This is a genomic window from Povalibacter sp., from assembly GCF_036735925.1.
Lineage (GTDB): Bacteria > Pseudomonadota > Gammaproteobacteria > Steroidobacterales > Steroidobacteraceae > Steroidobacter.
In genome coordinates this window covers 1-57,430 of sequence record NZ_DAINNK010000025.1, presented here as the reverse complement: position 1 = coordinate 57,430, position 57,430 = coordinate 1, and the positions used below count along the sequence as shown (strand labels likewise).

Genomic DNA, 57,430 nt, shown 5'->3' with positions numbered 1-57,430 from the left:
CGCAAACCCGATGCACTTTCGCGTCGTTGCCCGGCCGATGCAATGACCCTTAGTATCAGCCGCTTTCGCGGGACGGGCAGATGAATTCTCGAAATCCCATGTCATTCGAGGACCTCATGCGTCACGCGGAATCGCTCGACCCGAAGGAGCGGTTGGCGTTTCTGCGCGAGACATGCGGCTCCGACGACGCATTGTTCGAACGTGCCTGCGACAGGATGCGTGCGAGTTCTCCGGACTGGTGGGATCTCGAGGACGAAACCGGATCGCACGTCGATGAAGGTGTTTTCGCCGACTATGTCGGCCAGATGATCGGACCGTATCGAGTCACGAAGACGCTGGGCCTCGGCGGAATGGGCGAGGTCGTGCTTGCTGAGCGCGCCGACGAACAGTTCCGGCAGCAGGTGGCGATCAAACTGGTCAGGCGTGGACTGGTATCACGCCAAGTGCGTGGACGGCTGAAGATCGAACGTCAGATTCTCGCCTCGCTGAACCATCCAAACATTGCGAAACTGCTGGACGGTGGCGTCACCAGCGACGGCACACCGTACATCGTGATGGAGTTCGTGGAAGGCGAGCCGATCGATGCCTATTGCGACCGGCATCGCCTTTCGACCCGCGATCGTCTGCGACTCGTGCAGACCGTGTGTTCGGCGGTTCACGCTGCGCACCGCAATCTGGTCGTGCATCGCGATCTGAAGCCATCGAACATCCTGGTGACGCACGAGGGCGTACCAAAGCTGCTCGACTTCGGCATCGCCAAGCTGCTCGACAGCCGGGAGTCCATGCATACGGTGGCGGAAACGCGCGCCGATATCCGCCTCATGACGCCGGATCACGCGAGCCCGGAGCAGATCCTCGGGCTGCCGGTGACGACATCGAGCGATATCTATGTGCTCGGCGTGCTTCTCTACGAGCTGCTGACCGGCTACCGACCGTTCAATGTGGTCAACAAGCCGTTCAGTGCGGTCGAGCGCCTCATCTGCGAGCAACCGCCGGTAACGCCGAGTGCGGCCGTTGCAGCGGCCCACGCTGCTGTCAGCGCGGATGAAGTCGCATCGCTGGCCGAGGCACGCGGGACTTCGGTCACGCGCTGGATCAAGGAACTGCGGGGCGACCTGGACAACATCGTCCTGATGGCGATGCGCAAGGAGCCCGAGCGTCGCTATGCCTCCGTGGAACAGTTCGCGACCGATATCGACCGGTACCTGAAGGGCATGACGGTCATTGCCCGCGCCGACAAGTGGACCTACCGGACTTCGAAGTTCGTGCGCAGACATACCGTGGCCGTGGGATTGTCGTTGGCGCTGGTGGCATTGCTCGCCGGCTTCGCAGTAACGACGGCCATCCAGTCGCGGCGCCTCGAAGAGGAACGCGATGCCGTGGCGGCTCAGCGTGCACGCGCAGAAGCGGAGCGTGACCGCGCCGAGAGCACGACCTCGTTCCTGATGGAGGCGTTCCGGGTTTCCGATCCCAATGAGAGCCGCGGCAACGAAATCCGGGCGCGGGAAATTCTCGATCAGGGCGCGAAACGCATTGACGCCGAACTGCGAGGGCAACCGGCCACGCAGGCGGTGATGCTGGACACGATCGGCCGCGTATATTTCAACATGGGCCTGTGGTCGGACGCCGAACCGCTGTTGGAAAGGGCGCGCGAGCTTCGCGTTGACTTGCTGGGCGAATACGATCCGGACGTCGCCGAAAGTTTCATCAGCCTTGGCAGGCTGCGCAGGGAGCAGGGCAAGTACGACGAGGCGGAATCACTATTCGCGCGGGCGCTGAAGATCAATCAGCTCGCTCCTGGATCGGAGACGTTGCAGGTTGCAGAAGTCCTGCGCGAGCAGGGCCTTCTCTTTCATCTGACCGGCCAGCTCGACGAATCGGAGCGGGCGTTCCGTCATTCGCTGGCGATCTATCGGCGAGTAGGTGCACCAGCCCTGGTAGTGACGCCGGTGATGTCCGATCTTGCGAACTTCCTGCAGACGCGGAACGACCTGCCGGCGGCCGAGCAATTGTTCCGGGAAGCGCTTCTCAGAGATCGACAGGAACTGGGTGAAGATCATCCCCTGTACGCGTCGCACCTGCTGCGCGTCGCTACCGTGACGCAGGCGCAGGGTCGTATCGACGAAGCAGAAGGACTATTCATTCAGTCCATTGCATTACTGCGTCGGGTCTACGGCGACAAGCACCCCGAAACCATCGATGCGCTCATCAGTCTCGGAAATCTGCAACAGGAGAAGAAGGACTACGACGCAGCTGAAAAATCATTCCGCACCGCGCTGCAGTTCGACCGGGAACTGCGCGGCGAGAAGCACAGCTACGTAGGCATCGATCTGATGCAGCTCGGCAGTCTCGCGGGCGCGCGTGGCCGCTACCAAGAGGCCGAACATTTGATTCGGGAATCCCTCGGTGTCTTGCGCGCGAGTCTGCCGGACAACCATCCGTACGTTGCGACGGGCGTCGCCAATCTCGGCCGCACACTGCTCGAGCTGAATCGGTTGAGCGAGGCGGAGACGACGCTGCGACAGGCCATCGAACTCGAAACGCAGGCGTTTGGCGCCGACAACGAGAACGTAGCGATCGCCAGGATTTCGCTGGCGCGAGTGCTCGCTGCACGACAGCGGCCAGCGGAAGCGGAGCCTTTGTTTCGCGAAGGTTATGCCGTGTTGCTGAAATCACGCGGCGCCGAGGCGCCAAGGACGGTGCAGGCCCGCCTCTGGATCACCGAGTTTTACCGGAAGCTGGGCAAGGATGCCGAAGCACAGGAACTATTTGCCGCGTCGATCGGCCGCGATGAGCGTTGATCCTCATCGGCTCGTACTGTCGATCCTGTCCGCCGTGATCGGGGCCTTCTCCTCGGGATTCTCCGTCTCATACAGTTCCAGCCACATCGCATTCAATATCGCGAACGCGCAGGCCAGTCCAAGACCGAGAATCCACGAGAAGTACCACATCTCAGTACGCTCCCTTCTGTATGTGCTCCAGCGAGACCTTGCCTCGCAGCACGCGGAACACCCAGCTCGTATAGGCCAGGATCAGCGGCATGAAGATCAATGTCGCGATCAGCATGATGAACAGCGTCGAGCGGCTGCTGCTCGCATCCCATACGGTCAGGCTGCTGCCGGGATCGAGCGAGGATGGCAGCAGGAACGGAAACGCAGCGAACCCGGCGGTACAGACTGTTGCTGCAGCCGTGAACGAACTGCCGAGCAGCGCCACTTCGGGGCGCTGACGAACGAACACGAAGGCGGCGATCGCGCCGACATAGCCGAGCACCGGCGCCAGCAGCATCCACGGATACCGGCCGTAGTTGTCGAGCCAGGCGCCGGTGCCGACGATCACCGCCTTGCCCACTGGATTCGACGGGCCGGCCGTATTGATCTCCGAGACGATGCGATAGCCGTCGACCGACATGGCGATCATCACGCCGCCGATCGTGAACAGCGCGATGTAGATCACAGCGGATAGACGTGCAGCAGCCGCGGCGCGATCGGCCAGCGGCGCGTGCGTCTTCCACGCCGCATAGGTGCCACCGTGCATCGCCAGCATGGCAACGCTCACGAGTCCGCACAGGACGCCGAACGGATTCAGCAGCGCGAAGAACGAACCCTCGTAGAAGACGCGCAGCGTCTCATCGAAGCGGAAGGGCACGCCGAGCAGGAAATTGCCGATGGCCACGCCGAACACCAGCGAGGGGACGAAGCCGGCGATGAACAGGGCCCAGTCCCAGGTGGCGCGCCAGCGCGGATCGCTGAGCTTGTTGCGGAAGACGAAGCCCACCGGTCGCAGGATCAGCGCCGCGAGCACCAGGAACATCGCGATATAGAAACCCGAGAACGACGTGGCGTAGAGCGGCGGCCACGCAGCGAAGATCGCGCCGCCGCCGAGGATCAGCCAGACCTGGTTGCCTTCCCACACCGGCTCGATGGTTTCGAGAAAGGCGCGGCGTTCCTCGTCGGTCCGGCTGATGAAGCGGAACAGCATGCCGACGCCGAGATCGAAGCCGTCGGTGACCGCGAAGCCGGCGAGCAGCACGCCGAGCAGCACCCACCAGATGATGCGAAGCGTTTCGTAATCCATCAGTGCGCTCCTTCCTCACCGGACCAATGCTCCGGTCCCTGCCGGATCACGCGCAGCATCAGGAAGACGTCGACGATGGCGAGCGTGCTGTAGAACACGACGAAGCCGATCAGGCTGAACCACACGTGGCCCGCCGATACCGACGAGACGCCGAGCGAGGTCGGCAGCATGCCTTCGATCACCCACGGCTGACGGCCGTACTCGGCGACGATCCAGCCGAGTTCGGCCGCGATCCAGGGCAACGGCAGGCTGTAGAGCGCGAGTCGCAGCAGTCCGCGATGGTTTTCGATACGCCGTCGTGCCGTCACGATGAAGGCCGTGCCGAACAGCACGATGAAGAAGATGCCGATGCCCACCATGATGCGGAAGGACCAGAACAGTACCGGCACGTTCGGTACGGTGGACCAGGCGGCGAATTCGATCTGCTCCTCGGAGGCCTGCCGTGGATCGGCAACGTAGTGCTTGAGCAGCAGTGCGTAACCGAGGTCGTGCTGGTAGCGGCTGAAGTTGCGCAGTGCCTCGGTGTCGCGGCCATCGGCGCGCAGTTTCTCGAGCGCATCGTAGGCGCGCAGACCGTCGCGAATGCGATTCCCGGCATCGGCCACCAGGTTGACGATGCCGGGTACTTCCTTGTCGATCGAGCGCGTCGCGATCAGGCCCAGCGCCCACGGAATCTTGATCTCCGCATGCGTCTTGCGTTCCTCCACGTCGGGAATGCCGAAGAGCGTGAATCCCGCGGGTGCCTTTTCGGTGTGCCACATCGCCTCGATCGCGGCGATCTTCATCTTCTGGTGTTCGGTCGCGGTGTAGCCGCTCTCGTCGCCGAGCACGACCACCGACAGTGCCGAGGCGAGACCGAAGCTCGCCGCCACGGCGAACGAGCGCCGCGCGAAGGCGCGGTTGCGCTGGTGCAGGAGATAGAAGGAACTGATGGCGAGCACGAACATCGCGCCCGTGACGTAGCCGGCACTGACGGTGTGTACGAACTTCGCCTGCGCCACCGGATTGAAGATGACTTCCGAGAACGAGGTCACTTCCATGCGCATGGTCTCGAAGTTGAACCGCGAACCGACCGGGTTCTGCATCCAGCCGTTGGCGATCAGGATCCACAGCGCCGAGAAGTTCGACCCGATCGCGACCAGCCAGGTCACCACCATGTGCTGCAGCTTCGACAGTCGTTGCCAGCCGAAGAAGAACAGGCCGACGAAGGTCGATTCCAGGAAGAACGCCATCAACCCTTCGATGGCGAGCGGCGCGCCGAAGATGTCGCCGACGTAGTGCGAGTAGTACGCCCAGTTGGTGCCGAACTGGAATTCCATGGTGATGCCGGTCGCAACGCCCATGGCGAAGTTGATGCCGAACAGCACGCCCCAGAACTTCGTCATCTGGCGCCAGATCCCGCGCCCCGTCATGACGTAGACGCTTTCCATGATGGCCATCAGGATCGACAGGCCCATCGTCAGCGGCACGAACAGGAAGTGATACAGCGCAGTGAGCGCAAACTGCAGTCGCGAGAGAATGACGACGTCAGCGTCGATCATGATCTGTCTCTGAAGCAGGAGAGGGATCGAGCAGATGCTGTTCGACGCGGGTCGGCGTGATCTGCGGCCGCTCGTCGAAGAACAGGAATCGCAGCGCGATCAGCGCCAGCAGCTTGAACGTGAGGATCGCGATGATGTCGCGGCGCAGGCTGAAGCTGCGTCGGGTCCGCGCAGTGATGTTGGCTGCCTCAGACATGCACACCGCCCCGATGAATCGCAGCGATTGTCAGCGTCTGGTGCAGTGCGATCAATTACGGCAATCCGAGAGACGTTGGTATCGGAAGAGAAGAAGAAATTTCCACAGGGGACACGGGGAACACAGGGACAAGAAAGATTCTCTTCTGTTCCGCGCCCCGTGCTCCCCGTGTCCCCCGTGGAAACCTTCTTTCTCTTTGCCCTTACTCCGTGGTCTCCGTGGTCTCCGTGATCTCCGTGTGAAATTCTTCCTCTCGCTGTCCCCGAATCGGCCCCAGCCAGCGCGCCGGCGGCGACAGTGCCGCGAGCAGCGACACGAGCAGCGAGGCCGCGTACGGAATCGACTGGATCATCAGCACGGCGACCCAGATGGACAGGTCCGGTCCGCGCAGTTCGGCCGGCACGCCAACGGTGCGGCCGGCGATGACGAGCTGATGCGTGAGGAAATAGACCGCAGTCAGCAGCACGATCAGGAAGCCCGTTTCCTGTGCGGCGCCGGCGAACGTCCGCGCGAGCGCATGCGGCTGCGATCCCTTCGGCGTGCGGAAGAACGGTTCGTTGCGCGTGAGCATGCCTTTGACGACCGCGAGTCCGATCGTGTGCGACAGCGCAAGCCCCGCGAGCGCGGCGGCAATCGTCTGGCGGATGTTCGCGCCGACGCGCGATACGTAGAGATGAGCGAGCTTCACCAGCTTGAACGTGAACAGCGCCAGCGGCAGCAGCGAGAACATGACCAGCGGCGGATCGATGCGCTGCGGCGCCCAGATCATGGCCATGGACCAGCCGACGGCGGCGACGTTGACGATCAGGTTCAGTCCGTCGGTGAGCCAGGGCAGCCAGCCGGTGAGGAAGTGGTAGCGCTGGCCGCGCGTCAGCTGCGTGCTGTTCGAGAACAGCGCCGTCGCATGCCGGCGCAGGATCTGCATCGCGCCGTAGGCCCAGCGGAAGCGCTGCTTCTTGTAGTCGACGAACGTATCCGGCATCAGGCCGCGCCCGTAGCTGCGCGGCAGGTAGTGCGCCTGGTAGCCGTGTTCGAAGAGTCGCAGGCCGAGTTCGGCATCCTCGGTGATGGACCACTGCGCCCAGCCGCCGACGCGGTCGAGCGCGACGCGTTGCACCAGCGTCATGGTGCCGTGCTGGATGATGGCGTTGCGCTCGTTGCGCGTGATCATGCCGATGTGGAAGAAGCCGCGATACTCGGCGTAGCACATGGCCTTGAAGATGTTCTGGCCATGATCGCGATAGTCCTGCGGCGCCTGCACGATCGCGACCTGCGGATCGGCGAAGGCGGGGACCAGATCCTTCAGCCAGTGCGGATCGACCTGGTAGTCGCTGTCGATCACCGCAATGACTGCCGCTGACGCATCGGTCCGCTGCAGCGCGTAGTCGAGCGCGCCGGCCTTGAAACCGGCGAGCGGTTTCACATGGAAAAAGCGGAAGCGCGGTCCGAGTGTGCGGCAATGCGCTTCGACCGGTTGCCACACAGTCTCGTCCGGCGTGTTGTTGTCGATCACCAGCACTTCGTAGTCGGGATAGTCGAGCCGCGCGAGTGCATTCAGCGTCTCGATCAGCATCGGCGCAGGTTCGTTGTACGCCGGAACGTGGATGGACACTCGCGGCCAGGTGGCGGGCGCAGCCAGCGGTTGCACGAGCGCGCGGCGTCGCTGGCGTACCCAGCGTGCCTCGGCCCACTCGATCGCTTCCGAGATCACGACGGCAATGACGCCGAGCATGCCGAAGATCAGCAGCGTGCCGACGATGAGGCTCGTGAGCGTCAGGTATTGCTGCGAATACCGATAGATCACCAGTACGGCGCAGGTCGCGGCGGCATAGATCACCATCGCCAGGAAGCTGCGGCCGCGCGTGCCCATGCCTCGGGTGTTGGTGTAGACGAGCAGCAGCAGGATCGCTGCTGTGACCACGGAAATGCCGGCGAGCATCTGCCATTGCGGGATGCGCACGATCGGCTTGATGAACTCGAACTTGGGCTGGCGCTGGACGTTGTAGACGCCCCAGTACGCCCCGACCGCGCCTTCGTAACGCGCCTTCCAGGGCTGATCGAAGGCTTCCATGATGTAGTAGACGTAGCCTTCCTCGCGCGCATGCGCGAGAAACCGTCGCAGGAACAGCGCCTCGTTGCTCAGTGAGGCGACCGCGCCCTCGCGCGTGCGTCCTTCCGAGGGCCAGCCCACTTCGCTGATCACGATCGGCTTGCCCGGGAAGGTCTTCGCCAGCAGCTCGATGCGCGAATCCATGTAGGCGATGGCGGACTCGACCGGAATGCCTTCCCAGTACGGCAGCAGGTGCACGCCGATGAAATCGACGTGCTCGACGAGCTGCGGATGGCTGATCCACACATGCCAGGGTTCGGCCGTGCTGACCGGCTGATCCACGGCGGCGCGTACCCGATCGAGATGCGCGCCCAGTTCCTCGGCCGTCAGATCACCGCGCAGCACCGACTCGTTGCCTATGATCACGCGGATGACATTGCCGTGACGGCGCGCCAGCTCGATCGCCGCGGCGACTTCCTTTTCGTTCGTGGCGCGATCCCGGTCCAGCCAGGCGCCGAGCGCGACCTTGATCTGGTGCCTCGCCGCGAGCGCCGGGACTTCGGCGAGGGTATCGAGCGTGGAGTAGGTCCGGACCGCATTGACCGAGGCGCCGGCCAGCAGCGCGAGATCGGCATCGATCTGGGCAGGCGAGGGCAGCGTGCGATCCGCGGGATCCTGGTCGGCATGAAACGGCGAGAAGGCCATGCCCTGCACGCCGTGCGGCCACTGCGGTTCGTCGACCGGCTTGTTGAGCCAGGCCCACAGACCGAAGGTGATCGCCGCGAACACGATCGCGACCAGGTAACTGGAAGACTTCATCGATCCACTGCGGTGATTGCCCTGGCCATCCGGTACTTCCCGTGCCGCGAAATGTGCCGGCCGCATGGTAACGTACCGCGCATTGCGCGCAGCGCTACCGTCGCCCGCGCGCGACGGCGAATCAACGACTCGTTATCCAGGGAGAACCGCGTATGTATCGAAGTCTGGGCAAGGCACTGCCGACGCTGGGGGGCTGTATCGGTCTGCTGCTGGCGACCGCGGCAGTGGCGGCGCCGGAGCCGGAGAAAGGCACGCGCTTCGAGGTCACGCCGTACGTCGGCCAGCTCACCGGCGGCGAATTCGAAGATCCCGCCGATGGCAGCGACCGCGATGTCGACGGCGACGTGGACTTCAAGCTGTTCCTGAACATCAACGCCGGCAGTCCGGAACGCCAGTACGAGATCCTCTACGCCAACCAGGGCACCGAGGTGAAGGGCGCCGTGCCGATCGACATGAGCATCCAGTACCTGCACTTCGGCGGCATCGTGAACTTCACCGACGTGCAGCCGGTCGTGCCGTACTTCGGCATGACCATCGGTGCGACCCAGTTCAGTCCCGATGCGTCCGGTCTCGACGATGAAACCAAGTTCTCGGCCAGCGTCGGTGCGGGACTCAAATACAAGTTCACGAAGAACATCGGCCTGCGCTTCGACGTGCGCGCCTTCGTGACGCTGCTCGATGCCGACGGCGATCTGTTCTGCGTGTCCGGTCCGGAAGGCGCCGGCTGCGCCATCGCCGCCTCGGGCGACACGTTCATCCAGTACGGCGCGGGCCTCGGGTTGATCGCGGCGTTCTGATGGTTTTGCTGCAGGTCAGGCTTTAGCCTGACTTCTTCAGAAGGCCGGCTGAAGCCGGCCCCACAGGAAGAGAGTCTGTCTTTACGACCCGTTCGCCACCGTCCCCGGCCCAAGATTCTCCAGCAGAAACTTCTCGATCTCCGTCAGCAGCGTGACGCGATCCGATTGACGATCGAGCTGGTGGGTGGCGTCCTTGAGGTAGACGGCGCGATGCGGTTTGTTCGCGCGCTTCAGGGCCGCGTCCATCCGGCGCGTGTGATCGACTTCGACCTGGTAGTCCTTGTCGCCGTGCACGAGCAATACCGGCATCGCGATCTTGTCGACCTGGCGCAGCGGTGAGTCCGCGCGCAGCTTTTCCTTGTCGACCCCGATCTGTTCGCGCGCGAAGCGCCAGTTGGAGAAGAAGCGGGTTTCGCTCAGCAGCTGATTGAGATCGGCAACGCCCGCGATGCTGACGGAGCAGCGGTACAGATCGTTGTTGCGCACGGCGCCGACCAGCGCCGCATAACCGCCGAAGCTCCAGCCGACGACGCACATGCGTTTCGGGTCGGCGATGCCCTGCGAGACGGCCCAGCGCGCGCCATCGGTGATGTCGGAGTACGTGAGGCCGCCCCAGTCCTGGTGCGCGGCGTGGTACCAGTTGTCGCCGTAGCCTGAGGAGCCGCGGAAGTTCATCTGCAGCACGGCGTAGCCGCGAGAGACCAGGAAGGCGCGCAGGAAGTCGAAGTCCCAGGTGTCGCGCGCAATCGGGCCGCCGTGCGGCATGACGATCAGCGGCAGGTTTTCGGCGCGCAGTCCGGGCGGCACCGTCAGGTAGCCGGGAATCTCGGTGCCGTCGGCGGCCTTGTATGCGATCGAGCGCATGCGGCCCTGCGACGCCGGATCGAGATCCGGGTATTGCGTGCCGAGGCGCATCAGGCGCCCCTTGGTCGTGTCCAGGACGAAATAGGTGCTGGCGTCGACGTCGCTGTAGGAGCGCACGATGAACTTGCTTTCGTCGCGGCTGCTGTCGGTGATGTGACTGAACTTCGACGGTTCGGCCTTGTTGATGGCCTGGATCAGGCTGCGCACCTTTTCGTCCGTGTAGTGCACGAAGGGCCGGTCGAGTTCGTACCAGATTCCCAGCAGGCGGCCGTCCGGCGTCAGCAGGGGATTGTCCGCATCCACCAGCGGATGCGAGAACACCAGCTGGGGGGCGCGCTGATCGGTGAGATCCATTTCCCAGAGCGCGGCGCGGCCCTCGAAATCACCGGTCGCATAAGCGATGTTCTTGCCGGGCGCGGCCGCGATCGGCCGCAGCGCATCGGTCTGGCTGAATGCCTTGATCTTCGACAGCAGCCGCCATTCGCGTTCGTTCTCCAGGCGGGCGTAGTAGCTCACGTCGGTCGACGTCGTCGAATAACCGGATCCCAGTCGCACGTTGCCCTTGGCGTCGGTCGTGAAAGAGCGGATCGGCGCGCGCTCGCGCGTGTGCGTCTTGCGCATTCCGGTATTGATGTTGAGTTCGAATACGGTGGGAAAGCCGTTGACGTCGTCGTCGAGCTGGATCAGCACGGTGTCCGGTTCATCGGGCGTCCAGTCGAGGATGTGATCGTGGAACTGCGCGCGGCCCGTCTCGGCGTTCTGTATCAGCTGCTTGAGTTTGCTGCCGTCGGCATTCACCGCCACCAGACGCGTGAAGGGATAGACGCGGCCCGACTCCTCCGCCATCCCCCACAGGCCGCACAGCAGTCGCTGGTCGTTGGCCCAGTTGCACCAGCGGATGTCGTACTCGCCCGATTCGGAACGCAGCAGGGGCGTCGATTTGGCCTCCGCGGCGGTCAGATCGAGCGTGACGGCCACGGAAAGGTCGCCCGACGAAGTGATGTAGGCCACGCGCGAGCCATCCGGCGAGATCGTCACGCCGCGGATCTGCGGCATGCGGGCGAAGGCCTCGATGGGCGGCGGCGCGGCCGTGGCGGGAATGGCGGTGACGGCAAAGACGGCTGCCAATAGAGTGGCAGCGGAGCAGACCTGCATGCGAAATCCTCCCTCGATCCCTGTTCGCTTTCCGCCATCTCGATCAGGCGCGGCGGTGCCGGCAAGCCTAAGGCAACTGCAATGCATCGCGCCAGAGGCCGTTACACTGCCACCGGATCTGATGGCGTGTCGGTGACGCAATGCTGATTGTCGAAGGGTTGTCGAAGTCGTTTCCCGGTGCCGTGGCGCGCCGCGTACTGGACGGCCTGTCGCTGCAGGCGTTCTCCGGCGACTACTTTGCGATCATGGGCGAGTCGGGCAGCGGCAAGTCGACCCTGCTCAATCTCATCGCCGGACTCGATACGCCCGACACCGGTCGCGTCGCGATCGATGGCCAGGACATGACGGCGCTCGACGATGCCCGGCGCACGCGGCTGCGGCGCGCCAAGCTGGGCTTCGTCTTCCAGGCCTTTCACCTGCTGCCGCATCTCAGTGTCGAACGCAATGTCGCGCTGCCGCTGGCGCTGAACGGCATCGCCGGGCGCGCAGCGGACGAGCGCGTCGATGAGCTGCTGACTGCAGTCGGACTGAGCGCGCGACGGCATGACCATCCGTCGCGATTGTCGGGCGGCGAAATGCAGCGGGTCGCCGTGGCACGCGCGCTGGTGCATCGACCCAAGGTCGTGCTGGCCGACGAACCGACCGGCAATCTCGACAGCGAGTCTGCCGCCGAAGTCCTGCAGCTGCTGCGGACGCAGCTCAAGCGCGATCATGCGGTCGGGCTGCTCGTGACGCATTCGACGACGGCCGCGGCGACCGCCGATCGGGTGCTGCGTCTCGGCGCGAACGGCCTGACACCGGCTTGACCGATGATCGCGAATGCAACCGTGCTGAATGCCGCGGTCTTCGGACCGATGCGTCACGCCCCCGGACGCACGGTGCTTGCGGTACTCGCGATTGCACTCGGCGTCGCACTCGGCCTGGCGATTCATCTGATCAATCGCGTCGCGGCCGACGAAATTTCGCTCGCGGCCCGCAGCCTGTTCGGCCAGGCGGATCTCGCCGTCGAAGGCGATGCCGACGGCTTCGACGAGGCGATCTACCCGCGCGTCGCGCGTCTGCCCGGCATCGCCGTGGCGAGTCCGGTCGTGCAGGTCGAAGCCAGGGTGATCGGTGCGCGCGGCGCGCTGACGGTGCTCGGCATGGACATCTTTCAATCGCGTCGCCTGCAGCCGGCCTTTGCGACTACACCGGCGGACGAGTCGGAACAGGAGGCGAAGACGTCGTCCGCCGAGCCGATTTTCCTCAGCGCGAGCGCGGCGCGCAGTCTGGGTTTGCAGACCGGCGCGCCGATCCGCTTCCAGGTGGGGATGCAGTCGCTGGAGTTCGTCGTGGGCGGTGTGCTGCCGGACGCCGCGCTCGCAGATCGCGCTGCCGTGCTGGACATCGCGACGACGCAATGGAAGTTCGAACGGCTCGGCCGGCTGTCGCGCCTGAATCTGCGGCTTGCTTCCGGCACGGACATCGAACAGGCGCGGACGCAACTACGCACTCTCCTGCCGCCGGGCGTGCGCGTCGTCGTGCCGGAGGAAGCGGCAGATGAAGCGGCGAGCCTCTCGCGCGCCTATCGCTCGAATCTCACGGCGCTGGCGCTCGTCGCCCTGTTCACGGGCGGATTCTTCGTGTACTCGACCCAGTCGCTGTCCGCATTGCGCCGGCGTCGCGAGTTCGCGTTGCTGCATGCGCTGGGGGTGACACGCAGCGGCCAGTGGTGGCTGGCACTGTTTTCGGGTGCGCTCATCGGCCTCGCGGGTTCCATGCTGGGCGTGCTGCTCGGTGTGGTGCTCGCGCAGTTCGGCCTGCAGGCACTGGCGTCGAATCTCGGCGCGGGCTTGCCTGGCGGCACGATGCCGCAGCCCGGATTGCAGGCCGTCGAAGCGATCGTCTTCTGCCTGCTCGGCGCGGCGGTGGCCGTCGCCGGGACCTTGCGGCCGGCATGGGACGCATCGCGCATCCCGACGGCACTCGCATTGAAGGCAGCCGACGTGACGAGCGGCGAGACGCGCACGCACGGCGTGCTGGTGGCAGCGCTGCTGCTGCTGTCGGTTCTGATCCTGTTCCTGCCGCCGGTCGCCGGTCTGCCGTTGCCGGGCTATGTCTCGATCGCTTTGCTGATCATCGGCACCGTGATCGCGATGCCGCTGGTGCTGCGCGCATTGCTGACGCGCGCGCCGTTGTTCAGGTCGGTGCCGTGGGAGATCGCGGTCACGCATCTGCGCGGCACCGCGCGTTACGCGACGCTCAGCGTATCGGCGATCGTCGTGAGTTTCAGCCTGATGGTCGCGATGGCCATCATGGTCGCGTCCTTCCGTCATTCGCTCGATGCGTGGACGCAGCGCTTGCTGCCGGCGGATCTCTATCTGCGTGCGGGCTATGTCGGTCAGTCGTCGCACTTCGATCCCGTCGCCGTGGCTGCGATCCGCGATCTCGACGCGATCGGGCAGCTCGAAGTCAGTCGATTCGCCGAAGCGGCGTTGGCGACATCGGGACGGATTGTCACGCTCATCGCGCGCGACATCGATCCCGAGAATGCCGAACGCGTGCTCTGGCTCGAACAGACTGCCAGCGGTTCATTGCCGGCCGGCAGCGTGCGTGTCTGGCTGTCGGAAGCCGTCGCCGACGAACTGCGATTGCCGCCCGGCGCGACATTCGATCTGCGCATCGACGGCAGAACCGTGTCCGCCTGGATCCAGGGCGTGTGGCGCGATTACGAACACTCGCGCGGCGCCATCATCATGGAGCGCATCGCCTATCTCGCAACGACCGGCGACACCGCCATCAACACGCTCTGGCTGTGGCTGAAGCCCGGTGCAACCACGGATGCAGTGCAGGCGCAGATCCGCGAACTGCTGCCGGCGAATGTCGATGTCGACATGCGCGTGCCCGCCGAACTGCGGCGTCTGTCGCTGCAGGCTTTCGATCGCACGTTTGCGATCACCTACGTGCTCGAGCTGATCGCGATCCTGATCGGACTGTTCGGCATCAGCGCCGGCACCAGCGCACAGGTGCTGGCGCGACGCCGGGAGTTCGGTGTGCTGCGTCACATCGGCCTGACGCGCGCACAGATCGCCGCGACGCTCGCCATCGAAGGCGCCGGACTCGGCGCGCTCGGCGTGATCGCGGGCCTCGCGACCGGCGGACTGGTGAGCCTGATCCTGATCTACGTGGTCAACCGCCAGTCGTTTCACTGGAGCATGGATCTGTTCGTGCCGTCGGCGTTGATTGCGGGACTGAGTGTGGCGCTGATCGCGGCGGCGGCCGTCATCGCCGTCGTCAGCGGCCGGCAGGCGACGCGCGGCGAAGCGGTGGCCGCAGTGAAGGAGGACTGGTAGCGATGCGCTTTCTTTCCTGCTTCACGGCACTCGCCATCGTCTTCCTGAGCGCGGCGATGGCGCAGGACGTCGTCTATCCCGACGTCGTGCCGGGCTACGAAATCGGGTTTCCGCGCGATGAAGGCAGTCATACGTCGTTCCGCACCGAATGGTGGTACGTGACCGGATGGCTCGAAACGCCGCAGGGCGATCCGCTCGGATTTCAGGTCACGTTCTTTCGCACGCGTCCCGGAACGCAGGAAAGCAACCCGTCGCGCTTTGCCGCGAAGCAGGTGCTGTTCGCGCACGCGGCGCTCAGCGATCCGCGCCGCGGCAAGCTGCTGCGCGGCGAGCGCGCGGCACGGGAAGGCTTCGGCCTCGCGTACGCTCAGCCGCAGCGGCTCGATGTCGCCATCGAAGATTGGTCGCTGCAGCGGGTCGACGAGGGTGCCGCGTCGAACGGTCGCTATCGCGCCGTCGTCGATACCGCAGAGTTCGCTTTCGATCTGCAACTGCAGGCGCAGTCTTCGCCGCTGCTCAATGGCAAGAACGGTTTCAGTCAGAAGGCACCGGACGTGCGCACCGCCAGCTACTACTACAGCCTGCCCGGCCTGCAGGTCGAAGGGTCATTGCGAACCGCAGCGGGGACACAGCGCGTTCGCGGTCACGCCTGGCTCGATCACGAATGGTCCACGACGTTTCTCGACGCGCAGACGCAGGGCTGGGACTGGACGGCGATCAACCTGGACGACGGCGGCGCGCTGATGGTGTCGCGGATGCGCGATCCGACGTCGGCGCAGCGCTGGGCGTTCGCGTCGCATCGCCAGGCCCGCGGCGATGAAGTGCAGACTTTTGCGCCTGAGCAGATCGAATGGCAACCGCTGCGACGCTGGCGTTCGCCGCGCACGGGCATCGAGTATCCGGTGGAGTGGCAGGTGCGCGTCGGCGAGCGTCGCATCCGTCTGCGACCGCTGATGGACGATCAGGAAAGCGATACGCGCGCCAGTACCGGAACGATTTACTGGGAAGGCGCGGTGACGGCGTTCGATGAAGGGGATCGTGCGATCGGACGCGGTTACCTGGAGCTGACCGGGTATGGTCAGCGGCTGACTTTCTGATCTGACTGTAGGTCAGGCTTTAGCCTGACTTCCCAGAGGCCGGCTGAAGCCGGCCCCACAGGAAGGCGAAGAAATCAGCCGGGTTTCGCCCCCGGCTTCAGCACCCACACCTTGCACCAGCCGTCCTTGTTCACGAGCTTGCCGGGGAACAGATTGCAGGGACGCCACTCGTCGCCTTCCTTGCCGGTGAGCTGCACGCAGTTGTGGCAGAAGCTGCCGGCCTTGTACTGCGGCACCTTGTTCGGATCGACTTTCTTCGCATCGTGCACATAGCCCATCGCCATCCCGAGCGAATCCTGTTCGGAGAGATGCGGCAGTTCATCCGCCTCGGCGCGGCGCACGAGACCGGCGCAGGGCAGGGCGACGAGTCCGGCAACGGCTGTCTTGAGCAGCGTGCGACGATCGACACTGGAATCGCTCATGATGAACCTCGGCTGGCGAAATGCTGGCTGGCGCGGATTCTAGCGCCGCATCGAGGCCGGAGTGTTCGTGCCCTCGACCCGAGGACATTACTTTGCACTCCGATTTGCGAGTGATTTTCAGTTCGCGGGAAGCTGGCGGCGCGCGACGACGATGCCGTCCTCATCCGCGTACACCCAGTCGTCGTTGCGGAACGTGACGCCGGCAAAACGCACGGGCAGATCGCGCTGGCCTTCGCCGCGTTTGTCCGTCTTCATCGGATGCGTGCCGAGGGCGCGCACGCCCAGCGGCATGGCCGCGATCGCCGCGGAATCGCGGATGCAGCCGTAGACGATCGCGCCGCTCCAGCCATTGTCGACGGCCTTCTGCGCCAGCAGATCACCCAGTACGGCGCGGCGCATCGAGCCGCCGGCATCGATCACCAGTACGCGACCCGCGCCGCGTTCGGCCACGAGATCGCGCACCCGCGAGTTGTCTTCGAAACACTTGATGGTCGCGACGGCGCCGGCGAAGCGCGGGTTGCCGCCATAGCTGCGGAACAGGGGTTCGCAGACTTCGAGTTCGTCGCTGAATTGATCGCAGAGATCGGCGGTGCGGAAATCCATGCTCGGTGACCTGGTGAAGAGGGCACGCGAGTTTGCCGGAGCGCGGGAGCGGGGAGAAGCGGGAATGATGAAGTGCGCGCGCCACTGCGTGGCGCGCCGTCACTTCGTCAGCTTGTCCACCAGGCGCGACAGCAGGGAATCGTTCTTCGGCAGCTTGCGGATCGCGCTCTCCGACAGCTGCACCTCGCGCGCCTCGTCGAGCAGCTGTTCGCTCAGGCTGCGTTTCACGAGCGCCTTGTGCTTGCCCGTCGCGGAAGTCTTGCTCATCGGCGCCGAGCGCTTGGTGGCATGCGCCGCGGACTTGGCTGCGGGTTTCAGCGTCTTGTGCTTGCCGCTCGCGTCGACCTTGAACGAGCCGGTGGCGCCGGGCTTGAACGAACCGGTCGCATTCGGATTGAACGAGCCCGTGGCGTTGGGATTGAAGGTGCCGCTGGGACTGCGATCCGTCACTTCCATGGTCACGGTCGGGATGGTCGGTTTGCGATCGCGCGCGTGATTGAGTTCGATGATCTTGCCTTCAGTCTGCGCTGCCGCGGTTGCTTTCGGTGCGGGCGCGTCCTTGAAACGGGTCTGCTCGGCGGCGCTGATGCGGATCACGCTCGGCGAGGGGAAGAACGTGCGCAGATAGCCGGAGACCGCTTCTGCCGAGACTTCTTCGCGGAAGAAGCCGAGGCGCAGGGAGTACACGATCTTGCCGCTGCCGGCATTGGCAATCGAATACACGCTGTAGGCCTCGAAGATGTCGAGGTGCGGCATGGCATCGAGATTCACCGGACGTTCCGACACGACCAGCTGGATCGAGAACCACTTTTCCTGCGAGTCGTCGTTGAGTTCGGCGCTGGTGAGCGCGCGGATCGTCTGCGTGCTGTCGAGCTCCGGCACGCGGCGATCACCCGCCGGCGGCTGCGCGCGCGCGGCGACTGGCGCGGCAGCAGGTTTGGTCTCCGGGGGCTTGCGCGCCGGCTCGCTCTTGGCGGCGGCGGGCTTTGACGCTTCCTTGACCGACGGCGCTGCCTTCGCAGCAGCCGGTTTCGCAGGCGGTGCTACCGGCGCGGCAGGAATGGGATGTTTCGCCGTCGATTCGAGACTGAGCGCAGAACCCGGAATCTCGACGCCCTTGCCGACATGGAAAGGCTGTGCCGGAGCATTCGCAGGCGCGGCAGCGGCGGCCGGCTTCGGCGGTGCGGGTTCCTTCTCCAGCGTCAGCTGGATTTCAGCCGGCGCGGCGAGCGCCTTCTTCGCCGCTTCGGCCGGCGGGCTGGAGGCCGGTGCCTTGATGACGGTGTCCGTCTTGTAGACGGGCGCGACGGTCTGCGGTGCCGGCGCGCTGGCAGACGGCTGCGGCGGCGTGAGTTCGGGCAGATCCCACGAGAGTTCGATGTCGGTTTCGGAGGCCGACTGAGCCGCTGCCGGTTTCGCAGGCGCTGCCGCGACGGCCGCGGGCTTCGCGATGACAGGTGCAGGTCTGGCTGCGGCCGCTTCCTGTTTCACCGCTGCCTTCGGCGCTTCTTTCGCAACCGCTGGCGCCGGCGTAGCGGCGACCGGCGCTGCCTTCACCGGTTCTTCGACGGCAGCCGGCTTCGGCACCAGCACCGGACGCTTCCACGCCGCCGTGGTTTCCGTGTTGGGCACATAGCCGCGGGCGAAGCGACGATCGTCGTCGGACAGACAGGCAACGAATGCGGTCGGATAGTTGTCGCGAACGGCGCTCAGCGCCTGTTCCGCATCGGCTTCGCTGGTGAAGAATCCGAGTCGCAGGCGATGACGCGTGCGGCCGTCTTCGGCGCGCGCCACCTGGTAGAGCTTGTGGCTGTCGAAGCCGGGAATGGTCTTGCCGGCGGTCTGGATCGGCGCGATCGAAGAACAGAGATTGATGATGAAGAGCGTGTTGGCGGGTTCGGTGGAGGATGTCGCTGCGAGCAGCGGATCGACGGACGCATTGGCGCCACGTCCCACGAAGACCTTGCTGGTGTTCTCTTCCACGTTCCTTCCCCATCAAATCCGCAATCCGGTCGAACCACGGCCGGACGGATCATTTCGACGGGGGAGAGAATGCGTGCGCGCGCATCTCGATTGATGTCACGTCGACGGCGCTGAGTGGATTTCTGATCGATGAGAAGAAGAAAACTTCTGCTGACCGACCGATGGCGTCCGTCGAATCAACCGCATTCGTCCTGCGGTTCGTGGCAACCCCGCTGTCCTGGGAAATGATTCCGTTAGACCGGTAGCTTTGCGTCCTCGCCTTTCAGCGAGTTTGCCCTTGGCACGAATCGATTCTTCGGCAGCGCGACGGGATAAGTCAAGCGGCCAGGTCGGTTTCAGGAGACATGTAATACGGCGACAGTGGAGGGGCTGTCGCGGCGGTGAGGTTATGTCTCACACGGCCATGCGCGTCCAGGCTTCCTTGCTGACGCTGGCCGGTTCGCCGGCCATGATGCGCGGCGCGAGCTGCGACACGATGTGGACCTGTGCCGCGTCCGACAGACCCAGCGCGCGCAGCGCGCCTTCCAGTCCGTCGATCAGTTGACGCCGGTCCGTCTCGCTCGGGCAGGCATCGCGGGCCAGCGAGGCGAGTTCGTCGCCGACGCTCTGAATGGTCTCGGCGATCGACGGCGCGAACTCGCTCAGGTCGCCGCGCAGTCGGGCTGCGAAGCGGAACGAGTTGTAGGCGCAGACGTACGCCCGGTTCCGCAGCTTCAGATTTCGGAGCAACCCCATGTCTGTCAGGTCCGTTCGAGTGTGGTCGGCGGAAAGTCTGCGGAAGCCGGCTCGCCGCGTGGTGTGAGCTGCATCACAAAAGGCGGGCGCTTCCGGGTGTTGCGCCGTCGCCGCATTGCCAATCAAGTACCTGCGCGAGAAGAAAAAAATTCAGCTCCTGCGAGGTCAAAAACGGATTGACTTGTGTGTTCGGCCGTGACCGTTCAGGCACGGCCGACGTTGCGATCGGTCGGCGAGTGGAAGTACTCGCTCTCGGCGGCGAACTGCTTCATGAGCTTGCGCAGTTCTTCTAAACGACCTTCTGCCGTGCTGATCGGCAGGCACTCCTCGCACTCGGGGTCGGAGCAGGGCTGACGCGAATAGAGCCAGTACTGCACGGCGCCCGCGAGCAGACCGTCGGCGATGTCCCAGATGTCCGCCTTCTGGTCCGTGTCGGCGATCCGGTTGCCGAGGTCGACGGCCTTGCCGAAGGCCTCGGAGAAGGGATTATCGTTTTCCTGCATTGGGGGCGTCGGGAGCGAGCGGAGAGGGCCGGCATTGTAACCAGTCGGACACGCCTTCATAGAGAAAGGCCTGCCTTGAGGCGCAGGCCTGCTTGATGTGAAGAAATGGGGCTGCTTTACTCCCCGCCCGCTGACATAACCGCCGAGGAACCCATGGCTGACGAACGCGATGCCGAAGCGCAGATGGATGCCGATGCGCTGTACCAGGAAGAAATGTTTACCGATCGTCGCGTGGGCGCCCTGCGTCGGCTGACCCCCGTCAAGCGCGACGGATCGAGGGACGAGACACGCCCGGTCCTGTTCGTGGGCCAGGCGGAAATCATGACCAACATGGGTCCGGTGCCGCTGAGCTTCGAGATTCCGGGCGAGACGCTCGACCAGGCCGTGGCCGGGTTCGGTGTCGCGGCCCAGGCCGCCATCGAGCGCACCGTGCAGCAGATCCAGGAGATGCGCCGGCAGCAGGCCTCGCAGCTGGTCGTGCCCCAGGGCGGCTTGCCGCCGACCATGGGGGGCGGCGGGCGCGGCGGCGGCAAGATCCAGCTGCCCTGACCGCCCGCGGATCGCACCACGATGGTTTCTGTGCTGCCCCGTTCTGGGGCGGCTCGCTCCGGCCAGTAGCGGCTTTTACCGCGTAATGCACTGATTCCGGGCTGGCACGGTTTTCGCTCCCTCGGCTCCTGTCGCCACGAGAACCAGGACCGCGGATGCCAGGGGAGACGCCTTACGATGAAATGCACGCGCCGGACGGCAGTGTTCGCGAGCACTACCGGACCTTCGCGTCATGGCTCGCCAGAACACCGAAAGACCGGGTAGCGCAGAAGCGCACCGAAGCCGATTCGCTCTTTCACCGCGTCGGCATCACCTTCGCCGTCTATGGCGAAGAGGCGGGCACCGAACGCCTGATTCCCTTCGACATCGTTCCCCGCATCATCCCGGCGCCCGAATGGCAGCACCTCGCCGCGGGACTGCGCCAGCGCGTGCGGGCGCTCAACGCCTTCATCGCCGACATCTATCACGACCAGGACATCCTCGCGGCCGGCCGCATTCCGGCCGAGCAGGTGCTGTGCAACGGCCAGTACCGGCCCGAGATGCAGGGCGTCGACGTGCCCGGCTCTATTTACGCGCACATCGCCGGGATCGACGTGGTGCGCGCCGGCGCCGGCGAGTTCTACGTGCTCGAAGACAACCTGCGCGTGCCTTCGGGTGTCTCCTACATGCTCGAAGACCGCCGCATGATGATGCGGCTGTTTCCGGAGCTGTTCGCGCAGCATTCGATCGCCCCGGTCGAGCACTATCCCGATCTGCTGCTCGAGAATCTGCGCAGCGTCGCGCCGCCGGGCGTGAACGATCCGACGGTCGTGCTGCTGACCCCGGGTGCCTACAACAGCGCGTATTTCGAACATGCCTTCCTCGCCCAGCAGATGGGTATCGAACTGGTCGAAGGCCAGGATCTCTACGTCGAAGACGAATTCCTCTACATGCGCACCACGCGCGGCCCGCAGCGCGTCGACGTGATCTACCGCCGTCTCGACGACGACTTCATGGATCCGCTGGTGTTCCGTCCCGATTCGATGCTCGGCATTCCGGGCCTGCTCGCCGCGTATCGCGCCGGTCGCGTCACGATTGCCAATGCGATCGGCACCGGCGTCGCCGACGACAAATCCATCTATCCGTACGTGCCGGACATGATCCGCTTCTATCTCGGCGAGGAGCCGCTGCTGTCGAACGTGCCGACCTACGTGCTGCGGCGGAAGGAAGATCTCGACTACACGCTGGCGCATCTGCCCGAACTCGTCGTCAAGGAAGTCCACGGCGCCGGCGGCTACGGCATGTTGATCGGCCCGTCGTCGACCAAGGAACAGATCGAGGACTTCCGCCAGCGCATTCTCAAGAGCCCGGAGAAATACATCGCGCAGCCGACGCTGTCGCTGTCGGCCTGCCCGACCTTCGTCGAACAGGGCGTCGCGCCGCGTCACCTGGATCTGCGGCCCTTCGTGCTGTCGGGTGCGGAAGTGACGCTCGTGCCCGGCGGCCTCACGCGCGTCGCGTTGCGCGAAGGATCGCTGGTCGTGAATTCGTCGCAGGGCGGCGGCACCAAAGACACGTGGGTTCTGGAGCGCTGACGGATGCTGAGTCGCACCGCCGACCATCTCTACTGGATGGCCCGCTACACCGAGCGCGCCGAGAACCTCGCGCGCATGCTCGAAGTGAACTACCGGATGTCGCTGCTGCCGCAGGGCCCGGAAATCGTCGAGCAGGGCTGGGTCGCCACCCTGACCATCATCGGCCTGATGGATGCGTTCAAGCAGCGCTACGGCGCCGTCACGCCGGCGAACGCCATCGCCTTCCTGGTATTCGATCGCGACAACCCGATGAGCATCTACAGCTGCGTGCGCGCCGCGCGCGAGAACGCACGTGCCGTGCGCGGCACGCTGACGTCCGAAATCTGGGAAAGCGTCAATGCCACCTGGCTGGAAATACGCGTCGCCGGCATGCGCCCTTCGTCGGAAGCCGAAGTCGGCAATTTCTTCGAATGGGTGAAGCACCGTTCGCATCTCATCCGCGGCGTGATTCAGGGCACGATGCTGCGCGACGAGGCCTGGCACTTCACCTGGCTCGGCACGTATCTGGAACGCTCCGACAGCACCGCGCGCATCCTCGACGTGAAGTACCACCTGCTGCTGCCGCGCGGCGAGAAAGCGGGCGGCGCCGCCGACTACTATCAATGGAGCGCGCTGCTCAATTCGGTGTCGGCCTTCGAGGTGTATCGCCGCGTCTATCGCGACCTGATCACGCCCCGCCGCGTCGCGGAACTGCTGGTACTGCGCTCCGACATGCCACGCTCGCTGCATCGCTGCGTCGAGCAGCTCTACACGCACCTCATCGCCGTCCGCAACGGCCAGTCCGCCGAAACCGAGCGGCGTGCCGGCGAACTGCATGCGTCGCTGCGCTTCGGACGCATCGAAGACATTTTCGAACTCGGCCTGCACGAATACCTCGTGCAGTTCATGGGCCGCACCCGTGACCTGGGCGAGCGCGTCTCGCGCGACTTCCTGGTGTCGGCGGCGGATTGAAGACTAAGAAAGTTTCACACGGAGTTCACGGAGAGCACGGAGCCAGAGATCAAGAAAGAAGAATTTCCACGGGGGAGGAATGGGAACACGGGGAGCACGGGGAAAGAAAATTGCTCTTTCTTGAGACCCCGTGCTCCCCGTGTCCCCCGTGGAAATTCTCTTCTCTTAAACTCCGTGCCCTCCGTGAACTCCGTGTGAAACTCTGAGGATCTACGATGCAGTTGCACATTCGTCACGAGACTACGTATCGCTACGGCGAGCCGGTGAAGCGCAGCGTGCAGAACCTGCGGCTGACGCCGCGGCGCGATCCGGTGCAGCGCGCGCTGAACTGGAGCATCAGCGCGCCGGGACGTCAGCACGAGCAGATCGACGCGTACGGCAACGTCGTGCATCTGCTGACGCTCGACGAGCCGCATCGCGAGATCCGCATCGTCGTCAGCGGCGTCGTCGAAACCTACGACGTCGAGGGCGAGGCATTGCCGAACGACGGCAAGCTGTCGCCGCTCACTTATCTGGCCGAGACCAATCTCACGCGCGTGGACCCGGCGCTGCAGTCCTTCGCGCAGCAGAGCCTGCCGAGGACGGCCGATCGCCGCAGCAATCTGCTCAAGCTGGCGCACGCCGTCAGCGATACCGTGCACTACGAGCGCGGTGCCACCGACGTCCACGAACCCGCCGTGCGTGCATTCGCCCGCGGCAAGGGCGTCTGCCAGGATCACGCCCACGTCTTCATCGCCTGCTGCCGGGCCGCCGGTATCCCGGCGCGCTACGTCAGCGGCTATCTCTACACCGGCAAGGGCGACGAGGTCGCGAGCCACGCATGGGCCGACGCCTGGCTCGGCCCGGACGAGGGCTGGATGCCGATCGACATCACTCATCGCACGCTCGCCGGCGGCCGGCATTGCCGTCTCGCCGTCGGTCGCGACTATCTCGATGCCTGCCCGGTCCGCGGCGTGCGCCGCGGCGGCGGTGCGGAAGAAATGCAGGTCGCTGTGGTCATTGCGGCTTCGGCGCAGCAGCAATGAAAGAGAATGGCCGCAAAAAGGCGCAGAAGACACAATGAAAGAAGATTCTCATTTCTGACCTTGAGTCTTTTGCGACTTTTTGCGGCCATTGCCTTCGTTCTGAACTCCAAAGGCGGATTTCAAATGACGTATTGCGTTGGCATCCTGCTGGATGCCGGTATGGTGTTCCTGGCGGATTCGCGCACCAATGCGGGCGTGGATCAGATCAGCACGTTCCGCAAGGTTTCCGTGTTCGAGAAGCCGGACGATCGAGTGATGGTGCTGATGAGCGCGGGCAATCTGGCGATCTCGCAGGCGCTGATCAATACGCTGCGCGAGAGGACGCAGCAGCCGGACGGCGAGAGCCTGTTCACGGCGCCGAACATGTTTGCGGCGGTCACGCACATCGGTGACATGCTGCGCGAGGTCTACAAGCGCGACGCGGAGGCGCTCAAGGACCACAACATCGAGTTCAATGCGTCGCTGATCTTCGGCGGCCAGATCGGTCGCGAGCCGCCGCGCCTGTTCTGCGTCTATGCCGCCGGCAACTTCATCGAAGCGACGCCCGATACGCCGTACTTCCAGATCGGCGAATCCAAGTACGGCAAGCCGATCATCGATCGCGTCGTCACGCGCAGCACCAGCATCGCGCAGGCCGCGAAGTGCGCGCTGATCTCCATGGACTCCACCATCCGTTCCAATCTCTCGGTCGGCCTGCCGCTCGATCTGCTGAGCATCCACCGCGACACGCTGCGGGTGCAGAGCCACATCAGCATCAATGAAGATCACGACTACTTCAGAATGATCCGCACGCGCTGGAGCGAGAGCCTGCGCCATGCGTTCCATGAGCTGCCCGATCCGGAGTGGCTGCGGCGGAGCTGAAACCAGCCGGATTGGTACGCAAAAAGCACAAGGCGGAACACAAGAAGCACAAAAATCCTGATTCTTCCGAGAAGAAATCTCCTTGCGCCTTTTGTGTTCTTCGTTTGCGCTTTTTGCGTACCAATCCTAGTTCTGTACCGGTGAAAGGGCGGCCACCGGCTCACCGGATGTCGCCGCGCCCGCGCCATTGTCCTGCACGCTCAGCAGCGACCCGTTCTCGTGGTTGATTGCGTCTTCGGTGCGCTTGTTCATCACGACGATGCTGATGCGGCGATTGATCGGGCTGTCCGGTGCCTGCGGATCGAGCAGCACGCTGGAGGCGAGGCCGACGACGCGGCCGATGCGCGCTTCGGTGAGGCCGCCGCCGAGCAGCGAGCGGCGCGCGGCGTTGGCGCGATCGGCGGAGAGTTCCCAGTTGCTGTAGTTCAGGCGGCCGTAGGGACGAATGTCGGTGTGGCCGCTGATGCTGATGCGGTTCGGTACGTTGTCGATGACGGTAGCGAGTTCGCGCAGGATCGTGTCGGCGAACGGTTCGAGCGTCGGGCTGCCGAGCGGAAACATCGACCGGCGTTCGTGATCGATGATCTGGATGCGTACGCCTTCCGGCGTGACGTCCAGCAGGATCTGATCCTTGAACTTCGCCAGCGACTCGCGCTGATCGATGGCTTCGCGCAATTCCGTCATCAGTCCTTCGAGGCGTTCCTTGTCGAGTTCTTCGGCAAGTTTCTCGGCCGTGTCTGCATTGATCGGCGCGGCCGGATCGGCCGAAGCGGATTCTTCCGTCGCCGTGCGGTGCAGTTCCATGCCGCCGCCGAGCGTGATCATGCTGATGCTGGCGCCGCCGGGGCCGTTGATCGATGTCGGCGACGGCATCGTGCTCGAGCCCGGCACGGCGGATGGATTGTTGAAGTATTCGGAGATCGCGCCCTTCTGTTCCTCGCTGGTCGATCCCATCAGCCACATGAGCAGGAAGAACGCCATCATCGCGGTGGCGAAGTCGGCGAAGGCGACTTTCCATGAGCCGCCGTGATGGCCATGGCCGCCCTTCTTTACGCGCTTGATGACGATCGTCGGCGCGTCGCTGCCCTTGGCCATGGCGCTGGCTACCGTCAGGCCTTCTTGCCGCGCAGCTGCGCTTCAAGATCCTTGAAGCTCGGACGCAGTTCGCCCGGCGTGGACTTGCGGCCGAACTCGATCGCGACCTGCGGCGGATGGCCCTGCACGAAGCCGAGGATGCAGGTCTTGATGGTCCGGTAGAACTGCGACTCGTCGTTGGCGATGCGCTCCATCGCATTGCTCATCGGGCTGACGAAGCCGTACGCGAGCAGGATGCCGAGGAAGGTGCCGACCAGCGCGGCCGCGACCTTGATGCCGATTTCCTCCGGCGGGCCGCCGAGCGCGCCCATCGTGTTCACGATGCCGAGCACGGCCGCGACGATGCCGAAGCCGGGCAGGGCGTCCGCGACCTTGCTCATGGCGGCGGCGGGTTCTGCGGCTTCGTGGTGATGTGTTTCGATTTCCAGATCCATCAGCGCTTCGAGCTGGAACTGGTCCATGTCGCCGCTGATGATCAGGCGCAGGTAGTCCTGGATGAATTCGGTGGCGTGCTTGTCCTTCAGGATCAGCGGACGCTTGGAAAAGATCTCGCTCTTGGACGGATCCTCGATCACGCGTTCCAGGCCCATCATGCCTTCCTTGCGCGCGACGGAGAGCAGGTCGTACATCACCGCGAACAGCGCCTGGTAGTGGGTCTTCTTGTAGGGCGAGCCCTTGAGCAGGCTCATCACGCCGCCGAACGCGCGCTTCGACACGCTGAACGGATTGGCAATGATGAAGGCACCGACGGCGGCGCCGCCGATGATGATGACTTCCGACGGTTGCCAGAGCGCGGCCAGCTGGCCGCCGTGCACGGCAAATCCGCCGAGCACGCAGCCCATGACGACGACGATGCCGAGAATCAGGTTCATGGGTCCGGAAACTTCCTGCAATGCATGGACGCGGAATCTCCCGTCCCAGGTAACGAAGATCGGCCGCGGAAGTCGGACCTTGAGTGTGATGCGGCTCAGACTTTTCCCTAATCTTTCGTCGCCATGCCGGACCGTTCCGGCGACAATGCGTCGCATGAAACTGTTAACCGCGTCATGGCGGGCGGCGCTCCTGTGCTTGGTGGCGTGGGCGGCCGGTGCGCAGAGTCTGGAAATCATCGATCTGCGTTATCGCACTGCGGCCGAGGTGATTCCCGTATTACAGCCGCTGGTCGAGCCGGGCGGCGCCATCAGCGGCAGCGACTACAAACTCTTCGTGCGCGCGAGCGCCGCCAACGTGACCCAGATCCGGCGCGCACTCGAGCAGCTCGACCGACAGCCGCGCTCGCTGTTTGTATCGGTGCGGCGCGCGAGCCGTCAGACCATCGAGCGCGAAGCGGCTGCAGCGTCGGTGATCGTCGGCAATCGCGGATCGGGTGCGACGGTGCGCGCCACCGAAGGTTCTTCGCAACGCGAAGGCTCGAGCATCAGCAGCGTGCAGGTACTCGAAGGCGGATCGGCGTTCATCTCGACCGGCCAGAGCGTGCCGTACGTGACCGCCGTCGTCGCCGGCGGGCGGCGCCCCTGGATCGGCGCGTCCACGACTTATCGCGATGTGAACAGCGGCTTTCTGGTCACACCGCGCGTAGCGACGCAGCGTGTGACGCTCGATATCGAACAGCAGGCGCAGCAACTCGGTAACAACCAGTCCGTCGATACACAGCGCATCACGACCCAGGCCAGCGGCAGGCTCGGCGAATGGATCGCGCTCGGCGGCGTCAGCGAATCGGCCAGTTCGCAATCGAGCGGCCTACTGAGCTGGCAGTACGCGACGCGCAGCAACGATCTCGAAGTGTGGGTGAAGGTGGAGGAGCGCTGAGGCGCTCCGATTGCCCCCTCCCTAGCCCTCCCCCGGCGACCGGGGGAGGGGAAGAAACAGAGCCCGCCTCTTGATCCCCTCCCCGGTCGCCGGGGGAGGGCAGGGTGGGGGCCGTTCCTGTGACCCACCCAACATCCCCATCGTCGTTTCTGCGCTAGCGTCGATCCTCTCCCACGACCGGACTTCCGCTTGCTCGACCACTGGAAACCGCTGCTCGCCATCATCGTGTGCTGCTTCGGCGTCGCCGGCATGCTCTCCGGCCGACCGATCGAACGCGCTCCGGGCGTGCTGGCGCCCGACGAACCCCTCCAGACGCCGACGACCGCTGCACCGTTCAGCGTGGGCGAGTTCCAGGTCGCGCCGCAGGCGAATTACGACATCACCGCGCGCGTGCTGTCCGTCGAAACCTATCGCGTCGATGGCGGCGCCAGACTCTCGCCGATCGATTTCGCCGTCGGCTGGGGACCGATGTCCGACAGCGCCGTGCTCGATCATTTCCGCATCACGCAGGGCAGCCGCTTCTTCACGATCTATCCCGACGAAGCCGCCATCGATCTCGCCACCGCGCTCAAAGGCGCCGCGAACATGCACCTGATCCCCGGCTCCGCGCGCGTACGCGACCAGCTCGACTCCGTACGCGCCGGCAACGTCGTGCGCCTACAGGGCTACCTCGTCAACGTCAGCCGCGCCGATGGCTATACCTGGAACACCTCGCTCACGCGCAACGACACCGGCGCGGGCGCGTGCGAGCTGTTCTATGTCGAGGATGTGGCGGTTCGGTGATCGAGAGGAGGAAATGGCCGCGAAAAGGCGCAAAAGACACAAGTCAGAACAGGAAGTCCTTTCTCATTCGCTTTGTGTTCTTTGCGCCTTTTTGCGGCCAATTTCGTCCTGTGTCTTTTGCGGCCTCTCATTCTTCTCCCGCGGCAATCGGCACCGCACGATCAGTCCCGGCTGGTTGTCGAGCAGTTCCATCGTGCCCCGATGCAGGCGGATCACGGCGGCGACGAGGCTGAGGCCGAGGCCGCTGCCGGACTGGCTGCGGTCGCGTTCCAGGCGCATGAAGGGTTGCAGGATGCGTTCGCGGTCTTCGGCGGGAACGCCGGGGCCGTTGTCGGCGACGTTCAGGGTGATGGTCTCGGCCGTCGACTCCACGCCGACTTCGACGCGGCCATCCGGCGGGACGTGCTTCAGCGCGTTCTCGACCAGGTTCACCCGCACCTGCGCGAGCAGCTGCTGGTTGCCGCGCAGCAGCGCGTGCTGCTCGCCGCGATAGATGAGCGACTGCGATCGCTCGCTGGCCTCGGGCTGGTACAGGTCGACGATCTCGCGCGCGAGCACGGCCAGATCCACTTCCTCCAGCGGCAGTTCGCGCGAATAGGCATCGGCCTGCGCGATCTGCAGCAGCGTGCCGAGCGTGCGCTGCACGCGATCGAGTTCGGCGAGCGTCGCTTCCATCACCTCGCGCGAATCGGCGGCGAGTCCGCGATGCTGCAATGCTTCTTCGATGCGCACGCGCGCGCGATACAGCGGCGCGCGCAGATCGTGCGCTGCGCTATCGAACGTCGTGCGCAGCAGGCTGGTCTGCTGCTCGATGCGATCGAGCATGCGGTTGACGGTCGCTGAGAGTTCGTCGAACTCGTCGTGCGCGCCTTCGATGGCGAGCCGTTCGGAGAGTTCGCCGGCCATGATGGTGTCGCAGGTGCTGGCGACCGCCGCCACGCGGCGTCGCACGCGCTGGCTGTACACATACGTGACGAGCACGGCGAGCGCGAGACACAGCGCCGTGCCCCAGATCATGGCCGAGCGCAGGCGCGAGGCGAGCCGCTTGCGTTCGAGAATGTCGGTGCCCACCAGCAGCGCACGATTGCCGGGCAGGCGGAAGGTCTGCGCGCGCACCGGATGCGCCACGACGCCGCCGTGCTCGCTCGCGTCGATCTCGAATTCGATCCACTTGTCGCCGGTGCTGATGTGCGATGGCCAGCCCGCGATGTTGCCGGCGATGCGGCGCCCTTGCGCGTCGACGAGCAGGTACACCGCACCCGTGCGACCCCAGTTGTCGGCGCGCCGGTGCAGGTTCTCGATCAGCTGCAGGATGCCGCCGCGCCGGTATTCGTCCAGCAGGGCATTGACCTCGGCCTGGACGTCGACTTCATGATCGAGCACGCGCGCCGTCAGGACATAGACGGCCGTCAGCAGGACGACGATGCCGACGGCGAAGATGCCCACGAACAGCGCCGACAGACGCGCGGTGGAGAGACGGAATTTTCTGGGTGGTTGCGAGGGCGTTGCCATGCGGACGGCAACTATACCTGCGCGGGCCTTTCTTCCTGTAGGTCAGGCTTCAGCCTGACTCCTAAACAGGCCGGCTCAAGCCGGCCCCACAGGAAGAGAGGATCAGGCTTCATCCTTCAACACATACCCCGCCCCGCGCACCGTATGAATCAGCGGCCGCGAAAAACCCTTGTCGACTGCGTTGCGCAGCCGGCTCATGTGGACGTCGATGATGTTGGTCTGCGGATCGAAGTGCAGATTCCAGACGCCTTCGAGCAGCATCGTCCGCGTCACGATCTGGCCGGGACGACGCAGCAGGTATTCGAGCAGCTGGAATTCCTTGGACGTGAGATCGATGTTGCGACCCTCGCGCGTGACGCGGCGGCTCAGCAGATCCATTTCCAGGTCGCCGAGCAGCAGGCGGGTCTCGGCGCCCGACGACGAGTTGCGACGATTGAGTGCTTCGATGCGTGCCAGCAGTTCGGAGAACGCGAACGGCTTGGTCAGATAGTCATCGCCGCCGGCCTTGAGTCCATGCACGCGGTCGTCGACCGTGCCGAGTGCCGACAGGATCAGCACCGGCGTCTGGTCGGATTTCTGTCGCAGCGCGCCGATGATGGCCAAGCCGTCCATGCAGGGCAGCTGCCGGTCGGCGATGATGACGTCGTAGCGATTCTGCGTGGCGCGGGCGAGGCCGTCGCGACCCTCCGCGCTGTGCTCGACGGTATAGCCGTTCTCGCGCAGACCCTTGACGAGATATTCCGCCGCTTCGAGGTCGTCTTCGATCAACAGCAGGTGCATGGAGGCCATTCTAGCCCACGCGCACCGGCACGAAGATCTGTGCACTGTCGCGCTCGATCAGCAGCGCCACGACCTTGCCGCCCTTGCTCGCGGCCTTCTGCAGGTCCTGCACCGATTTCACGCGCGTGCCGTTGACGCCGAGGATGATGTCGCCGGGACGCACGCCGGCATCCGCTGCGGGGCCGTCCACGTCTTCGACCAGGATCGAACCTTCGGTTTCGGCCTGGCGCTTTTCTTCCGGTGCGAGCGGACGGATGGCGAGGCCGAGCTTGCTGGCGGAATCGGTGTCCGCACCGCCGCGCGAGGCGACCTGCGGACCTTCTTCCTTGATCTCTTCCGGGCGCGCCGTCAGTACCTTGCTGTTGCCATCACGCCAGACTTCGATCTTCACCGGCGTACCAGGCTTCGTTTCTGCGATGAGCGCCGGCACCTGCGAGGACGTCTCGATCTCGTTGCCGTCCACTTTCAGGATCACGTCGCCGGCCTTGATGCCGGCCTTGTCGCCCGGGCTGTCGGCTTCGACCATGCCGACCAGTGCGCCGTGCGGACGATCGAGCCCGAACGAGTCAGCGAGCTGTGCATCGACTTCCTGGATCGACACGCCGATGCGGCTGCGCGTGACCTTGCCGTTGGCGACGAGCTGTTCCTTCACATGATTCGCCACGTCGATCGGCACCGCGAACGACAGGCCCATGTAGCCGCCGGTGCGGCTGTAGATCTGCGAGTTGATGCCGACGACCTCACCCTTGAGATTGAACAGCGGACCGCCCGAGTTGCCGGGATTCACGGCCACGTCGGTCTGGATGAACGGCGTGTAGTTCGCTTCGCCGGGCATCGAGCGCGACGTCGCGCTGACGACGCCGGCCGTCACGCTGTTCTCGAAGCCGAACGGCGAGCCGATCGCGATGACCCATTCGCCGGGCTTGAGCTTCGATGCATCGCCGAGCTTCACCGTCGGCAGGTTCTTGCCTTCGATCTTGATCACGGCAACATCGGTGCGCTCGTCGACACCGACGACCTTCGCTTCGTATTCGCGGCGGTCGGTCATTTTCACCGTGACCTTCGACGCGCCGTTGACGACATGCGCATTGGTCAGGATGTAGCCGTCCGGACTGACGATGAAGCCCGAGCCCTCGCCGCGCGCCGGCTGCGGATTGCCGCGCGGGATCTGGCCGCCGCCGAAGCGACGGAAGAACTCATAGAACGGATCGTTCGGCGACATGCCGCGTTCCGGGAAATTGGCGACCGGCTCGGCTTTCTCGATGACCGCGACATTCACGACGGCCGGGCCGTAGCGATCGACGAGCGAAGTGAAATCCGGCAGGGCGCCGCTGAGATTGATGGGTGCCGCCGCAGCCGATTCTGTCGCGGCTGCCGCGAGGCCGCTGCCTGCGATGCCGGCGGCGACCTGATCCTGCGAACAGGCGGCGAGCGAGAAGCCGACTGCCGCCACTAACACCGAAGCCCGAACCCTGTGCGCGACCATTCGTGTCTCCGCGAAAAATGGATTGATCGATGTGTTCCGAAACCCGCAGGTTCCGACTCCGTCCAGTCAGACGCATCGCTGTACGGAAAGTTTGGTGACGCCCGCGGCCGAATCCAGTTTCTTACGAAGAATTCATGCCTATGGCGGCGTCCGCGGCATCGCGGTGCAATGCGCCTGTGGGGCGGGCTTCTGTCTGTAGGTCAGGCTTGCAGGTCAGGCTTGTAGGTCAGGCTTTAGCCTGACGCCTTATCCGGCCGGCTGAAGCCGGCCCCACAGGGAGAGGGCGCGATTGATCGGCCCGGCCGGCAGCGTCCAACGGCGGTCGGATTCTTCAGGTGGTTTTCTTGGCAGACGATCGGGAACTGGTGCGCCGCATGCTGGCCGGCGAGGAACGCGCGTTCAGCGTGTTCTTCGACGACTACTTTCCGCGCGTCTACCGTTTTGCGCTGCCGCGGATCGGCAACGATCCGGAAGCCGCGCGGGATGTCGTCCAGGCCACGCTCGTGAAAGCCATGCGCAACCTGCCGAACTATCGCGGCGATGCCGCATTGTTCAGCTGGGTGTGCCAGATCTGCCGCAACCAGATCGTCGATCACCTGCGCGTACAGCGCCGGCACGCCAGCCGCGTGGTACCGATCGAGGACACGCCGGAAATCCGCGCGGCGTTGGAGGCGATCGAAGCGCCGCCGCAGGATGAGCCCGCGTATCGCTACGGCAGCGAGGAAACGCGGCGGCTGGTGCGCAGCGTCCTCGATCGTCTGCCGGGGCGTTATGGCGATGTGCTGGAGTGGAAGTATGTCGACGGGCACTCGGTCGAGGAGATCGGCGCCATGCTGGGCATCGGGCACACGGCGGCACAATCGATGCTGGCGCGTGCGCGGGTTTCCTTTCGCGAAGCGCTGGAAACGGTTTTCGGCTCCACGGCGGCGGATGTACTGGCAGGAATGCGTGGTTCGTAGCAGCGCAATCGACCCATGAACGAACGTATCGACAAACCGGAAGCAGACGACGAGGCCGCACTCGAAGGGCTGCTGCGTGCGGCCGGTTCGCGCGAAATGCCGCCCGCGGACGTCGTCGACGAAGTGCGCCAGGCGGTGTACGGCGAATGGCGCGACGCGGTGCGGCGCCGTCGTCGCAGTCGTTTCGCTGCCTACGGCGTCGCCGCGGGTCTGGCGGCCGGCATCGTTGCCGCGGTACTCGTCTTCCAGCCGCTGCGCTCGCCGGGCGAGCCGATCGCAACCGTCGCGCGCGTCGAGGGCGCACTGCAGCTGGCAGTCGACGGCAGCGAGGAGTGGCACGCCGTGTTGCCGGGCGCGCCGCTCGCGAAGGGCGTCATGCTGCGAACCGACGAAGGAACGCGCGCCGCACTGGACATGCATGGACTCTCCGTGCGGATCGATGCGGGTTCGCTGATCGAGCTGCAGGCGGGCGATCGCATTGCGCTGGACAGCGGCGCGCTCTACGTCGACGCCGGCCAGCCGGCATCCGCGCCTGTGTCTGCGCTCGTGGTCGACACGCTCTACGGCGCCGTGCGACACGTCGGTACGCAGTACGAACTGCGCACGCTGCGCGCCGGCCTGTCCGTCAGCGTGCGCGAAGGGCGCGTCGAGATCGAACGCGCGGGCCAGACGTATGCCGGCACCGCCGGCGAGCAACTGCTGGTGCCGCGCGCCGGCGAGATCGAGCGCGAGGCGATTTCGCCGCAGGATGCGCGCTGGCAATGGGCCGCCGGCATCGCGCCGGTGTTCGCGATCGAACGCAAACCGCTCGCGGAATTTCTCGACTGGGTCGGGCGCGAGACGGGCAAGCGCATCGCCTATGCGACTCCTGAGGTGCAGGCGCGTGCCGAGCAGATGATCCTGCGCGGCTCCGTCAGCAACCTGCCTCCCGAGCAGGCGCTCGCCGCCGTGCTCGCCACGACGCCGTTCCGGCACGCGCAGACGCCGGATTCCATTCGCATCGAGCTCTGATCCCCTCCTCCGCGTAGCGGGGGCCGCTCCCGCGCATCCATGCGCTCGCGGCATTCGCACATCCATGTGCAGCAGAGGGTCAGGGTGGGGACCTCTCTCTTGCTGTGGGGCCGGCTTCAGCCGGCCTCTTTCCGGAAGTCAGGCTAAAGCCTGACCCACAAGAAGAAACCCCCATCCCGTCCTTCTCCCGCCGCGCGATTGTTCCGCGACAGCGGTTGCGTCCAACACGCGTAACCACTCGCGACGCCGACGCGTCGCTCACGAATCACGATGCGGTGAGAGTCATGAAGCCACGGCATGTCGCGGTTGCGGTGTGTTGTTGTCTCTGCATTCTGGCGGACCTCGCGCGTGCCGACGATGACGCGCAGGATGCGGCGCGATTGCACGAGGGCGCGCGCATCGGTCGCATCCAGATCCTGGTCGACGATGTCTTCGAGCAAGAAGATCCTCTGAGCGCGCCCTACCGGCTGGCGAATGCGCTGCACATCGCGACGCACGTCAAGACCATCGCCGACCAGCTACTGTTCCACACCGGCGACGTCTACGACCCGCGCACGCTCGAAGAATCCGCGCGCCTGCTGCGCGAGCAGCGCTATCTCGGCGACGCCAGCATCGAACCGCTGCGCTACAACGACGACAACAGCGTCGACGTCATGGTGCGCGTCCGCGACGTCTGGACCATGAGCCCGGGCATCTCCTTCGGCCGGCAGGGCGGCGCCAACAGCGCCAGCGTCGAGTTCGAGGACACGAACTTCCTGGGCCTCGGCAAGCAGATTTCGGCGGAGCGATCCAGCGACGTCGATCGCCAGGCCTGGCGCTTCGGCTATCGCGATCCGCATCTGTTCGGCAGCTGGTGGCGGCTCGGCGTGGCGTACGGTGATCTGAGCGACGGCAGCGAGAAATCGCTGTCGCTGTCGCGGCCGTTCTATTCGCTCGATTCGCGCTGGAGCTTCACCGCCGCCGCGGACGATGCGACATCGACCCGATCGCAATACTCGCTGGGCGAGATCGTCGATCAGTTCTCGATGCGCGAACGCAGGTTCGAGATCGGCGGAGGCTGGTCGGACGGGCTGCGCGACGGCTGGACGCGCCGTTATCTCGCGGGCATTCGCTACGAGCTGCGCGATTTCGCTCCACTCGAATCGAGCGTCGCGGCCGTGCCGGATCGCCGGGCGCTGAACTATCCCTGGTTCGGCATCGAGCTGATCGAAGATCAGTACCGCAAGACGCGCAATCTCGATCAGATCGGCCGCGTCGAGGATCTGTACCTGGGCCGGTCCGCGCGACTGGAAGCCGGCTATGCCTCGACGGCGCTCGGTTCGACCCGGGATGCGCTGATGCTGAGCGGTTCGGCGCAGGCGGGATTCGAGCCGGCGCCAGACCGGTACCTCGTCTACAAGAGCACATTTCACGGACGTGTCGAAGACGGCGAACTGCACGACGCCCTGCTCGAACTCGGCGGGCGCTACTACCTGCGCCAGTCGCCGCGCCGCGTGCTGTTCGCTGCGGCCACGGCGTCCTTCGCTGCCGCGCTCGATCCCGAGGAACAGCTCCTGCTGGGCGGCGACAGTGGCTTGCGCGGCTATCCGCTGCGCTACCAGGCCGGCACGACCCGCGCGCTCGTCACGCTCGAAGAACGCTTCTACACGCGCTGGCAGCCGCTGAAGCTGTTCAACGTCGGCGCCGCCGTGTTCTTCGATGCCGGACGCACCTGGGGCAGCGATCCGTATGCGCAGCCGTCGCTCGGCTGGCTGCGCGACGTGGGCATCGGCCTGCGCCTGGGCAGCGTGCGCTCCGGCCTCGGCAACGTCCTGCACATCGACATCGCCTGTCCGCTCGACGGCGGCGATGACATCGACAGCGTGCAGTTCCTGATCCAGACCCGCCGTTCCTTCTGATCCTCGCGAGGCATTCATGCAATTCATGCGATCGACCTGCGAATGAGTCCCATCGACGGCTGGTGGCGTGCCCTGCGCGGGCCGCTGGCGGCATTCGTCGTACTGGCCGCGGTGTTCGCGACGACGGACGCCGATGCGTGCATCGCCCGGTGGCTGTTCTTCGATGCCGACACCGGACGCTGGCTCGGCGCGCACAGCGCGTGGACCAACGCAGTGCTGCACACGGGCGGCGGGTGGCTGGTTCGCTCGGTCGTGGTGGCGGTGCTGTCGATGTGGATCGCCACCTTCATCGCCGAACCGGTGCGGCACTGGCGCCGGACTGCCGCCTATTTCCTGATCGCCGTGCTGCTGAGCGTCGGCATCGTCGGCGTGCTCAAGCACTTCACCAACGTCGACTGTCCGTGGGATCTGCTGTCCTTCGGCGGCCGGTTTCCGTACGTGCCGTTGTTTTCCGATCGACCGGATGCGCTGCGCGCCGCGCACTGCTTCCCGGCCGCGCATGCCGGTTCCGGTTATGCGCTGATGGCCCTGTACTTCGTCTTTCGCGACGTCGATCGCCGCAAGGCGCGCGCAGGCTTCGCGGCGAGCATGGCGACCGGATTGATCTTCGGCTTCGCGCAGCAGTCGCGCGGCGCGCATTTCCTGTCCCACGATCTGTGGAGCGCGATGATCGCGTGGAGCGTGTGTGCCGGCGTCTACTGGCTGGGATTCCGCGGCAGCCTGCGTGCCACGGCGGATGCGCCGATGCCTGAGGAACGCGCTTTGATTACCATGCCGTGAGTCGCAACCCTCCATGTGCAACCTTTGCAGTCAGTCCGGGCAGCCAGTTTGTTCGATCGCTCCTCATGCAGCCGCAGATGGCGCCCGACCTGTGTGTCGGGCAGCGCATGGCTGCTGCTGTTCCTTGGCGTCCAGGCCATCGCGGCCGGATTCATCGGCAGGAGCGTCGCCGACGTACTCGAACAGCTGCGCGGGCAGGGGCTGACCTTCATCTACAACAACGAGATCGTGCCCGACGACCTGCGCATCGCCGCGGAGCCGGGCGCGGATTCGGGCGTGGCGCTGGCGCGCGAGATCCTGAAACCGCACGGACTCGCGCTTACCGAAGTTGCGCCGCAGACGTTTGCCGTCGTGCGCATGCCGCCGCCCGCCGCTGCGGATAACGGCACAGTCGCCCGCACCGTCGCGCGCGATCCGCTCGAAGAAGTCGTCGTCCAGACCAGCCGCTACGCACTGGCGACCGAGATCGCAGGCTCGCACGCCTTCCTCGACCAGGTGCAGGTGACGAACCTGCCGCGACTCGGCGACGAAACCCTGCAGGCCGTGCAGCGCTTGCCGGGCGCCGCGGTCAACGGGTTCTCCAGCATCGGGCCGATCCGCGGCGGCGTTCCCAACGAGACGGCGATCCTGTTCGACGGCCTGCGGCTCTACGAACCGTTCCATCTCAAGAACTATCTGAGTCCCGTCAGCCTGCTCGATTCGCGCCTGATCGACGGCATCGACGTGTATTTCGGCGGTTTTCCTGCGCCCTATGGCGATCGCATGAGCGCGATCGTCGATGCGCGGTCCGTGCGCCCGGCGCCGGCGCGCTACTACGAACTCGGCCTGACGCTGTTTCATGCCAGCGCGCTGGCGGCAGCGTCGCTGGCCGAAGATCGCGGCCGGCTGCTGGTTTCCGCACGGCGCAGCAATCTCGGCGAACTGTCGCAGCTCGCCGAGAACGACTTCGGCAAGCCGGATTATTCGGACGGCTTCGCGCGACTCGACTGGCGCTTCAGCGATACGACGAGCGGCGCGCTGAACGCATTGCTGTCGCATGACCGGATCACGGCCGTGCGCTCCGAGGGCACCGAGCGCGCGCAGGACGAATCGAGCAACGGTTATCTGTGGGCGACGCTGGATCATGCGTGGTCGGAATCGTTGTCCAGCCGCGCGATCCTGTCGTGGACTCACGTGGCCGACGAACGCCGCGGCGAAGTGAACGATCCGGGCCGGCGCATCGGCAGCGTGCGCGACGACCGGTCGTTCGATGTCGCGGGTCTGCGGATCGAGAACGAGTGGCGCACGGCGGACCTGATGCATCGGTTCGGCGCGGAAGTACGCCGGCTCCAGGCCGAGTACGAATACGACGCCGACGTGTCGTTCGACGCCGGTTATCCGTTCGCCGGTTCGCCGCCGATCGACACGCTGCGACGGGTCGAACTGCATCCCGACGGCTACGAGGCGTCAGGCTACTGGGACACGCGCTGGCAACCGAACGCGCTGTGGGCATTGCAGGCCGGACTGCGCGTCGACACGCAGATCTACGACGGTTCCGGCGATTCGGCGCAGTGGAGTCCGCGCCTCAGCCTGCTCTACAAGGCGGGCGCGGACACGCGGCTGCGCGCGAGCTGGGGACGCTTCTACCAGTCGCAGGGCATCAACGAGCTGCAGGTCGAAGACGGCATCGACCGTTTCTACCCGGCGCAGCACGCGAATCACACGATCCTCAGCATCGAACATTCCTTCAGCTGCACGCTCGATGCGCGACTGGAGCTGTACCGCAAGGACTACCGGCGCGTGAATCCGCGCTTCGAGAACCTGTTCGATCCGCTGGTGCTGCTGCCGGAGCTGGCGTTCGACCGCGTGCGCATCGCGCCGTCGAGCGCGCGCGCCGACGGCGTGGAACTGTGGCTGAACTGGCAGCCGAGCGGCCACTGGAGCGGCTGGTTCAGCTACACCTGGTCGCAGGTGCAGGACCGCATCGACGGCGCGGACGTGTATCGCAGCTGGGATCAGCGACACGCGGTCAGCGCCGGCATCGCCTGGACCTACGGTCCGTGGGCCGTGACGCTGGCCGACACGTACCACACCGGCTGGCCGACCACCGAACTGACGCTCGGGCCGGACGCCACACCGGTCGTCGGTCCCCGCAATGCCGTGCGCTATGCCGATTTCAATTCGCTCGATGTGCGTGTCACTCGCACGTTCGCCCTGCCGCGCGGCGAACTCGACGTATTCCTCGAAGCCACCAATCTCTATTCGCACCGCAATCCCTGCTGCACCGAGTACCAGCTGGCGACCGGCACGGATGGCAATCCGGTGCTGGAATCAAACGTCGATTCGTGGCTGCCGCTCGTGCCGTCGTTCGGCGTGTTGTGGCGGTATGGGAAGTGAGAGAGGGAAACTCTCCTCCTGTGGGGCCGGCTTCAGCCGGCCTTCTTCAGGTGCAAAGGCCGGCTGAAGCCGGCCCCACAGGAAGAGCTTTCGTTGTCCTCACTCGAGCTTCGACTTCAGCTCGTCCAGTTCGCGGCGCAGTTCCGCGACCAGTTCTTCGAGTTTCTCGATGCGTTCGGCCTGCGGCGGCTGGCGCGCGGGCGTCGATACCGAAGCGACCGGAAGTTCGGACACGTCGACATCGCCGCTGAACAGGTGCGCGTAGCGCGAGTCGCGGCGGCCCGGCTCGCGCGGCAGTTGCGCAACGAAGGGGCCGTCCTCGCGCGTCGCCAGATTCAGCAGCGCCGTTTCGACTTCGCTGACCTCGTTCACGTCCGCCATGCGTGCTGCACGGGTCTTGAGTTCGCCAGGCGTCTGCGGACCGCGCACCAGCAGTTCGCACAGAATGGCGGTTTCGAGCGGGCTGAACGTCAACGAGCCGAAGCCGGTGTTGCAGAAACGGTGCTGGTATTTCGGCACGCGGCTGCCGAAGCCGGATTTGTCCAGGACCAGGTGCTTGCGCGACAGCGAATCCAGCGTCTGCTGCACCGTGCGCTCGTCCAGGTCCATGATCGGGTCGCGGTTGCTTTTCTGGTTGCAGGCGTTGGTGAGGGCGTTGAGCGACAGCGGGTATTGATCGGGGGTCGTGAGCGCCTTCTCGATCAGGCATCCGATGACACGGGCTTCGAGGGCTGTCAGCTCGATGTTCACGGGCGGTCCTTATGCAATTTTGTTAGGACAATATAGGCGAAGCGGCGACTGGCTGCTGGCGACTGGCGGTTGGCCAGAATTCGCTGTCGATTTCTTCTTCTGGCCAGTCGCCAGCAGCCAGTCGCCAGCAGCCCTCTGATATACAATTCGCGCGTCGGTTGTCCCAAGTTGCGAGATTTCCCTTGCTGAACCTGTCCCTGCCGCTCGATCCCATCGAGGCGGAACGCGTTCCCGTCCCCGCAGTGCCGGCGCGCCTGCGCGAGATTCCGTACAACTACACCTCGTTCTCGGATCGCGAAATCGTCATCCGCCTGCTGGGCGCGTCGACCTGGGACGTGCTGGAAGAACTGCGCAGCGAACGTCGCACCGGCCGTTCGGCACGGATGCTGTACGAAGTGCTCGGCGACATCTGGGTCGTACAGCGCAATCCCTATCTGCAGGACGACCTGATCGACAATCCGAAACGCCGCCGGCTGCTGGTCGAGGCGCTGCATCATCGATTGAACGAAGTCGAACGCCGCCGCGAACCGGCCGATGCCGAGCGTGACACCAAGGTCGGGCAGTTGCTGACGGCCGCGCGTGCCGCCGTCGAAGCGTTCGCTACGGAGTTCGATCGCGTCACCACGCTGCGCAAGCGCGCGCGGCGCCTGTTCGAGCGGCACACGCGCGAGGACTGCATCCGTTTCGATGCCTTCGCGCGCGTTTCGCACGTCACCGACGCCACCGACTGGCGTATCGAATTTCCCTTCGTCGTGCTGTCGCCGGATGCGGAAACCGAAATTCCCGCGCTGGTGCGCGACTGCATCGAACTCGGACTCACCGTGATTCCGCGTGGCGGCGGCACGGGCTATACGGGCGGGGCCATTCCACTCACGTCGATGTCGGCTGTCATCAATACGGAAAAACTCGAGCGCATCGATGCTGTCGAAATGACCGACCTGCCGGGCGTCGCCGACAAGGTCGCGACGATCTTCACCGAAGCGGGTGTCGTCACGCGTCGCGTCTCCGATGCCGCCGAGAAAGCCGGCTTCGTCTTTGCCGTCGATCCGACCTCCGCCGATGCCTCGTGCGTCGGCGGCAATGTCGCCATGAATGCCGGCGGCAAGAAGGCCGTGCTGTGGGGCACCGCGGTCGACAACCTCGCCTGGTGGCGCATGGTCGATCCGGAAGGCAACTGGCTCGAAGTCACGCGCCTCGCCCACAACCGCGGCAAGATCCACGAAGTCGAGGTCGCCTCGTTCGATCTGGTCTGGAAAGACGGTCGCGAGACGCCGGACCGCGCGCGCGTCATCAATACGGCGCGCATCGACATCGAAGGCCGCAGCTTCCGCAAGGTCGGACTCGGCAAGGACGTCACCGACAAATTCCTCGGCGGTCTGCCCGGCGTGCAGAAAGAAGGCTGCGACGGTCTCATCACCTCCGCGCGCTGGGTGCTGCATCGCATGCCGAAGCACATCCGCACGGTGTGCATGGAGTTCTTCGGTCACGCGCGGTTTGCGATTCCGTCCATCGTCGAGATCAAGGATTTCCTCGACCGCGAGGCACGCACGACCGGCGTGCAGCTCGCCGGCCTCGAACATCTCGACGAGCGCTACCTGCGCGCCGTCGGCTATGCGACCAAATCCAAGCGCGGCACGCTGCCGAAGATGGTGCTGATCGGCGATATCGTCGGCGACGACGAAAATGCCGTGGCGCGTGCGACCTCCGAAGTCGTGCGGCTCGCCAATGGCCGCGCCGGCGAAGGATTCGTCGCCGTCGCCGCGGATGCGCGCAAGAAGTTCTGGCTCGACCGTTCGCGCACGGCGGCCATCGCGCGCCACACCAACGCCTTCAAGATCAACGAAGACGTGGTGATTCCGCTCGATCGCATGGGCGACTACACCGACGCCATCGAGCGCATCAACATCGAGCTGTCGTTCAAGAACAAGCTGCAGACGATCGACGAACTCGACAAATACTTCGCCGGCGAACTGGAACTCGGCAAGGTCGACGATCCCGACATGGAGCGCGCCTCGCGCCAGGAATTGATCGGCGACCGGCAGGAACAGGCGCAGCAGGTACTGGCGACGGCGCGCGCTCGCTGGCAGTGGATGTACGACAACCTCGACACGCCGCTGCGCGACGCGCTGGGGGGCCTGAGCGAACTCGGTTTCGCACCGCTGCGTGGTGATTTCGAGAAGCGCCTTGAAGACGAGCCGGACCTGCGCGTATTCGATCTGGTGCAGGATCGCTCGATCCGTACGTCGTGGAAGAGCGAAGTGCGCTCGCACCTGCGCCGCCTGTTCGTCGGCGGCGCATTTGCGCCGGTGCTGCAGTCGGCCGAGGACATCCACAAGCGCGTGCTGCGCGGCCGCGTATGGGTGGCGCTGCATATGCACGCCGGCGACGGCAACGTGCACACCAACATTCCGGTGAACTCCGACGACTACGAAATGCTGCAGACGGCGAATCGCGCCGTCGAACGCATCATGGGCATCGCGCGCAATCTCAACGGCGTGATCTCGGGCGAGCATGGCATCGGCATCACCAAGCTCGAATTCCTCACCGATGCGGAAACCGAGGAATTCCGGCGCTACAAGGATCGCGTCGATCCGGACGGCCGCTTCAACAAGGGCAAGCTCATGCCCGGCGGCGATCTGCGCAATGCCTATACGCCGAGCTTCAACCTGATGGGCCACGAGTCGCTGATCATGCAGCACTCGGACATCAATTCGATCTCGGATGCGATCAAGGACTGTCTGCGCTGCGGCAAGTGCAAGCCGGTATGCGCCACGCACGTGCCGCGTGCCAACCTGCTTTATTCGCCGCGCAACAAGATCCTCGCCACCTCGCTGCTGATCGAGGCCTTCCTGTACGAGGAACAGACGCGGCGCGGCATTTCGATCCGACACTTCGACGAGTTCTCGGACGTCGCCGATCACTGCACCGTCTGCCACAAGTGCGTGACGCCGTGCCCGGTGAACATCGATTTCGGCGATGTTTCGATGGCCATGCGCGATCTGCTGCGTCGCATGGGCAAGAAGCGGTTCAATCCGGGTACCGCGGCGACGATGATGTTCCTGAACGCGACCAATCCGGAAACCATCAAGCTCACGCGCAAGGCGATGATCGACTGGGGCTTCAAGGCGCAGCGCTTCGCCAATCGCACGCTCGGCGCGTTCGCCGCGGGGCAGACGAAGCGCCCGCCGGCGACCACGGGCAAGCCGCCGGTGAAGGAGCAGGTGCTGCACTTCATCAACAAGAAGATGCCGGGCGGGTTGCCGAAGAAGACGGCGCGCGCGCTGCTCGACATCGAGGATCGCAACTACGTGCCGATCATTCGCGATCCGGCGCGCACCAGCAGCGAGTCCGAAGCGGTGTTCTATTTCCCCGGCTGCGGCTCGGAGCGCCTGTTCTCGCAGGTCGGCCTCGCAACGCAGGCGATGCTCTGGCACGTCGGTGTGCAGACGGTGCTGCCGCCGGGCTACCTGTGCTGCGGTTATCCGCAGCGTGGCTCGGGCGATTTCGAGAAAGCCGAGAAAATGATCACGGACAACCGCGTGCTGTTCCATCGCGTCGCCAACACGCTCAACTACCTCGACATCAAGACGGTGGTGGTGAGCTGCGGCACCTGCTACGACCAGTTGCAGGGCTACAAATTCGAGGAGATCTTCCCGGGCTGCCGTATCGTCGACATCCACGAGTACTTGATGGAACGCGGCGTGAAGCTCGAAGGCGTGACGGGCGTGCGCTACATGTACCACGACCCGTGCCACACGCCGATCAAGCAGCACGATCCGCTCAAAGTGGTGAACACGCTCATCAACGACAAGGTCAACGGCAAGATCGAGAAGAACGATCGCTGCTGCGGCGAGTCGGGCTCGTTCGCGGTGTCGCGTCCGGACGTGGCGACGCAGGTGCGCTTCCGCAAGGAACAGGAAATGCGTGCCGGCGCGGAGAAGCTGCGCGCCGACGGATTCAAGGGCGATGTGAAGATCCTGACCTCGTGCCCGTCCTGCCTGCAGGGCCTGAAGCGCTACAACGACGATGCCTCGACCGAGGCGGATTACATCGTCGTCGAGATCGCGCGCCACATCCTCGGCGAGGAGTGGATGCCGGCGTATGTGAAGGCGGCGAACAGCGGCGGGATCGAGCGGGTGCTGGTGTAGGCTTTTTTTCTTCCTGTGGGGCCGGCTTCAGCCGGCCTTCGGAAGAAGTCAGGCTAAAGCCTGACCTACAGGAAGAGTCAGAGGCCGGCTTCTCCGGCCCCGCAACCGGGAGTGCTCACATGTCCGTCAGCCGCCTCGTCATCCTGCTGATCCTTGCTGTGCCGTTGCCCACCTTGGGTGCTGACAGCGCCGACGACATCATCCAGCGCTACCAGCTCGAACAGGGCACCGAGCCGGTGAAGGAACGTCCCGGCTGGCGCAAGCCGAAAAAGATCCTGGTGGGCGGCTTCGTCACGGGGATGATCGACGAGCTGCGCGCGGCGTATCCCGACATCCAGTTCGTTGCCGCGAAACCGGGCGAAGCCGCCAGACAGGCGAAAGACGCGGACGCACTCTTCGGCATCTGCAACGCCGAACTGATCGCCGCCGCGAAGGCGGTGCAATGGATCCACTTCGTCACCGCCGGCGTCGAGAACTGCGTCTCCGTGCCGGGCGTGAAGGAGCGCGACATCCTCGTCACCAACATGCAGCGCATCGGCGGCCCGATCATCGCCGAGCATGTGATGGCCATGACGCTCGCGTTCACGCGCGGGCTCGATCTCTACCTCCCGCAGCAGGCGAAGCGCGAATGGAAGCGCGTCACGCCGCCCGGACGCATGGCCGTCGTGAAGGGCAAGACCCTGCTGGTCGTCGGCCTCGGCGGCATCGGCAGCGAAGTGGCGAAGCGCGCGCACGCGCTGGAAATGAACGTGATCGCCACCCGCGCCAGCGGTCGCACCGGCCCCGACTTCGTGAGTTACGTGGGCCTGCCGGAGGAACTGCCGAAACTGGCGGGCCAGGCCGACTTCGTCGTCAACACTGCGCCGCTGACGCTGCAGACGCGCGGCATTTTCAACGCCGCCTTCTTCGCTGCGATGAAGCCGGAGGCGTACTTCATCAATGTCGCGCGCGGCGGCAGCGTCGATACCGACGCGCTGGTCGCTGCTTTGCAGCGCAGGCAGATCGCCGGCGCGGGCCTCGACGTCACCGATCCCGAACCGCTGCCGTCCGATCATCCGCTGTGGCAGGCGCCGAACGTCATCATCACCCCGCACGTCGCCAACGATTCCGACCTCGGTTTCGACGCCCAGGTCATCGTCACCCGCGAAAACCTGCGGCGGTACATCGCCGGCGAACGCATGCTGTCCGTCGTCGACGTGGGTCGGGGGTACTGAAGAGAGGAGTTTCACACGGAGATCACGGAGCACACGGAGCCGGAGATCAAGAGAGAAGAATTTCCACGGGGAAGAAGGGGGACACGGGGAACACGGGGTCTCGGAACAGAAATTTTCTTTCCCCGTGCTCCCCGTGTCCCCCTTCTTCCCCCGTGGAAACTCTTAACTTCTTCTCCGACCTCCGTGGCCTCCGTGAACTCCGTGTGAAACTCTTCTCTGACCGACGCCGGAACCCGGCGACCGGACGAAGCGTTTTCCCGACAATGTCAGCGGGAACCAGCAATCCGGAGCCTCGCAGGGGCGTGCCTTCCTTGTTCGAGCCGGGGCGCAATTGCTGGCGCGTCGAAAACGCATCGCAGGCGGCGTTCATCGTCGATGCCGACGACTACTTCAAGGCCTTCGTGGCTGCGGCCCGCAAGGCGCAGCGTTCCATCCTCATCACGGGCTGGGATTTCCACAGTCGCACACGGTTGCTGTGCAGTGCCGCCGGCGGCGGCGATTGCGACCTCGAACTCGGCGACTTCCTCAACCAGCTCGCCCGCGAGCGCCGCGACCTGCAGATCCACATCCTGATCTGGGATTACCCGATGATCTTCGGCATGGACCGCGAGTGGGCGCCGATCTACGGGCTCGGCTGGCGGCCGCACCGGCGCGTGCATTTCCGTTACGACAACACGCATCCGACCGGTGGCTCGCATCACCAGAAAATCGTCGTCGTCGATGATGCAGTAGCGTTCAACGGCGGCATCGATCTGACCTGCCGGCGCTGGGACACGTGTGCCCATGCCGCACACGATGAGCATCGGGTGACGAACGGAACGCCGTATCCGCCGTTCCACGATCTGATGATGGCAGTCGAGGGCGACGCGGCGCGCGCGCTGGGCGATCTGGTGCGCGAGCGCTGGCGTATCGCCACCGGCGACACGCTGCGACCACCGGCTGCTGCGCGCCGGATGGCCTGGACACGGCGTCGGCGCTCGCCGATGGCGGCGGCCTTGCGATGGCCCGACGATCTGCAGGCCAGCGTGCGCGACGTTCCGGTCGCCATCTCCCTCACTTCGCCGCCGGTTCACGGCCACAGCGGCAAGCGCGAAGTCGAGGCGCTGTACATCGACATGATCGCCGCGGCGCGCCACAGCATCTATCTCGAGAACCAGTATTTCACGGCCGAAAAGATCGGCGACGCGCTGGAAGCGCGACTGCAGGAGGCTGACGGACCCGAGATCGTCGTGGTGCTGCGCAAGCTCAGTCACGGCTGGCTCGAAGAAATGACCATGGAAGCCCTGCGCACGCGCCTGATCGAGCGATTGCAGGCCGCCGACACCCACGGTCGCCTGCGCGTCGTGTACCCGTACATCGACGGGCTCGACGAGGGCACGTGCATCGACATCCACTCGAAGCTCATCATCGTGGACGACGAAATCGCGCGGATCGGCTCCGCCAACATCGCCAACCGGTCGATGGGACTCGACACCGAATGCGATCTGACGATGGCCGCCGACGGTCGCGACGACGTCCGCACTGCGATCCGCCGGCTGCGGGCCGTGCTGCTCGGCGAACATCTGGGGCACGCGCCCGAAGCCGTACAGGCCGTCATCGATCGCACGCATTCGCTGCATGCCGCGCTCGACGAACTGCACCAGGAGCAGCGCACGCTGCGCGCTCTCGAAGGCGGAGCGCAGACGCCCGAAGGACTGCTCAATGTACTGAGCGTGGCCGATCCCGAACGGCCGGTGAGCCTCGCCGAACTCGGCAGCCTCTTCAGCGCCGACGATTCGCTCGAAACCGCAGCGCCCGCCGCAGGCCCGGCGTGGGGCAAGATCGCGATCGTCGCGGCCGTGCTGGCCGGCCTCACCGCCATCTGGCAACTGACGCCGGCTTCCGAACTGCTGGATGCGCGCCGCATCGTCGGCTGGGCACGGGAATTCGGCGGTCACTGGTGGGCGCCGATCGTCACGATGCTGGCGTACACGCCCGCGTGCCTGATCATGTTTCCGCGTTCGCCCATCACGCTGTTCGCCGTGGTCGCGTTCGGGCCGTGGATGGGATTTGCGTACGCGATGATCGGGCTGGAGTTCTCCGCCTGGGTGACGTACGCCGCCGGTCAGCAACTGGATCGCGACACGGTGCGCCGCGTGGCGGGGCGCAAGCTCAACGACATCATTCAGGTGTTGCGTCGTCGCGGATTGATCGCCATCACCGCGCTGCGTCTCGTGCCGCTCGCACCGTTCAGTGTCGAAGGCATCGTTGCCGGCGCGGTCGGGATCAAGCTGTGGCATTTCATGGTCGGCTCCGGCATCGGCATCCTGCCCGGGACGCTTCTGGCGACGGTGTTCGGCGATCAGCTGCAGGGAGCGATCGACGATTCCGACAGCATCAACTACTGGCTGCTGGCCGCCGTCGTGATCGTCATGATCGTCGCCACGTGGTGGGTGCGTCGCTGGCTGCTCGCATCGGCCGCGGCGATGCGATCGGAGCCGAGCGGCGAACGTCCGTCGTCGAATCATGGTGTCGGTCGGGCCAGCGCCGCCTGAGATGGCCGCGACGCCTCGGCAGGCTGCCGCAACGCTCGCAGTCGCTTCCTACAACATTCACAGCGGCGTGGGTCTCGACCGACGCTGCAGCGCCGGTCGCATCGTGAGTGTCCTGAAGGAACTGGACTGCGATCTCTACGCGCTGCAGGAAGTCGACAACCAGCCGGGCGATCACGAAGAGTCGATGCAGCTGGAGCGCTTCGCCCGCGAGCTGAACATGCAGGCCGTGCCGGGCCTGCGCATCGTGCGCCATACGGGCGAGTACGGAAACGCGATCGTGACGCGGCTGCCCGTGCTGAGCGTCCGCCGCCACGACCTCAGTCATTCCTGGTTCGAACCGCGCGGTGCGCTCGACGTGCAGGTGGAAGTGGCTGGCTGGCCGGTGCGCGTGATCGCGACCCACTTCGGCCTGAGCCGCAACGAACGCCTCGTGCAATGGCGCGCGCTGATGTCGCATCTGACCGAGGCTTCGCCGGAACTGCCGACGCTGCTGCTCGGCGACATCAACGAGTGGTATCGCTCCTCCACGATGCTGCGCGAAGCACGCCGGACCTTCGGCGAACCGCCGACACCTGCCGAATTCCCCTCGTTCGCGCCGTTCCTTTCGCTGTCGCGTATCTGGGTCCGCCCGAGCGCGGCATTGCTGTCCGTGAGCGCTCATCGCAGCGCGCTGTCGCGGCGTGCGTCGGATCATCTGCCGATACGGGGCGTCATCGATATCGCGCGGCTGTTTCGGAGGCCGGAGGCGGAGTAACCGTGACCGAAAGGGAATCCCACGGGGCAAAGAACGCGAAAAAAAGAGCCGAAAGAAAATGGCCGCAAAAAGCGCAAAAGGCGCAAATCGGATTCTGACTTTTGCGCCTTTTGCGCTTCTTGCGGCTATTCCTTTTTATGCGTTCCATGCCCCGTGGGATTCCCTTTCGGTCACGGTTACTCCAATTTCCTCTCAGCTATACGACGCCAGAATCCTTGCCTTGCTGGTTTCGTACTCTTCCTGGCTGAGGACATTCAGTTCGCGCAGGCGATGATGCTCGCGCATCTCATCGCGCAGGAATTGCGCCGGCGGCTGCGGGCGGGCGAGTTTGGCGGCGGTGATGTTCTTGATGAGATCGACGACGAAGCTCTTGCCGCTCTTTGCCGCGCCGATGCCGCCGACCAGGTCGATCAGCACGGCGTTGCCGTGGACGCTGGTGAAGCGCAGCGACTCGGTGGTCCGGCGCAGGAACAGGTACAGCAGGGTCAGTGCAGCGAGCGTGCCGGCGATGCCGCCGATGAAGCCCGGATGGGTCCAGAGCGTCGCGGCGGTGAGGCCCGCCCAGGCGAATGCCGCGGCCGTCGCGAGACAACAAGCGATGGCCAGGCCGAGGCAGATCCAGGCCACCTTGCGCACGCGCATCGGTCGCGGATTGGCGAAGCGCAGATCGAACGTGAATTTCTTCGGCGGCTGGCGCGGACGTTCGTACTGAACGGCGAGGAAGTGATCCTGCAGGATGCGCAGCTCGGTCGAGCAGCCGCGCAACGCGCTGCGCAGGGTGTAGGTCGCCACCGTCGGACGGTGCGGCTGACGGACCGACATCGTCTCCAGATAGTCCTGCGTGGCTTCGATCGCAACGTGCTCGGCGCGGCCCGCGGCGCGTGCTGGTGGGATTGGCCGTGCGTGTGCGTTCACTTCCGTCAGACTCCGCCGGCGTGCAGGCGGGTTGCCGACACGCTTCATCTCTCCATCAGGGTTGGGTCGATGCTAGGGCGGAAGCGCGCGCGTCCGTGGGAACTGCGTCACATCGGATCGACGCAGCGGCTGGTAGTGCGGCGGGCACTAGGCAAGTCCCTGATGGGGGAGCTTGCGAATGAGGGCAAGTGTTAAGTCCCGGGGCCGGCTTCCGCCGGCTCTTCTTGTAGGTCAGGCTTCAGCCTGACTCTTTGTCACGGCCGGCTGAAGCCGGCCCCACAGGGGGTCAGCCCGAGCCGTCGATCTCGATGAAGCGCAGAAACTCCGCGCGCGTCCGCGCGTCGTCGCGGAAGGCGCCGAGCATCTTGCTCGTGACCATCGACACGCCGCGTTTGTGCACGCCGCGCGTCGTCATGCATTGATGCGAGGCGTCGATCACGACGCCGACGCCGCGGGGCTTCAGCACTTCGTCGATGCAGCGCGCGATCTGCGCCGTCATTTTTTCCTGCACCTGGAAGCGGCGGCCGTAACCATCGACCACGCGCGCGAGCTTGCTGATGCCGACGACTTTGTTGGTCGGCAGGTAACCCACGTGCGCGCGGCCGATGATCGGTGCCATGTGGTGTTCGCAATGCGATTCGAACTCGATGCCGCGCAGCACGATCATTTCGTCGTAGCCCTCGACCTCCTCGAACGTGCGGCGCAGGTAGTCGGCGGGATCGCTGAGATAGCCGGAGAACCAGTCGCGATAGGCGCGCACGACGCGTCCCGGCGTATCGCGCAGACCTTCGCGGCGCGGATCGTCGCCCGACCAGCGCAGCAGCGTGCGAATGGCGTCTTCGGCCTCCCGCTCCGTCACCGGCGGCAGGGGCGGCAGCTTTTTCGGACGCGCCGTCCGGGAGGATTTCTTCATGTCAGCGCAGCACTTCTTCGAGGAAATTCAGCAGGGCCACATACGAACGCCGTTCGGCGTCCGGGTTGTAGAGCAGGCCGAGGTCGGCATTGTTGGCGCCCGGATCCGTGAATGCGTGTTTTGTGCGGCCGTAGGCATGAAGCTGCCAGTCGACGTTCGCGGCCGTCATTTCCTTCTCGAACGCGACGACGTCCTCGACCGGCGCCATCGGATCGTCATGCCCGTGCAGCACCAGCACCTTGGCGCCGATCGCACCGCCCGGAATGCCCGGCGGTTTCAGCAGGCCATGGATGCTGACCACACCGCGCACCTGCGCGCTGCTGCGCGCCAGGTCGAGCACGCACAGGCCGCCGAAACAGAAGCCCATCGCGGCGATGCGTCGTGCATCGATCTGCGGCTGCGCGCTGGCGGCGGCGACGGCGGCATTGATCCGGCGCGAGAGCAGGGCGCGATCCTGGACGAACGGCGTCATCAGCGCGCTGCATTCCTCCACCGTGGTGCCGGTGCGTGCGCCGCCGTACATGTCGAGTGCGAACGCGGCGTAGCCGAGCCGCGCGAGGTCGCGTGCTTTCTGATCGAACACCGCCTGGCGTCCGCCCCACGCATGACTGATCAGGACGGCCGGCAGCGGGCCGGGACGCGCGTCGTCCCAGGCGAGAAAGCCCTTGCAGGCGGTGCCCGCGTCCGAGTAGTCGATGATCTTTTCAGTGAGTGCCATGGGTTTTCCCTCGATGTGACGCGGCAGCGGCCGGAAGGTCGGCAAGGCTACCGCAGTTGGGGGCGGCTGGCTGCTGGCGACTGGCGGCTGGCCAGAGCCGAGACTTCCGTTTCTGGCCAGTTGCCAGCAGCCAGTCGCCTCTCTCCGCTATCCTCCGCCCCCGGCCGCCGAGCCGGCGCAATCAGAATGCAGCGGGAGGATCACATGCTTCGCCTGAGTCTGTGTCGATGGGGACTGTCGGTCGTACTGGGTCTCGGCATCCTGCCGGTCACGAACGCAGAAATCGTCAGCGCCGCACCGAACGGCTTCAATCTGCGTCATGTCGTCGAAGCCGCGGGCGTTCCGCCCACCACCGTGTGGGCCGCGCTGTCCGACATCGGCAAGTGGTGGGATCCGGAGCACACGTATTCGGGAGACGCGCGCAATCTCAGTCTCGATCCGGTCGCACGCGGCTGCTTCTGCGAAAAGCTCAGCCTCTACGCCGGCATCGAACACGCGCACGTCGTCTATGCCCAGCCGGCCAAAACCCTGCGCATGATCGGTGCACTCGGACCGCTGCAGGAATTCGGCGTCACCGGTGCGCTGACCTGGCAGGTCGAGGCGGCGGGCGGCGGCTCGCGCATCACCGTCACCTACAACGTCGGCGGCTTTGCCGACCGGCCGCTGGCCGACTGGGCGCCGATCGTCGATGAAGTCGTCGGCAATCAGGCGAAGCGGCTGGCGCGGTTCGTGGTCACGGGCAATCCGGCCGAAACCAAATCCGAATCTGCGCCCTGAAGGACAGGAACCCCATTCGCAACGGAGCGTTTTTCCGCCAGAACGGTCGGAGCCACGGTATGCGCGTACTTCAGAAACTCCTCCTCGTCGGCGTGGCCGTGCTGGCCGCCGCCTGCCAGACCGTGCAGACCACGCAGCCCGGCGCCATCGGCGTCGAGCGCAAACAGCAGATGCTGGTTTCCGAGGCCGAAGTGGAGAAGGGCGCGCAGGTCGCCTATCAGCAGGAACTCGACAAGGCCCGCCAGAAAGGCGCGTTGAACGCCGACAAGGCGAAGTACGACCGCGTGCAGGCGATCTCGCGGCGACTGATTCCGCAGACCACCGTCTTTCGTCCCGACGCCGCCAACTGGAAGTGGGAAGTGAACGTCGAGACCACCGACGACGTGAATGCCTACTGCATGCCCGGCGGCAAGATCATGGTCTACACCGGCCTGATCGATCAGCTCAATGCCACCGACGCCGAACTCGCCGCCGTCATCGGCCATGAAATCGCCCATGCGCTGCGCGAGCATTCGCGCGAACGCCTGTCGCGCGCGTATGCCCAGCAGATCGCACTCGCGGGCATCGCGATCGCCACGGGGGCCGGCGACTCGACGATGGCACTGGCCGACCAGGTCGCTGCCGTCACGTTCACGCTGCCGCACAGTCGCGAGCAGGAAGCCGAAGCCGATCGCATCGGCCTCGAGCTGATGGCCCGCGCCGGCTATGACCCGAACGCGTCGATCTCGCTGTGGCAGAAGATGGGCAAGCTCGGCGGCAGCCAGTCGGAGTTCTTCAGCACGCACCCGTCGAGCGAATCGCGCATCCGCGATCTGCAGGCGACGGTGCCGAAGGTCGCGGGGCTGTATCAGAATGCCAAGAATCAGTAGGGGATCGGATTCTTCTGTAGGTCAGGCTTCAGCCTGACTGTTTTCAGGCCGGCTGAAGCCGGCCCCACAAAAAGAAGGTTCCTACCGGACCAGCGCAATCACCGCCACGACGATCGCCAGGCTCATGCCCGCCGTGAGCCAGATGGCGCGCTTGTGCAGCGTCGTGACGGCGCGCGTCAGCTGTGCAATCTGTTCGGCCATCTGGCTGATCAGTTCGGCCTGACGCTGTTCGTTCTCTTCGAGCCGGGCGATGCGCGCGGCGTCGGGGTTGCCGCCTTCGATCGCATTCACCGGTGGCGGAGGCAACTGTCGCGACTTACGCAGCAGCTCGCGCGACACATCGAGAATGGACGGCACCAGTTGGACGATCTGCAGCCAGGGAAGGGGCATCGACGCACTCCGCGAAACGCTTGCGGCTTCATTGGGCCGCAGGCGCCAGCTTCAATGCAAGCTAAAGAACAAGGCCCCGGAGCGGTTGCGCGCTTCGGGGCCCTGGCTGCGGTTGCATCGCCGCTTACGACTTCGGCTTTTCCTTCGCGGCGAATTCGGACTTGCTCAGGTAGCCGTCGCCATTGGTGTCGGCGGCGGCGAACCAGTCGTTGACATGCTTGTCGGCCGCAGCTTCGGTCTTGCTGATCTGCTGGTCGGCGTTCTTGTCCAGCGATTCGAACGTCGCCGCCGCATGTTTGTCGCCGCCGGCGATCGCGGCCGCAGACAGCAACGTTGCACTGACAACGGTAATTAGCGCTCTCATGGTGTATCTCCTGTGCGGTGAACGCCGGATGGATTGCGTTCCCTTTTCGAACGCTGCGTCGCAGAGCGCAGTTCCGGTGCCGGTCGCCTGTCGCTGCGGATTCCGAGTGTGCTTTTTGTGCACTGCGAGTCGGTGAATTGGCGACGACCCGGCTTCGCCGCGTCGTTGCCTGAGGGCCTGATCCAGCAGGGAATTCGGCGCGGGTCGACTTGACGATTCTTGGCAGCTTGGGCGAAATCGCTGTGCGAAGGTCGCAGCGGCCTGCGCGGCGGATCGGCTGTGCGGGCGCGACCCGTCTACTATTCCAACGATCGTCCAAGCCTGACCGCCGGATCGCGCCGTATGACAGTTCCTGCCTCCCTGCTGATCGTCGATGACGACCGCGAACTCGGCCAGATGCTGACCGAGTACCTCACCGCCGAAGGATTCCAGGTTTCGCTGGTGCGCGACGGCGCCGAGGCGCTGGCGCGTCTGACGGGTCAGTCGGTGCCGTACGATCTGGTGATTCTCGATGTCATGCTGCCCTCGCTCAGCGGTTTCGAAGTGCTGCGCCGACTGCGGCATTCGCTGTCGATTCCGGTCGTGATGCTCACGGCGCACGGCGCCGACGTCGATCGCATCGTCGGCCTGGAACTCGGCGCCGACGATTACCTCGCCAAGCCCTTCAATCCGCGTGAACTGGTGGCGCGCGTGCGCGCGGTGCTGCGCCGGTTCTCGCGCCGCGAACCGGATACGCCGAACCATCCCGTCAGTGTCGGACCGATCCGGCTCGATCCGGCGACGTTCGATGTGACGCTCTCGGGCCAGTCGATCCGATTGACCGGCACGGAACTGCGGCTGCTCGAAGTATTGATGCGCGCGGTCGGCCAGGTGCAGTCGCGCGAATCGCTGACCGAACGCGTACTGGGCCGGCGGCTGACGCCTTACGACCGCAGCATCGATACGCACGTGAGCAACCTGCGCCGCAAGCTGGGTCTCGGCGAAAACGGCCTGCCGGAAATCCGCAGCATCCGCGGCGCGGGCTACGTCCTTATCTCCGCAGCGGAAGCCCGGGCCGAGCAGGCATCGTGAGAACCCTGTTTCTCCGCATCTTCCTGTCGTTCTGGGCAGCGATGCTGCTCGTGCTGCTGTCGACGGCGGGCGTCGCCTGGTACCGGCTCAGCCAGGTGCAGAGCATCAGCATCCGCAAGCTCGGCGAAGATGCGGAAGCTGCGCTGTACGCTGGCGGCGTACCCGCCATGCAACGTTGGCTCGCTGACGTGCAGCGACGCTATCCGGGCCGCGGCATCTACGTCGTCGGCCAGGACGGCGAAGACATCCTCGATCGCGAACTGCCCCGCGCCCTGAGCGGTTATGCACGACGCATGCGCGAAGCCGGCTTCTTCGGTGTCGGTGTCGTGCCGAGCCGCCGCAACGATCCGCTGCTGCTCACGCCGCTGTTCACCGACCGCGACGGCTCCGTCTACACGGTGATGATCGACACCGCCGACTGGCCCGTCTCGGCGCTGCGCGATACCGACGTGCGTCTGCTGCTGCTGGCCTTCGCGCTGGTCGTCAGCGGCATCGTCTGCTGGCTGCTCGCCCGCTATGTGAGCAAGCCGGTCGTGCGCCTGCAGGCCAGCGCCCGTTCGCTGGCGGCCGGCAATCTCGACACGCACGTCGGCGAGGATTTTTCGCGCCGCCGCGATGAACTCGGCGTGCTCGCGCGCGACTTCGACACCATGGCCGATCATCTGCGCACCCTGATCGCCTCGAAGGAGGCGCTGCTGCGCGCCATGTCGCATGAACTGCGTTCGCCGCTGGCGCGGATGCGCGTCGCGCTCGGCCTCGCGCGTCGCGAAGGCGCCGATCTGCCGCGCCAGCTCGACCGCATCGAACTCGAAGCCGAACGGCTCGACACGATCATTGGACAAATGTTGCAGCTTTCCCAGTTGCGCGTCGTCGAACACAGCCTGCCGCGGCCGCCGCTGGATCTCACCGGACTGATCAGCGAGGTCGTGGAAGATGCGCGGCTGGAAGCGAGCGCGGTGGACAAGCAGGTCGAGTGGCAGCCCGGTCCGCCGGTGTCCATCGGCGCCGATCACGACCTGCTGCGCAGCGCCATCGAAAACGTGTTGCGCAATGCCGTGCGCTTCACGGATCGCGGCACGGCGGTGGAGGTTTCCATGGCCGGCGCCGGCGGCGACATCCACATCGACATCGACGACCACGGCCCCGGCATTCCCGAGTCCGATCTCGAGCGCGTCTTCGAGCCGTTCTTTCGCGTGGCCGAATCGCGCGATCGCGATTCCGGCGGCACGGGCCTCGGACTCGCCATCTCTTCGCGCATCATCAATCTCTACGGCGGCCGGGTGCGCGCGCGCAATCGTCCGGGCGGCGGCCTGAGCGTGAAGATCTCGCTGCCGCTGGAAGCGTCAGCCGCCGTGTGATTGCGTCGTGCGGCGCGTGAGCGCCAGGCTGCGCAGCAGCGACGCACGATCGCGGATCGCCGCCACTTCTTCGTCGCTCGCGCCTTTCGATTCGAGCAGCACGCCGTGCATGTCGAACTGCAGTTCGATGTCCGCCGCGTCGCGCAATGCGTCGCCGCGATAGCGGATCAGGCGCGCGCCATTGAATTCGTAAGAGCCCTTCGCCGCTCTGTCCGCATCGAGTCTGCGCACTTCGTCGATGCGTTTTATCTGCGTGCCGTCGAACTGCGCGGTGTAGGTGGTGTCGATGCCGCCCGCCTTGATCGCTGCGCGCAGCGTATTGGCCGGATCGAGCGACCAGTCGTCCTCGCTCGATGCCGGTGGCTGTTTCGAGCAGCCGGTGATCAGCGTGACGGCGAGCAGCAGGGCGCACCCGGCACGAATTGCCGGCGAACGATCGATCGAAGTCTGCTTCTGGCGACGCGGGCTGAACATAATTTGTCGGTTGTGCGCGATTGTTGCGCGCCGAAAGACCATGCCACAGTCTGCGACGACGTGACCAGTGTCTGCGCTTCGCTGCACGGCCTGCGAACGTGACTCAGCTCACGCGGCGCGTCGCCACAATCCTCTACGCTGGCCGCCGATCGTCATTCAATGAGCAGGGAGAATTCGATGAGCGCCGCCGGTTCGCAGGTTCGTCAGAGTGCTGCACAGGCCCACGCCCCGCAGCCGGCTCCGCGCGCCGCCGCGCGTTCTGCGCCCATGTATGCGTTCGTGTCCTCGGACATCGAAGACGAGTTCAAGCTGCATCTCAACGACATTCCGCGCCAGCGCGAATCGCTCGACGTCGAAGGCCTGAAGCCGTCGCTGCTCAGCCGCCTGCTCGAGATGGTGTCGCCGATCGGCAAGTAGTCCTGTGGGGCTGGCGCTGTTTGAGCGCTGAACGCTTGAGATGAGGCCGAACAACGCGTCCCTTCCTCCGCGCAGCGGGGGACCGGGGGTTGCTGTAGGTCAGGCTTCAGCCTGACTTCTGAAAAGAGGCCGGCTGAAGCC

The 57,430-nt window shown here is 65.2% G+C and carries 49 protein-coding genes and 1 riboswitch; of the genes, 26 read left to right on the top strand and 23 right to left on the bottom strand.

Going from position 1 to position 57,430, the window contains the following annotated elements:
* Positions 1-98 precede the first annotated feature (98 nt).
* Positions 99-2,801 carry a serine/threonine-protein kinase gene (locus V7D81_RS10045; protein ID WP_324316230.1) on the top strand — a complete coding sequence of 901 codons (2,703 nt, stop codon included), beginning with the start codon at positions 99-101 and terminating at the stop codon, positions 2,799-2,801.
* A gap of 3 nt (positions 2,802-2,804) precedes the next feature.
* Here the strand turns inward: V7D81_RS10045 and cydX are convergent, their stop codons facing one another.
* The 5 genes from cydX to V7D81_RS10020 form a co-directional block, all read right to left on the bottom strand.
* Positions 2,805-2,951 carry a cytochrome bd-I oxidase subunit CydX gene (cydX, locus tag V7D81_RS10040; protein ID WP_324316229.1) on the bottom strand — a complete coding sequence of 49 codons (147 nt, stop codon included), beginning with the start codon at positions 2,949-2,951 and terminating at the stop codon, positions 2,805-2,807.
* Position 2,952: 1 nt separating this feature from the next.
* Positions 2,953-4,077 carry a cytochrome d ubiquinol oxidase subunit II gene (gene cydB, locus V7D81_RS10035; protein WP_324316227.1) on the bottom strand — a complete coding sequence of 375 codons (1,125 nt, stop codon included), beginning with the start codon at positions 4,075-4,077 and terminating at the stop codon, positions 2,953-2,955.
* Positions 4,077-5,618 carry a cytochrome ubiquinol oxidase subunit I gene (locus V7D81_RS10030; protein ID WP_324316225.1) on the bottom strand — a complete coding sequence of 514 codons (1,542 nt, stop codon included), beginning with the start codon at positions 5,616-5,618 and terminating at the stop codon, positions 4,077-4,079. Before V7D81_RS10030 ends, cydB begins: the two co-directional genes overlap by 1 nt.
* Positions 5,605-5,814, bottom strand: a complete 210-nt coding sequence (gene cydP, locus V7D81_RS10025) for a cytochrome oxidase putative small subunit CydP (RefSeq protein WP_324316224.1) — start codon at positions 5,812-5,814, stop codon at positions 5,605-5,607. The genes V7D81_RS10030 and cydP overlap by 14 nt, the downstream gene beginning before the upstream one ends.
* 202 nt (positions 5,815-6,016) lie before the next feature.
* On the bottom strand, positions 6,017-8,683 hold the full coding sequence (locus tag V7D81_RS10020; protein WP_324316222.1) for a glycosyltransferase: 2,667 nt from the start codon (positions 8,681-8,683) through the stop codon (positions 6,017-6,019).
* A gap of 152 nt (positions 8,684-8,835) precedes the next feature.
* Between V7D81_RS10020 and V7D81_RS10015 the strand changes: the two genes are divergently transcribed.
* Positions 8,836-9,480 carry an outer membrane beta-barrel protein gene (locus V7D81_RS10015; protein ID WP_324316221.1) on the top strand — a complete coding sequence of 215 codons (645 nt, stop codon included), beginning with the start codon at positions 8,836-8,838 and terminating at the stop codon, positions 9,478-9,480.
* Positions 9,481-9,561: 81 nt separating this feature from the next.
* Here V7D81_RS10015 and V7D81_RS10010 read toward each other — a convergent pair whose 3' ends face one another.
* Entirely contained in the window at positions 9,562-11,499 is a 1,938-nt protein-coding gene (locus V7D81_RS10010; RefSeq protein WP_324316219.1) for an alpha/beta hydrolase family protein, read from the bottom strand.
* Between the two features lie 140 nt (positions 11,500-11,639).
* Here V7D81_RS10010 and V7D81_RS10005 point away from each other — a divergent pair, with 140 nt between their 5' ends.
* Genes V7D81_RS10005 through V7D81_RS09995 form a run of 3 tightly spaced genes read left to right on the top strand, consistent with a single transcriptional unit; the run spans position 11,640 to position 15,928 of the window.
* On the top strand, positions 11,640-12,305 hold the full coding sequence (locus V7D81_RS10005; RefSeq protein WP_324316218.1) for an ABC transporter ATP-binding protein: 666 nt from the start codon (positions 11,640-11,642) through the stop codon (positions 12,303-12,305).
* Between the two features lie 3 nt (positions 12,306-12,308).
* Positions 12,309-14,831, top strand: coding sequence for an FtsX-like permease family protein (locus tag V7D81_RS10000; protein ID WP_324316216.1), 2,523 nt, complete (start codon positions 12,309-12,311; stop codon positions 14,829-14,831).
* A 2-nt stretch (positions 14,832-14,833) separates the two neighbouring features.
* Positions 14,834-15,928 carry a lipocalin-like domain-containing protein gene (locus V7D81_RS09995; RefSeq protein ID WP_324316215.1) on the top strand — a complete coding sequence of 365 codons (1,095 nt, stop codon included), beginning with the start codon at positions 14,834-14,836 and terminating at the stop codon, positions 15,926-15,928.
* Between the two features lie 74 nt (positions 15,929-16,002).
* Here the strand turns inward: V7D81_RS09995 and V7D81_RS09990 are convergent, their stop codons facing one another.
* The 5 genes from V7D81_RS09990 to V7D81_RS09970 all read right to left on the bottom strand — a co-directional run bounded on the left by V7D81_RS09990 (position 16,003) and on the right by V7D81_RS09970 (position 20,174).
* The gene (locus tag V7D81_RS09990; protein ID WP_324316214.1) at positions 16,003-16,350 is read right to left on the bottom strand and encodes a high-potential iron-sulfur protein; all 348 of its coding nucleotides are present in this window, start codon (positions 16,348-16,350) and stop codon (positions 16,003-16,005) included.
* Between the two features lie 117 nt (positions 16,351-16,467).
* Positions 16,468-16,953, bottom strand: coding sequence for a ribonuclease E activity regulator RraA (gene rraA, locus V7D81_RS09985; protein WP_324316213.1), 486 nt, complete (start codon positions 16,951-16,953; stop codon positions 16,468-16,470).
* 99 nt (positions 16,954-17,052) lie between these two features.
* Positions 17,053-18,936: a hypothetical protein gene (locus V7D81_RS09980; RefSeq protein WP_324316210.1), complete on the bottom strand. Its 1,884-nt coding sequence runs from the start codon at positions 18,934-18,936 to the stop codon at positions 17,053-17,055.
* 199 nt (positions 18,937-19,135) lie between these two features.
* Positions 19,136-19,222: riboswitch (cyclic di-GMP riboswitch) on the bottom strand.
* A 107-nt stretch (positions 19,223-19,329) separates the two neighbouring features.
* Positions 19,330-19,671 carry a hypothetical protein gene (locus V7D81_RS09975; protein ID WP_324316208.1) on the bottom strand — a complete coding sequence of 114 codons (342 nt, stop codon included), beginning with the start codon at positions 19,669-19,671 and terminating at the stop codon, positions 19,330-19,332.
* A 203-nt stretch (positions 19,672-19,874) separates the two neighbouring features.
* Positions 19,875-20,174: a hypothetical protein gene (locus tag V7D81_RS09970; RefSeq protein ID WP_324316206.1), complete on the bottom strand. Its 300-nt coding sequence runs from the start codon at positions 20,172-20,174 to the stop codon at positions 19,875-19,877.
* Positions 20,175-20,327: 153 nt separating this feature from the next.
* Between V7D81_RS09970 and V7D81_RS09965 the strand changes: the two genes are divergently transcribed.
* From V7D81_RS09965 to V7D81_RS09945, 5 genes are all read left to right on the top strand, one after another.
* A complete protein-coding gene (locus tag V7D81_RS09965) occupies positions 20,328-20,723 on the top strand; it encodes a hypothetical protein (RefSeq protein WP_324316204.1) in 396 nt (131 codons plus the stop codon).
* A 155-nt stretch (positions 20,724-20,878) separates the two neighbouring features.
* Positions 20,879-22,297, top strand: coding sequence for a circularly permuted type 2 ATP-grasp protein (locus tag V7D81_RS09960; protein ID WP_324316202.1), 1,419 nt, complete (start codon positions 20,879-20,881; stop codon positions 22,295-22,297).
* A gap of 3 nt (positions 22,298-22,300) precedes the next feature.
* The gene (locus tag V7D81_RS09955) at positions 22,301-23,248 is read left to right on the top strand and encodes an alpha-E domain-containing protein (RefSeq protein WP_324316200.1); all 948 of its coding nucleotides are present in this window, start codon (positions 22,301-22,303) and stop codon (positions 23,246-23,248) included.
* Positions 23,249-23,463: 215 nt separating this feature from the next.
* Entirely contained in the window at positions 23,464-24,273 is an 810-nt protein-coding gene (locus V7D81_RS09950) for a transglutaminase family protein (RefSeq protein WP_324316198.1), read from the top strand.
* Positions 24,274-24,396: 123 nt separating this feature from the next.
* The gene (locus tag V7D81_RS09945; RefSeq protein ID WP_324316196.1) at positions 24,397-25,134 is read left to right on the top strand and encodes a proteasome-type protease; all 738 of its coding nucleotides are present in this window, start codon (positions 24,397-24,399) and stop codon (positions 25,132-25,134) included.
* Between the two features lie 126 nt (positions 25,135-25,260).
* Here V7D81_RS09945 and motB read toward each other — a convergent pair whose 3' ends face one another.
* Both motB and motA read right to left on the bottom strand, forming a co-directional pair.
* Complete coding sequence (gene motB, locus V7D81_RS09940) at positions 25,261-26,229, bottom strand: flagellar motor protein MotB (RefSeq protein WP_324316194.1); 969 nt, start codon at positions 26,227-26,229, stop codon at positions 25,261-25,263.
* Between the two features lie 14 nt (positions 26,230-26,243).
* Positions 26,244-27,101 (bottom strand): flagellar motor stator protein MotA, encoded by an 858-nt coding sequence (gene motA, locus V7D81_RS09935; RefSeq protein WP_324316192.1) that lies wholly within the window; start codon positions 27,099-27,101, stop codon positions 26,244-26,246.
* A 154-nt stretch (positions 27,102-27,255) separates the two neighbouring features.
* On the opposite strand from motA, the gene V7D81_RS09930 reads away from it, so the two are divergent.
* On the top strand, positions 27,256-28,038 hold the full coding sequence (locus V7D81_RS09930; protein WP_324316190.1) for a secretin N-terminal domain-containing protein: 783 nt from the start codon (positions 27,256-27,258) through the stop codon (positions 28,036-28,038).
* A gap of 189 nt (positions 28,039-28,227) precedes the next feature.
* Positions 28,228-28,821 (top strand): hypothetical protein, encoded by a 594-nt coding sequence (locus tag V7D81_RS09925; RefSeq protein WP_324316188.1) that lies wholly within the window; start codon positions 28,228-28,230, stop codon positions 28,819-28,821.
* A 63-nt stretch (positions 28,822-28,884) separates the two neighbouring features.
* On the opposite strand, the gene V7D81_RS09920 is transcribed toward V7D81_RS09925, so the two are convergent.
* The 3 genes from V7D81_RS09920 to V7D81_RS09910 form a co-directional block, all read right to left on the bottom strand.
* A complete protein-coding gene (locus V7D81_RS09920) occupies positions 28,885-30,333 on the bottom strand; it encodes a sensor histidine kinase (protein WP_324316187.1) in 1,449 nt (482 codons plus the stop codon).
* Positions 30,334-30,435: 102 nt separating this feature from the next.
* Positions 30,436-31,113, bottom strand: a complete 678-nt coding sequence (locus V7D81_RS09915; protein ID WP_324316185.1) for a response regulator transcription factor — start codon at positions 31,111-31,113, stop codon at positions 30,436-30,438.
* A 10-nt stretch (positions 31,114-31,123) separates the two neighbouring features.
* Positions 31,124-32,599: a DegQ family serine endoprotease gene (locus V7D81_RS09910; RefSeq protein WP_442958342.1), complete on the bottom strand. Its 1,476-nt coding sequence runs from the start codon at positions 32,597-32,599 to the stop codon at positions 31,124-31,126.
* A 344-nt stretch (positions 32,600-32,943) separates the two neighbouring features.
* On the opposite strand from V7D81_RS09910, the gene V7D81_RS09905 reads away from it, so the two are divergent.
* The 5 genes from V7D81_RS09905 to V7D81_RS09885 all read left to right on the top strand — a co-directional run bounded on the left by V7D81_RS09905 (position 32,944) and on the right by V7D81_RS09885 (position 39,623).
* Positions 32,944-33,558 (top strand): RNA polymerase sigma factor, encoded by a 615-nt coding sequence (locus tag V7D81_RS09905; protein WP_324316182.1) that lies wholly within the window; start codon positions 32,944-32,946, stop codon positions 33,556-33,558.
* Positions 33,559-33,573: 15 nt separating this feature from the next.
* Positions 33,574-34,569 carry a FecR domain-containing protein gene (locus V7D81_RS09900; protein ID WP_324316180.1) on the top strand — a complete coding sequence of 332 codons (996 nt, stop codon included), beginning with the start codon at positions 33,574-33,576 and terminating at the stop codon, positions 34,567-34,569.
* Positions 34,570-34,853: 284 nt separating this feature from the next.
* Positions 34,854-36,467, top strand: coding sequence for a hypothetical protein (locus V7D81_RS09895; protein WP_324316178.1), 1,614 nt, complete (start codon positions 34,854-34,856; stop codon positions 36,465-36,467).
* Positions 36,468-36,509: 42 nt separating this feature from the next.
* Positions 36,510-37,247 carry a phosphatase PAP2 family protein gene (locus tag V7D81_RS09890; protein WP_324316176.1) on the top strand — a complete coding sequence of 246 codons (738 nt, stop codon included), beginning with the start codon at positions 36,510-36,512 and terminating at the stop codon, positions 37,245-37,247.
* A gap of 93 nt (positions 37,248-37,340) precedes the next feature.
* A complete protein-coding gene (locus V7D81_RS09885; RefSeq protein WP_324316174.1) occupies positions 37,341-39,623 on the top strand; it encodes a TonB-dependent receptor plug domain-containing protein in 2,283 nt (760 codons plus the stop codon).
* A 99-nt stretch (positions 39,624-39,722) separates the two neighbouring features.
* Here V7D81_RS09885 and V7D81_RS09880 read toward each other — a convergent pair whose 3' ends face one another.
* Positions 39,723-40,373, bottom strand: coding sequence for a YceH family protein (locus tag V7D81_RS09880; protein WP_324316173.1), 651 nt, complete (start codon positions 40,371-40,373; stop codon positions 39,723-39,725).
* 185 nt (positions 40,374-40,558) lie between these two features.
* On the opposite strand from V7D81_RS09880, the gene V7D81_RS09875 reads away from it, so the two are divergent.
* The 4 genes from V7D81_RS09875 to V7D81_RS09860 all read left to right on the top strand — a co-directional run bounded on the left by V7D81_RS09875 (position 40,559) and on the right by V7D81_RS09860 (position 49,023).
* A complete protein-coding gene (locus tag V7D81_RS09875; RefSeq protein WP_442958343.1) occupies positions 40,559-44,521 on the top strand; it encodes a DUF3683 domain-containing protein in 3,963 nt (1,320 codons plus the stop codon).
* 119 nt (positions 44,522-44,640) lie between these two features.
* Positions 44,641-45,735, top strand: a complete 1,095-nt coding sequence (locus V7D81_RS09870) for a D-2-hydroxyacid dehydrogenase (protein ID WP_324316170.1) — start codon at positions 44,641-44,643, stop codon at positions 45,733-45,735.
* Positions 45,736-46,037: 302 nt separating this feature from the next.
* The gene (locus tag V7D81_RS09865; RefSeq protein ID WP_324316168.1) at positions 46,038-48,269 is read left to right on the top strand and encodes a VTT domain-containing protein; all 2,232 of its coding nucleotides are present in this window, start codon (positions 46,038-46,040) and stop codon (positions 48,267-48,269) included.
* Position 48,270: 1 nt separating this feature from the next.
* Positions 48,271-49,023 carry an endonuclease/exonuclease/phosphatase family protein gene (locus V7D81_RS09860; RefSeq protein ID WP_324316166.1) on the top strand — a complete coding sequence of 251 codons (753 nt, stop codon included), beginning with the start codon at positions 48,271-48,273 and terminating at the stop codon, positions 49,021-49,023.
* A 192-nt stretch (positions 49,024-49,215) separates the two neighbouring features.
* On the opposite strand, the gene V7D81_RS09855 is transcribed toward V7D81_RS09860, so the two are convergent.
* From V7D81_RS09855 to V7D81_RS09845, 3 genes are all read right to left on the bottom strand, one after another.
* A complete protein-coding gene (locus tag V7D81_RS09855) occupies positions 49,216-49,938 on the bottom strand; it encodes a hypothetical protein (protein ID WP_324316164.1) in 723 nt (240 codons plus the stop codon).
* A gap of 286 nt (positions 49,939-50,224) precedes the next feature.
* A complete protein-coding gene (gene folE, locus V7D81_RS09850) occupies positions 50,225-50,851 on the bottom strand; it encodes a GTP cyclohydrolase I FolE (protein WP_324316162.1) in 627 nt (208 codons plus the stop codon).
* A gap of 1 nt (position 50,852) precedes the next feature.
* A complete protein-coding gene (locus V7D81_RS09845) occupies positions 50,853-51,569 on the bottom strand; it encodes a dienelactone hydrolase family protein (RefSeq protein WP_324316160.1) in 717 nt (238 codons plus the stop codon).
* Positions 51,570-51,773: 204 nt separating this feature from the next.
* Between V7D81_RS09845 and V7D81_RS09840 the strand changes: the two genes are divergently transcribed.
* Both V7D81_RS09840 and V7D81_RS09835 read left to right on the top strand, forming a co-directional pair.
* Positions 51,774-52,346 carry an SRPBCC family protein gene (locus V7D81_RS09840; protein WP_324316158.1) on the top strand — a complete coding sequence of 191 codons (573 nt, stop codon included), beginning with the start codon at positions 51,774-51,776 and terminating at the stop codon, positions 52,344-52,346.
* Between the two features lie 59 nt (positions 52,347-52,405).
* Positions 52,406-53,215, top strand: coding sequence for a M48 family metallopeptidase (locus tag V7D81_RS09835; protein ID WP_324316156.1), 810 nt, complete (start codon positions 52,406-52,408; stop codon positions 53,213-53,215).
* Between the two features lie 81 nt (positions 53,216-53,296).
* On the opposite strand, the gene V7D81_RS09830 is transcribed toward V7D81_RS09835, so the two are convergent.
* On the bottom strand, positions 53,297-53,605 hold the full coding sequence (locus V7D81_RS09830; protein ID WP_324316154.1) for a hypothetical protein: 309 nt from the start codon (positions 53,603-53,605) through the stop codon (positions 53,297-53,299).
* 124 nt (positions 53,606-53,729) lie between these two features.
* Entirely contained in the window at positions 53,730-53,969 is a 240-nt protein-coding gene (locus V7D81_RS09825; RefSeq protein WP_324316153.1) for a hypothetical protein, read from the bottom strand.
* Between the two features lie 342 nt (positions 53,970-54,311).
* Here V7D81_RS09825 and V7D81_RS09820 point away from each other — a divergent pair, with 342 nt between their 5' ends.
* Positions 54,312-55,040 (top strand): response regulator transcription factor, encoded by a 729-nt coding sequence (locus tag V7D81_RS09820; RefSeq protein WP_324316151.1) that lies wholly within the window; start codon positions 54,312-54,314, stop codon positions 55,038-55,040.
* Entirely contained in the window at positions 55,037-56,398 is a 1,362-nt protein-coding gene (locus V7D81_RS09815; RefSeq protein WP_324316149.1) for an ATP-binding protein, read from the top strand. The genes V7D81_RS09820 and V7D81_RS09815 overlap by 4 nt, the downstream gene beginning before the upstream one ends.
* On the opposite strand, the gene V7D81_RS09810 is transcribed toward V7D81_RS09815, so the two are convergent.
* The gene (locus V7D81_RS09810) at positions 56,384-56,872 is read right to left on the bottom strand and encodes a hypothetical protein (protein ID WP_324316147.1); all 489 of its coding nucleotides are present in this window, start codon (positions 56,870-56,872) and stop codon (positions 56,384-56,386) included. The two genes, V7D81_RS09815 and V7D81_RS09810, sit on opposite strands and share 15 nt — an antisense overlap.
* A 177-nt stretch (positions 56,873-57,049) precedes the next feature.
* On the opposite strand from V7D81_RS09810, the gene V7D81_RS09805 reads away from it, so the two are divergent.
* On the top strand, positions 57,050-57,289 hold the full coding sequence (locus tag V7D81_RS09805) for a hypothetical protein (RefSeq protein WP_324316145.1): 240 nt from the start codon (positions 57,050-57,052) through the stop codon (positions 57,287-57,289).
* Positions 57,290-57,430: the final 141 nt, after the last annotated feature.

Coding starts and splice junctions, on each gene's coding strand:
- V7D81_RS09895 (WP_324316178.1), top strand. CDS start 34,854: ATGAAGCCACGGCATGTCGCGGTTGCGGTGTGTTGTTGTCTCTGCATT.
- V7D81_RS09830 (WP_324316154.1), bottom strand. CDS start 53,605: ATGCCCCTTCCCTGGCTGCAGATCGTCCAACTGGTGCCGTCCATTCTC.
- V7D81_RS10020 (WP_324316222.1), bottom strand. CDS start 8,683: ATGAAGTCTTCCAGTTACCTGGTCGCGATCGTGTTCGCGGCGATCACC.
- V7D81_RS10045 (WP_324316230.1), top strand. CDS start 99: ATGTCATTCGAGGACCTCATGCGTCACGCGGAATCGCTCGACCCGAAG.
- V7D81_RS09975 (WP_324316208.1), bottom strand. CDS start 19,671: ATGGGGTTGCTCCGAAATCTGAAGCTGCGGAACCGGGCGTACGTCTGC.
- V7D81_RS09870 (WP_324316170.1), top strand. CDS start 44,641: ATGTCCGTCAGCCGCCTCGTCATCCTGCTGATCCTTGCTGTGCCGTTG.
- V7D81_RS09915 (WP_324316185.1), bottom strand. CDS start 31,113: ATGCACCTGCTGTTGATCGAAGACGACCTCGAAGCGGCGGAATATCTC.
- V7D81_RS09945 (WP_324316196.1), top strand. CDS start 24,397: ATGACGTATTGCGTTGGCATCCTGCTGGATGCCGGTATGGTGTTCCTG.
- folE (WP_324316162.1), bottom strand. CDS start 50,851: ATGAAGAAATCCTCCCGGACGGCGCGTCCGAAAAAGCTGCCGCCCCTG.
- V7D81_RS10010 (WP_324316219.1), bottom strand. CDS start 11,499: ATGCAGGTCTGCTCCGCTGCCACTCTATTGGCAGCCGTCTTTGCCGTC.
- V7D81_RS09970 (WP_324316206.1), bottom strand. CDS start 20,174: ATGCAGGAAAACGATAATCCCTTCTCCGAGGCCTTCGGCAAGGCCGTC.
- V7D81_RS09845 (WP_324316160.1), bottom strand. CDS start 51,569: ATGGCACTCACTGAAAAGATCATCGACTACTCGGACGCGGGCACCGCC.
- V7D81_RS09920 (WP_324316187.1), bottom strand. CDS start 30,333: ATGGCAACGCCCTCGCAACCACCCAGAAAATTCCGTCTCTCCACCGCG.
- V7D81_RS09840 (WP_324316158.1), top strand. CDS start 51,774: ATGCTTCGCCTGAGTCTGTGTCGATGGGGACTGTCGGTCGTACTGGGT.
- V7D81_RS09955 (WP_324316200.1), top strand. CDS start 22,301: ATGCTGAGTCGCACCGCCGACCATCTCTACTGGATGGCCCGCTACACC.
- V7D81_RS09805 (WP_324316145.1), top strand. CDS start 57,050: ATGAGCGCCGCCGGTTCGCAGGTTCGTCAGAGTGCTGCACAGGCCCAC.
- V7D81_RS10030 (WP_324316225.1), bottom strand. CDS start 5,618: ATGATCGACGCTGACGTCGTCATTCTCTCGCGACTGCAGTTTGCGCTC.
- V7D81_RS09950 (WP_324316198.1), top strand. CDS start 23,464: ATGCAGTTGCACATTCGTCACGAGACTACGTATCGCTACGGCGAGCCG.
- V7D81_RS10015 (WP_324316221.1), top strand. CDS start 8,836: ATGTATCGAAGTCTGGGCAAGGCACTGCCGACGCTGGGGGGCTGTATC.
- V7D81_RS09835 (WP_324316156.1), top strand. CDS start 52,406: ATGCGCGTACTTCAGAAACTCCTCCTCGTCGGCGTGGCCGTGCTGGCC.
- V7D81_RS09820 (WP_324316151.1), top strand. CDS start 54,312: ATGACAGTTCCTGCCTCCCTGCTGATCGTCGATGACGACCGCGAACTC.
- V7D81_RS10000 (WP_324316216.1), top strand. CDS start 12,309: ATGATCGCGAATGCAACCGTGCTGAATGCCGCGGTCTTCGGACCGATG.
- V7D81_RS09890 (WP_324316176.1), top strand. CDS start 36,510: ATGAGTCCCATCGACGGCTGGTGGCGTGCCCTGCGCGGGCCGCTGGCG.
- V7D81_RS09990 (WP_324316214.1), bottom strand. CDS start 16,350: ATGAGCGATTCCAGTGTCGATCGTCGCACGCTGCTCAAGACAGCCGTT.
- V7D81_RS09960 (WP_324316202.1), top strand. CDS start 20,879: ATGCCAGGGGAGACGCCTTACGATGAAATGCACGCGCCGGACGGCAGT.
- V7D81_RS09965 (WP_324316204.1), top strand. CDS start 20,328: ATGGCTGACGAACGCGATGCCGAAGCGCAGATGGATGCCGATGCGCTG.
- motB (WP_324316194.1), bottom strand. CDS start 26,229: ATGGCCAAGGGCAGCGACGCGCCGACGATCGTCATCAAGCGCGTAAAG.
- cydB (WP_324316227.1), bottom strand. CDS start 4,077: ATGGATTACGAAACGCTTCGCATCATCTGGTGGGTGCTGCTCGGCGTG.
- V7D81_RS09825 (WP_324316153.1), bottom strand. CDS start 53,969: ATGAGAGCGCTAATTACCGTTGTCAGTGCAACGTTGCTGTCTGCGGCC.
- rraA (WP_324316213.1), bottom strand. CDS start 16,953: ATGGATTTCCGCACCGCCGATCTCTGCGATCAATTCAGCGACGAACTC.
- V7D81_RS09900 (WP_324316180.1), top strand. CDS start 33,574: ATGAACGAACGTATCGACAAACCGGAAGCAGACGACGAGGCCGCACTC.
- V7D81_RS09930 (WP_324316190.1), top strand. CDS start 27,256: ATGAAACTGTTAACCGCGTCATGGCGGGCGGCGCTCCTGTGCTTGGTG.
- V7D81_RS09995 (WP_324316215.1), top strand. CDS start 14,834: ATGCGCTTTCTTTCCTGCTTCACGGCACTCGCCATCGTCTTCCTGAGC.
- V7D81_RS09860 (WP_324316166.1), top strand. CDS start 48,271: ATGGCCGCGACGCCTCGGCAGGCTGCCGCAACGCTCGCAGTCGCTTCC.
- cydP (WP_324316224.1), bottom strand. CDS start 5,814: ATGTCTGAGGCAGCCAACATCACTGCGCGGACCCGACGCAGCTTCAGC.
- cydX (WP_324316229.1), bottom strand. CDS start 2,951: ATGTGGTACTTCTCGTGGATTCTCGGTCTTGGACTGGCCTGCGCGTTC.
- V7D81_RS09910 (WP_442958342.1), bottom strand. CDS start 32,599: ATGGTCGCGCACAGGGTTCGGGCTTCGGTGTTAGTGGCGGCAGTCGGC.
- motA (WP_324316192.1), bottom strand. CDS start 27,101: ATGAACCTGATTCTCGGCATCGTCGTCGTCATGGGCTGCGTGCTCGGC.
- V7D81_RS10005 (WP_324316218.1), top strand. CDS start 11,640: ATGCTGATTGTCGAAGGGTTGTCGAAGTCGTTTCCCGGTGCCGTGGCG.
- V7D81_RS09810 (WP_324316147.1), bottom strand. CDS start 56,872: ATGTTCAGCCCGCGTCGCCAGAAGCAGACTTCGATCGATCGTTCGCCG.